Annotated in this window: 58 protein-coding genes (1 of these 58 only partly in view); 23 read left to right on the top strand and 35 right to left on the bottom strand. The window is 61.8% G+C overall.

Annotation, left to right across the window (positions count from 1 at the left end):
* The 3 genes from HX824_RS23200 to HX824_RS23190 all read right to left on the bottom strand — a co-directional run.
* Positions 1 to 934, bottom strand: partial view of a TolC family protein gene (locus HX824_RS23200; protein WP_177055129.1) — the 5' portion only. It extends 305 nt beyond the left edge of the window; only the first 934 of its 1,239 coding nucleotides appear in the window; its start codon is at positions 932 to 934; the stop codon falls past the left edge of the window.
* A gap of 96 nt (positions 935 to 1,030) precedes the next feature.
* Positions 1,031 to 1,375: a hypothetical protein gene (locus HX824_RS23195; protein WP_177009771.1), complete on the bottom strand. Its 345-nt coding sequence runs from the start codon at positions 1,373 to 1,375 to the stop codon at positions 1,031 to 1,033.
* Positions 1,376 to 1,672: 297 nt separating this feature from the next.
* Positions 1,673 to 2,578 carry a hypothetical protein gene (locus tag HX824_RS23190; protein ID WP_003219728.1) on the bottom strand — a complete coding sequence of 302 codons (906 nt, stop codon included), beginning with the start codon at positions 2,576 to 2,578 and terminating at the stop codon, positions 1,673 to 1,675.
* A 369-nt stretch (positions 2,579 to 2,947) separates the two neighbouring features.
* Between HX824_RS23190 and HX824_RS23185 the strand changes: the two genes are divergently transcribed.
* Positions 2,948 to 3,631 carry a response regulator transcription factor gene (locus HX824_RS23185; protein ID WP_003219726.1) on the top strand — a complete coding sequence of 228 codons (684 nt, stop codon included), beginning with the start codon at positions 2,948 to 2,950 and terminating at the stop codon, positions 3,629 to 3,631.
* Positions 3,609 to 5,006, top strand: a complete 1,398-nt coding sequence (locus HX824_RS23180; protein ID WP_008435962.1) for a cell wall metabolism sensor histidine kinase WalK — start codon at positions 3,609 to 3,611, stop codon at positions 5,004 to 5,006. Before HX824_RS23185 ends, HX824_RS23180 begins: the two co-directional genes overlap by 23 nt.
* A 140-nt stretch (positions 5,007 to 5,146) precedes the next feature.
* Here HX824_RS23180 and HX824_RS23175 read toward each other — a convergent pair whose 3' ends face one another.
* From HX824_RS23175 to HX824_RS23165, 3 genes are read right to left on the bottom strand one after another with little or no spacing between them, the layout of a single operon-like run.
* Entirely contained in the window at positions 5,147 to 5,563 is a 417-nt protein-coding gene (locus HX824_RS23175) for an SRPBCC family protein (RefSeq protein ID WP_087694116.1), read from the bottom strand.
* A 29-nt stretch (positions 5,564 to 5,592) separates the two neighbouring features.
* On the bottom strand, positions 5,593 to 6,390 hold the full coding sequence (locus HX824_RS23170; protein WP_003219722.1) for an SDR family NAD(P)-dependent oxidoreductase: 798 nt from the start codon (positions 6,388 to 6,390) through the stop codon (positions 5,593 to 5,595).
* Between the two features lie 16 nt (positions 6,391 to 6,406).
* Positions 6,407 to 7,411, bottom strand: coding sequence for an aldo/keto reductase (locus tag HX824_RS23165; RefSeq protein WP_177055128.1), 1,005 nt, complete (start codon positions 7,409 to 7,411; stop codon positions 6,407 to 6,409).
* 118 nt (positions 7,412 to 7,529) lie between these two features.
* Between HX824_RS23165 and HX824_RS23160 the strand changes: the two genes are divergently transcribed.
* Complete coding sequence (locus tag HX824_RS23160) at positions 7,530 to 8,471, top strand: LysR substrate-binding domain-containing protein (protein WP_008435969.1); 942 nt, start codon at positions 7,530 to 7,532, stop codon at positions 8,469 to 8,471.
* Between the two features lie 72 nt (positions 8,472 to 8,543).
* Here the strand turns inward: HX824_RS23160 and HX824_RS23155 are convergent, their stop codons facing one another.
* The 5 genes from HX824_RS23155 to HX824_RS23135 form a co-directional block, all read right to left on the bottom strand.
* Positions 8,544 to 8,753: a YXWGXW repeat-containing protein gene (locus tag HX824_RS23155; protein WP_080673247.1), complete on the bottom strand. Its 210-nt coding sequence runs from the start codon at positions 8,751 to 8,753 to the stop codon at positions 8,544 to 8,546.
* Between the two features lie 237 nt (positions 8,754 to 8,990).
* A complete protein-coding gene (locus HX824_RS23150) occupies positions 8,991 to 9,467 on the bottom strand; it encodes a periplasmic heavy metal sensor (protein WP_003219717.1) in 477 nt (158 codons plus the stop codon).
* On the bottom strand, positions 9,464 to 9,895 hold the full coding sequence (locus HX824_RS23145; protein ID WP_003219715.1) for a hypothetical protein: 432 nt from the start codon (positions 9,893 to 9,895) through the stop codon (positions 9,464 to 9,466). The genes HX824_RS23150 and HX824_RS23145 overlap by 4 nt, the downstream gene beginning before the upstream one ends.
* A complete protein-coding gene (locus tag HX824_RS23140) occupies positions 9,892 to 10,473 on the bottom strand; it encodes an RNA polymerase sigma factor (protein ID WP_087694119.1) in 582 nt (193 codons plus the stop codon). The genes HX824_RS23145 and HX824_RS23140 overlap by 4 nt, the downstream gene beginning before the upstream one ends.
* Before the next feature lie 47 nt (positions 10,474 to 10,520).
* Positions 10,521 to 10,841 (bottom strand): YXWGXW repeat-containing protein, encoded by a 321-nt coding sequence (locus HX824_RS23135; protein WP_003219711.1) that lies wholly within the window; start codon positions 10,839 to 10,841, stop codon positions 10,521 to 10,523.
* Between the two features lie 270 nt (positions 10,842 to 11,111).
* Here HX824_RS23135 and HX824_RS23130 point away from each other — a divergent pair, with 270 nt between their 5' ends.
* Complete coding sequence (locus HX824_RS23130) at positions 11,112 to 11,255, top strand: hypothetical protein (protein WP_166742173.1); 144 nt, start codon at positions 11,112 to 11,114, stop codon at positions 11,253 to 11,255.
* 4 nt (positions 11,256 to 11,259) lie between these two features.
* Here HX824_RS23130 and HX824_RS23125 read toward each other — a convergent pair whose 3' ends face one another.
* On the bottom strand, positions 11,260 to 11,508 hold the full coding sequence (locus HX824_RS23125) for a DUF1652 domain-containing protein (protein WP_008435982.1): 249 nt from the start codon (positions 11,506 to 11,508) through the stop codon (positions 11,260 to 11,262).
* A 244-nt stretch (positions 11,509 to 11,752) separates the two neighbouring features.
* Here HX824_RS23125 and HX824_RS23120 point away from each other — a divergent pair, with 244 nt between their 5' ends.
* Positions 11,753 to 12,697 (top strand): diguanylate cyclase, encoded by a 945-nt coding sequence (locus tag HX824_RS23120; protein ID WP_177019752.1) that lies wholly within the window; start codon positions 11,753 to 11,755, stop codon positions 12,695 to 12,697.
* A 287-nt stretch (positions 12,698 to 12,984) separates the two neighbouring features.
* Here HX824_RS23120 and HX824_RS23115 read toward each other — a convergent pair whose 3' ends face one another.
* The 4 genes from HX824_RS23115 to HX824_RS23100 all read right to left on the bottom strand — a co-directional run bounded on the left by HX824_RS23115 (position 12,985) and on the right by HX824_RS23100 (position 15,419).
* Positions 12,985 to 13,245: a hypothetical protein gene (locus tag HX824_RS23115; RefSeq protein WP_003219703.1), complete on the bottom strand. Its 261-nt coding sequence runs from the start codon at positions 13,243 to 13,245 to the stop codon at positions 12,985 to 12,987.
* A gap of 4 nt (positions 13,246 to 13,249) precedes the next feature.
* Positions 13,250 to 13,696, bottom strand: a complete 447-nt coding sequence (locus tag HX824_RS23110; RefSeq protein ID WP_003219700.1) for a GNAT family N-acetyltransferase — start codon at positions 13,694 to 13,696, stop codon at positions 13,250 to 13,252.
* A 91-nt stretch (positions 13,697 to 13,787) separates the two neighbouring features.
* Positions 13,788 to 14,687, bottom strand: coding sequence for an AraC family transcriptional regulator (locus HX824_RS23105; protein WP_087693025.1), 900 nt, complete (start codon positions 14,685 to 14,687; stop codon positions 13,788 to 13,790).
* Between the two features lie 36 nt (positions 14,688 to 14,723).
* Positions 14,724 to 15,419, bottom strand: a complete 696-nt coding sequence (locus tag HX824_RS23100) for a fumarylacetoacetate hydrolase family protein (RefSeq protein ID WP_177055127.1) — start codon at positions 15,417 to 15,419, stop codon at positions 14,724 to 14,726.
* A gap of 172 nt (positions 15,420 to 15,591) precedes the next feature.
* On the opposite strand from HX824_RS23100, the gene HX824_RS23095 reads away from it, so the two are divergent.
* On the top strand, positions 15,592 to 16,143 hold the full coding sequence (locus HX824_RS23095) for a DUF4262 domain-containing protein (protein ID WP_003219697.1): 552 nt from the start codon (positions 15,592 to 15,594) through the stop codon (positions 16,141 to 16,143).
* Positions 16,144 to 16,146: 3 nt separating this feature from the next.
* On the opposite strand, the gene HX824_RS23090 is transcribed toward HX824_RS23095, so the two are convergent.
* A complete protein-coding gene (locus HX824_RS23090) occupies positions 16,147 to 16,476 on the bottom strand; it encodes a hypothetical protein (RefSeq protein ID WP_023658946.1) in 330 nt (109 codons plus the stop codon).
* A 213-nt stretch (positions 16,477 to 16,689) separates the two neighbouring features.
* On the opposite strand from HX824_RS23090, the gene HX824_RS23085 reads away from it, so the two are divergent.
* Complete coding sequence (locus HX824_RS23085) at positions 16,690 to 17,235, top strand: hypothetical protein (RefSeq protein WP_003219695.1); 546 nt, start codon at positions 16,690 to 16,692, stop codon at positions 17,233 to 17,235.
* A 62-nt stretch (positions 17,236 to 17,297) separates the two neighbouring features.
* Here HX824_RS23085 and HX824_RS23080 read toward each other — a convergent pair whose 3' ends face one another.
* From HX824_RS23080 to HX824_RS23065, 4 genes are all read right to left on the bottom strand, one after another.
* Positions 17,298 to 17,936: a hypothetical protein gene (locus tag HX824_RS23080; RefSeq protein WP_003219694.1), complete on the bottom strand. Its 639-nt coding sequence runs from the start codon at positions 17,934 to 17,936 to the stop codon at positions 17,298 to 17,300.
* Positions 17,937 to 18,160: 224 nt separating this feature from the next.
* Entirely contained in the window at positions 18,161 to 20,650 is a 2,490-nt protein-coding gene (locus HX824_RS23075; RefSeq protein ID WP_032899465.1) for a TonB-dependent siderophore receptor, read from the bottom strand.
* 89 nt (positions 20,651 to 20,739) lie between these two features.
* Positions 20,740 to 21,684, bottom strand: coding sequence for a FecR family protein (locus tag HX824_RS23070; protein WP_134326913.1), 945 nt, complete (start codon positions 21,682 to 21,684; stop codon positions 20,740 to 20,742).
* Positions 21,681 to 22,226: a sigma-70 family RNA polymerase sigma factor gene (locus tag HX824_RS23065; RefSeq protein ID WP_102605591.1), complete on the bottom strand. Its 546-nt coding sequence runs from the start codon at positions 22,224 to 22,226 to the stop codon at positions 21,681 to 21,683. The genes HX824_RS23070 and HX824_RS23065 overlap by 4 nt, the downstream gene beginning before the upstream one ends.
* 174 nt (positions 22,227 to 22,400) lie before the next feature.
* On the opposite strand from HX824_RS23065, the gene HX824_RS23060 reads away from it, so the two are divergent.
* Complete coding sequence (locus tag HX824_RS23060; protein ID WP_102605590.1) at positions 22,401 to 22,712, top strand: hypothetical protein; 312 nt, start codon at positions 22,401 to 22,403, stop codon at positions 22,710 to 22,712.
* 51 nt (positions 22,713 to 22,763) lie between these two features.
* On the opposite strand, the gene HX824_RS23055 is transcribed toward HX824_RS23060, so the two are convergent.
* Positions 22,764 to 24,911: a TonB-dependent receptor domain-containing protein gene (locus HX824_RS23055; protein WP_177055126.1), complete on the bottom strand. Its 2,148-nt coding sequence runs from the start codon at positions 24,909 to 24,911 to the stop codon at positions 22,764 to 22,766.
* Between the two features lie 216 nt (positions 24,912 to 25,127).
* On the opposite strand from HX824_RS23055, the gene HX824_RS23050 reads away from it, so the two are divergent.
* From HX824_RS23050 to HX824_RS33000, 3 genes are all read left to right on the top strand, one after another.
* On the top strand, positions 25,128 to 25,286 hold the full coding sequence (locus HX824_RS23050) for a hypothetical protein (RefSeq protein ID WP_003219684.1): 159 nt from the start codon (positions 25,128 to 25,130) through the stop codon (positions 25,284 to 25,286).
* 4 nt (positions 25,287 to 25,290) lie between these two features.
* Positions 25,291 to 25,929 carry a helix-turn-helix domain-containing protein gene (locus tag HX824_RS23045; RefSeq protein WP_008436005.1) on the top strand — a complete coding sequence of 213 codons (639 nt, stop codon included), beginning with the start codon at positions 25,291 to 25,293 and terminating at the stop codon, positions 25,927 to 25,929.
* A gap of 61 nt (positions 25,930 to 25,990) precedes the next feature.
* Entirely contained in the window at positions 25,991 to 26,512 is a 522-nt protein-coding gene (locus HX824_RS33000; protein ID WP_177050013.1) for a hypothetical protein, read from the top strand.
* A 262-nt stretch (positions 26,513 to 26,774) separates the two neighbouring features.
* Here the strand turns inward: HX824_RS33000 and HX824_RS23035 are convergent, their stop codons facing one another.
* Positions 26,775 to 28,103: an LLM class flavin-dependent oxidoreductase gene (locus HX824_RS23035; RefSeq protein ID WP_003219678.1), complete on the bottom strand. Its 1,329-nt coding sequence runs from the start codon at positions 28,101 to 28,103 to the stop codon at positions 26,775 to 26,777.
* 74 nt (positions 28,104 to 28,177) lie between these two features.
* Positions 28,178 to 28,702 (bottom strand): MarR family winged helix-turn-helix transcriptional regulator, encoded by a 525-nt coding sequence (locus tag HX824_RS23030; RefSeq protein ID WP_177055125.1) that lies wholly within the window; start codon positions 28,700 to 28,702, stop codon positions 28,178 to 28,180.
* Positions 28,703 to 28,822: 120 nt separating this feature from the next.
* On the opposite strand from HX824_RS23030, the gene HX824_RS23025 reads away from it, so the two are divergent.
* Positions 28,823 to 29,623 carry an SDR family oxidoreductase gene (locus HX824_RS23025; protein WP_177055124.1) on the top strand — a complete coding sequence of 267 codons (801 nt, stop codon included), beginning with the start codon at positions 28,823 to 28,825 and terminating at the stop codon, positions 29,621 to 29,623.
* Between the two features lie 14 nt (positions 29,624 to 29,637).
* On the opposite strand, the gene HX824_RS23020 is transcribed toward HX824_RS23025, so the two are convergent.
* Positions 29,638 to 29,892: a hypothetical protein gene (locus HX824_RS23020; protein ID WP_003219674.1), complete on the bottom strand. Its 255-nt coding sequence runs from the start codon at positions 29,890 to 29,892 to the stop codon at positions 29,638 to 29,640.
* 86 nt (positions 29,893 to 29,978) lie between these two features.
* A complete protein-coding gene (locus HX824_RS23015; RefSeq protein WP_008436012.1) occupies positions 29,979 to 30,284 on the bottom strand; it encodes a putative quinol monooxygenase in 306 nt (101 codons plus the stop codon).
* 152 nt (positions 30,285 to 30,436) lie between these two features.
* Between HX824_RS23015 and HX824_RS23010 the strand changes: the two genes are divergently transcribed.
* Entirely contained in the window at positions 30,437 to 32,152 is a 1,716-nt protein-coding gene (locus tag HX824_RS23010) for an amidase (RefSeq protein WP_008436013.1), read from the top strand.
* On the opposite strand, the gene HX824_RS23005 is transcribed toward HX824_RS23010, so the two are convergent.
* The 3 genes from HX824_RS23005 to HX824_RS22995 all read right to left on the bottom strand — a co-directional run bounded on the left by HX824_RS23005 (position 32,143) and on the right by HX824_RS22995 (position 35,974).
* Complete coding sequence (locus tag HX824_RS23005; protein ID WP_003219667.1) at positions 32,143 to 32,418, bottom strand: hypothetical protein; 276 nt, start codon at positions 32,416 to 32,418, stop codon at positions 32,143 to 32,145. The genes HX824_RS23010 and HX824_RS23005 overlap by 10 nt on opposite strands.
* Positions 32,419 to 32,557: 139 nt before the next feature.
* Positions 32,558 to 34,708 (bottom strand): phosphocholine-specific phospholipase C, encoded by a 2,151-nt coding sequence (locus tag HX824_RS23000; protein WP_177055123.1) that lies wholly within the window; start codon positions 34,706 to 34,708, stop codon positions 32,558 to 32,560.
* A 54-nt stretch (positions 34,709 to 34,762) separates the two neighbouring features.
* Positions 34,763 to 35,974 carry a DNA-binding transcriptional regulator gene (locus tag HX824_RS22995; RefSeq protein ID WP_003219663.1) on the bottom strand — a complete coding sequence of 404 codons (1,212 nt, stop codon included), beginning with the start codon at positions 35,972 to 35,974 and terminating at the stop codon, positions 34,763 to 34,765.
* 153 nt (positions 35,975 to 36,127) lie between these two features.
* On the opposite strand from HX824_RS22995, the gene xylA reads away from it, so the two are divergent.
* The 5 genes from xylA to HX824_RS22970 all read left to right on the top strand — a co-directional run bounded on the left by xylA (position 36,128) and on the right by HX824_RS22970 (position 41,539).
* A complete protein-coding gene (gene xylA / locus HX824_RS22990; RefSeq protein ID WP_003219661.1) occupies positions 36,128 to 37,444 on the top strand; it encodes a xylose isomerase in 1,317 nt (438 codons plus the stop codon).
* Between the two features lie 57 nt (positions 37,445 to 37,501).
* Positions 37,502 to 38,503 (top strand): D-xylose ABC transporter substrate-binding protein, encoded by a 1,002-nt coding sequence (gene xylF, locus HX824_RS22985; RefSeq protein ID WP_003219660.1) that lies wholly within the window; start codon positions 37,502 to 37,504, stop codon positions 38,501 to 38,503.
* 68 nt (positions 38,504 to 38,571) lie between these two features.
* Positions 38,572 to 40,131, top strand: coding sequence for a D-xylose ABC transporter ATP-binding protein (gene xylG, locus HX824_RS22980; RefSeq protein ID WP_087693041.1), 1,560 nt, complete (start codon positions 38,572 to 38,574; stop codon positions 40,129 to 40,131).
* Positions 40,132 to 41,268 carry a sugar ABC transporter permease gene (locus HX824_RS22975; protein ID WP_003219656.1) on the top strand — a complete coding sequence of 379 codons (1,137 nt, stop codon included), beginning with the start codon at positions 40,132 to 40,134 and terminating at the stop codon, positions 41,266 to 41,268.
* Positions 41,269 to 41,359: 91 nt separating this feature from the next.
* Positions 41,360 to 41,539: a hypothetical protein gene (locus tag HX824_RS22970; RefSeq protein ID WP_032899468.1), complete on the top strand. Its 180-nt coding sequence runs from the start codon at positions 41,360 to 41,362 to the stop codon at positions 41,537 to 41,539.
* A 41-nt stretch (positions 41,540 to 41,580) separates the two neighbouring features.
* Here the strand turns inward: HX824_RS22970 and HX824_RS22965 are convergent, their stop codons facing one another.
* The 5 genes from HX824_RS22965 to HX824_RS22945 all read right to left on the bottom strand — a co-directional run bounded on the left by HX824_RS22965 (position 41,581) and on the right by HX824_RS22945 (position 47,371).
* Complete coding sequence (locus HX824_RS22965; RefSeq protein WP_177055122.1) at positions 41,581 to 43,167, bottom strand: GMC family oxidoreductase; 1,587 nt, start codon at positions 43,165 to 43,167, stop codon at positions 41,581 to 41,583.
* A gap of 49 nt (positions 43,168 to 43,216) precedes the next feature.
* Positions 43,217 to 44,098 (bottom strand): sugar phosphate isomerase/epimerase, encoded by an 882-nt coding sequence (locus HX824_RS22960; protein WP_008436029.1) that lies wholly within the window; start codon positions 44,096 to 44,098, stop codon positions 43,217 to 43,219.
* Positions 44,082 to 45,122: a glycoside hydrolase family 3 N-terminal domain-containing protein gene (locus HX824_RS22955; protein WP_008436030.1), complete on the bottom strand. Its 1,041-nt coding sequence runs from the start codon at positions 45,120 to 45,122 to the stop codon at positions 44,082 to 44,084. Before HX824_RS22955 ends, HX824_RS22960 begins: the two co-directional genes overlap by 17 nt.
* Positions 45,109 to 46,140 carry a glycoside hydrolase family 3 N-terminal domain-containing protein gene (locus tag HX824_RS22950; protein WP_008436031.1) on the bottom strand — a complete coding sequence of 344 codons (1,032 nt, stop codon included), beginning with the start codon at positions 46,138 to 46,140 and terminating at the stop codon, positions 45,109 to 45,111. The genes HX824_RS22955 and HX824_RS22950 overlap by 14 nt, the downstream gene beginning before the upstream one ends.
* Before the next feature lie 64 nt (positions 46,141 to 46,204).
* Positions 46,205 to 47,371 (bottom strand): Gfo/Idh/MocA family protein, encoded by a 1,167-nt coding sequence (locus HX824_RS22945; RefSeq protein ID WP_177040046.1) that lies wholly within the window; start codon positions 47,369 to 47,371, stop codon positions 46,205 to 46,207.
* Positions 47,372 to 47,810: 439 nt separating this feature from the next.
* Between HX824_RS22945 and HX824_RS22940 the strand changes: the two genes are divergently transcribed.
* Positions 47,811 to 48,677: a helix-turn-helix transcriptional regulator gene (locus tag HX824_RS22940; protein WP_032899479.1), complete on the top strand. Its 867-nt coding sequence runs from the start codon at positions 47,811 to 47,813 to the stop codon at positions 48,675 to 48,677.
* On the opposite strand, the gene HX824_RS22935 is transcribed toward HX824_RS22940, so the two are convergent.
* The gene (locus HX824_RS22935) at positions 48,668 to 49,759 is read right to left on the bottom strand and encodes a thiamine pyrophosphate-dependent enzyme (protein WP_177055121.1); all 1,092 of its coding nucleotides are present in this window, start codon (positions 49,757 to 49,759) and stop codon (positions 48,668 to 48,670) included. The two genes, HX824_RS22940 and HX824_RS22935, sit on opposite strands and share 10 nt — an antisense overlap.
* 757 nt (positions 49,760 to 50,516) lie before the next feature.
* Here HX824_RS22935 and HX824_RS22930 point away from each other — a divergent pair.
* The 4 genes from HX824_RS22930 to HX824_RS22915 all read left to right on the top strand — a co-directional run bounded on the left by HX824_RS22930 (position 50,517) and on the right by HX824_RS22915 (position 54,615).
* A complete protein-coding gene (locus tag HX824_RS22930; protein ID WP_008430158.1) occupies positions 50,517 to 51,677 on the top strand; it encodes a PotD/PotF family extracellular solute-binding protein in 1,161 nt (386 codons plus the stop codon).
* Positions 51,678 to 51,786: 109 nt separating this feature from the next.
* Positions 51,787 to 52,722: an ABC transporter permease gene (locus HX824_RS22925; RefSeq protein ID WP_008430156.1), complete on the top strand. Its 936-nt coding sequence runs from the start codon at positions 51,787 to 51,789 to the stop codon at positions 52,720 to 52,722.
* Between the two features lie 28 nt (positions 52,723 to 52,750).
* Positions 52,751 to 53,542, top strand: coding sequence for an ABC transporter permease (locus HX824_RS22920; RefSeq protein ID WP_008430153.1), 792 nt, complete (start codon positions 52,751 to 52,753; stop codon positions 53,540 to 53,542).
* Between the two features lie 5 nt (positions 53,543 to 53,547).
* Positions 53,548 to 54,615 (top strand): ABC transporter ATP-binding protein, encoded by a 1,068-nt coding sequence (locus HX824_RS22915; protein WP_008430152.1) that lies wholly within the window; start codon positions 53,548 to 53,550, stop codon positions 54,613 to 54,615.
* The last annotated feature ends 227 nt before the right edge of the window (positions 54,616 to 54,842 follow it).

Genomic DNA, 54,842 nt, shown 5'->3' with positions numbered 1-54,842 from the left:
GGTCGAGTTCGGCCTGCTTGGCGGCGATACCGGGGTTTTGTCGGCGACCGGGGAAGATCGGCAAATCGAAGGTGAATTGCAGGCTGACCATGTCGCCGTACTCACGGCCTCGGTGCTGGTAGTCCACTTCCCAACTCCAGTCCGAGGTCTTTTGCGCCTTGGCCTCGTTCAGCCGGGCTTCGGCCTCGCGGGTGCGCGGTGCAAAGGCTTGCAGAACCGGGTGCTGGTGCAGGTTGTGGGTGAAGCCGGTGGTGTCGATTTTCCAGTTCGGCAATTGCCCGCTGGGGGCTTCGCTGGCGGCCGGGCCGATCCAGCGCTTGAGGGCCGCCCGGGCCTGGGCGCGTTGCTGGATCAGCTCATCCTCGCGCTCGGCCAGGTCAGCCGCTTCCTGCTTCGGGATCACGACGTCGGAAGGCTGCCCGCGACCGCCGGCCAGTTGCGCACGCACGGTGTCTTGCAGCAGGCGATTCTGCTGATAGAAGTCCTTGAACAGTGCCTCTTTGCGCTCCACCGCATAGGCGCGAATCCACGCCTGGGCGGTGGCCTGACGCACATTCAAGCGCTCGATCCGGCCTTCGGCGGCAGCCGTGTCCACGCTGGCCGACGCCAACTCAACCCGTGCCTTGCGCTTGTCGCGGCTGGGCACTTGTTGCTGGATGCCGATCATTTGCTCGGTCATGTCATCGCCATACAACGTGCCGCGATCGGGCCCGCCGACGGGGAAATTTTGCAGGCCTACTACCAGTTTCGGATCCGGCAGTTCGCCGGCCGGAATCGCCGCCTGGGTCGCGGCCTGCAATTTGGAGGATTCAGCCGTCAGCGACGGCGCGTTGTTTTGCGCCAGGCGCAAGGCCTCATCCAGGGTCAGCGCAGACGCCAGCGTCGGCCACGCCAGCACGCCCATCACCAGGGCACGCACGCATAGGAAATTCATCTTGAAGTGTCCTGTTCTGTTGCGCTGTGCACCGCTTTACGCGGCCCACAGCAAGGCCGTCCCGGTTCAGGGACGAGTCTTCAGGTGCAACAGGATTCAGCGACGGGGCGGGCGCCAGACGCCGGACGGCGTGCGGTCGGGAATGAAGTCGGAAGAGACGCTGACGACCAGCGCATTGGAGGCAGTTACCGGGGCCTTGAGCACCGGCATCGACAATTGCAGCATGCCGCCGGTCTTGCACTCCTGGCCGGGCTTGCAGCTTTTGCCGTGGTCAGCGGCTGCGCCGTCCTGGCAACAGTCAGGGGCCATGTCGCTCATCATCTGCATGTCGGACATCTGCATCGGGCACGGCTCGGTGCTCGACGGCACACCCGCCATCCCGGTCAGGGGAAGCGCAAGACTCAACAGCAGGACCAGGAAAAAACGCAGATAGCGGCTCATGGGACGGGAGCTTAGCCAAAAGGCGGTTAAGCAACAATTAACAAAATCCGGAGATTTCGCCTTCGCCCGGAATGCAGCAACGACACAAAACAAAATGTGGGAGCGGGCTTGCTCGCGAAAGCGGTGTATCAGCCAATCCATATGTGACTGATACACCGCTTTCGCGAGCAAGCCCGCTCCCACATGGGGACCGAGCAAGCCTGAGGATCAGTGCATGAAGATCGCGATCAGGATAATGACCGGGATAGGCACACCGAGGAAAAACAGCAGTAATGAGCGCATGACGTTCTCCTTGAATTAACGAACGGAAGTGGTGTGGGGAGTGGTTTCCAGATACACCACGGCATCCCGGCGACGACCACCAAAGGTTGCAGCGAGGCTGGCAAAAAACGCACCGATCAACAGCGCCACGAAGGTCCACAGCGACGTGTAGGCAGCCACTTTTGCAGCCGTGTCGGCAGCCTGCTTGGCTTTCAACTTGGCGTCATCCAGGGCTTTTTGAGCCTGGCCATAGACCTGGTCAACACGCGCCTCGGCATCGGCCTGGCTGAGGTTGGTCCGCTGGCTGATCAACTGTGCAAGGTACGCACGGTCTTCAGGTGCCAGCTGACCATTGTTGCTCACGGTACGAGCGAAGATGCGAGCGACCACACCATGCACCGCGTCATCACTGACGGCGGCCGGGCGATCATCACGGAACAGGCTGTCGACGTAGTAGCCAAAGTCTTCGCCCTTGGAGGCAGCGCCAGCCACCTGGCTCATGCCACTGACGGCACCCGAGGCCACACTGGCACCGGCCTTCACACCACCGCTGACCACACTGCTGACCGAACCGACGATCAGCACCGCCGTCACCAGTGTCGCCACGGCCCAGGCCAGGAAGCCATGGGCGGTGTCGCGAAAGTACACCTCATCGCCGTGCATATTGGCCCATTTCACCCGCAGGCGACCGGCGATGTAACCGCCCATCCCCGACGCGATGATTTGCGTAACCGCCAGCCAGACAATGGTAGAAATGCCAAGCCCTTTGGCGCTGATGCCACTGTCGGCCCACGGCGACACCGCCGAAAAGCCCAGGCCGAAGCCCAGCAGTACCAGAATCAAGGACAGCGCAGCCGCGGCAGCGGCCCCGGCAAAGATCGCGCCCCAGGAAACCCCGGAGAGCGTGCTCGACTCTTGCAGCGTGGATGAGGATGTAATCATTGTTGTTTTGCTCCAGGCATGAAAAATAGTGTTACAAGTCTCAAAAGGGACAGTGCAGGCGACGTGCCAGAAGCTCGAAAATTAAAATTTCATATATTTCAACAACTTAATTAAGTTGAACTAATTTGAACCATGCAACTTGCAAGAAATGGCCCGGAGCGGCGGGCGTATTGCATTCCTCGTAGGAAATAACCCGTACGCCCCCCCATGGCATGCAAAAAATCCTACACACACAGCGTTCGTTCAGATTCAGCGGGTTATGGTGAATTGTGTCGTTTGTGCCTACATAAATTTTTATTTAGGAAGCGGGCTATCATTTCTTGGCAAAATGCCCGCACTTCAGTGTGAATCGCTCACCAGGTAATCCTTATGACCCGCATTTTGACCATCGAGGACGACGCCGTAACGGCCCGCGAGATCGTTGCCGAGCTGAGTAGCCATGGACTGGACGTAGACTGGGTAGACAATGGCCGCGAAGGCCTGGTCCGTGCCGTCAGCGGTGATTACGACCTGATCACCCTCGACCGCATGCTCCCGGAACTGGATGGCCTGGCCATCGTCACCACCCTGCGCACCATCGGCGTATCCACGCCGATCCTGATGATCAGCGCCCTCTCCGATGTGGATGAACGGGTACGCGGCCTGCGGGCCGGTGGTGATGACTACCTGACCAAACCGTTCGCCTCCGACGAAATGGCCGCCCGCGTCGAAGTGCTGCTGCGGCGCAAAAGCACGGTCAAGGAGTTTGAAACTGCCTTGCGCGTAGCGGATCTGGAACTGAACCTGATCAGCCGTGAAGCCAGCCGCGCCGAACAGCCCCTGAGCCTGTTGCCGACCGAATACAAACTGCTGGAATTCCTGATGCGCAACACCGGGCAAATTCTCTCGCGGATGATGATCTTCGAGGAAGTCTGGGGTTATCACTTCGACCCGGGCACCAACCTGATCGACGTGCACATCGGTCGCCTGCGCAAAAAAATCGACCCGCCGGGCCTCACGCCGCTGATCCGCACGGTACGAGGTTCCGGGTATGTCATTGCTGAACCCCTCTAAAGGCTGGCGCTCTTCCAGCAGCCGGCTGCTGGCGCTCTACAGTTCGTTGTTCGTGGCCTGGAGCTGCATCCTCATGGGCGTGTTGTACTACGAGGTGTCCGGTTACCTGGGCGACCTCTCGCGCCACTCCCTGATGCAGCGCCAGCACCTGTTCCAGCGGTTTGACGGCGAAGAGCTGGTGGAAGCCCTGACCACCAGCATGACCTTCGACATGAAGGGCGTTGACGCCTACGGCCTGTTCGACAATCAGTTCAACCCCATCAGCGGCCCGATCCGCGTGATACCGCCCGACCTGCCAATGGACGGGCACATCCACGCCCTGGCCAACTGCATCGACTCCGACGACCCGAAACTGCCGCGCGACAGCTGCGACGCCGTAGCCACCCACACCGAAGACGGCCGCTGGCTGATCCTGGTGCGGGCCAACGGCTCGCTGTTCGGCGTGACGCGGATCATCCTGCACGCCTTGCTGTGGGGGATCACCCTGACGATCATTCCCGGCGCGGCCGGCTGGCACCTGCTCAGGCGGCGCCCGTTGCGGCGGATTCGCGGGATCCAGGCGAGTGCCGAAGCCATCGTGGCCGGCGACCTGACCCACCGTCTGCCATTGTCCGACCGACGCGACGAACTGGACATGCTGGCGGCCATCGTCAACGCGATGCTCGACCGTATCGAGAAGCTGATGAACGAGGTCAAGGGCGTGTGCGACAACATCGCCCACGACTTGCGCACCCCGCTCACACGCCTGCGGGCGCAGCTGTACCGAATCCAGCAACAGGCTGATGAAGACGCGCCCCACGCACTGCAACTGGACGCGGCCATCGCCGAGACCGACACCTTGATGGCGCGTTTTCGCGGCCTGCTGCGGATTTCCGAACTGGAAGACCATCAGCGCCGCTCGGGCTTCCTGGTGCTTGATCCCCTGCCCTTGCTGCAGGAACTCCACGACTTCTACCTGCCCCTGGCAGAAGAAGGCGAGATGGAACTGCTGCTGCAAGTGCCGGACTCATTGCCCTGGATCACCGGTGACCGCGCGCTGCTGTTCGAAGCCCTGGCCAACCTGCTGAGCAACTCGATCAAGTTCACCCCGCCGGGCGGCGAAGTGATTTTGCGCGGCGTGAACGATGCCGGCAGCACCCGCATTGAAGTCCTGGACTCCGGCCCCGGGATTCCCGCAGCTGAACGTGCCGCGGTGTTCCAGCGGTTTTACCGGGTGGACGAAGGCAATCAGCAACAAGGCGGGTTTGGCTTGGGGCTGTCGATTGTGGCCGCGATCATCAACCTGCACGGGTTCAAACTGGAAGTCGGCAGCAGCGAACGAGGCGGTGCGAAGCTGATCCTCGAATGCCGCCAACAACTGATGCCCGAAGCCTGAAGCCTGAAGCCTGAAGCCTGAAGAACACCACAAAACCAATGTGGGAGCGGGCTTGCTCGCGAATGCGGAGTGTCAGTCAACCCATCTGGCACTGATCCACCGCATTCGCGAGCAAGCCCGCTCCCACATTTGATCTTCATTCAGCCCGGAAAATTACCGCGCAACGCATCCAGCCCGCCGCTGTAGACACCGGTAAACAACTCCTCCACCGCCGCATCCGTCACACCGGCCACCGGAGTAAACACGCCCGACCAGGTCACCTTCGCGGAGCTGTCACCCAGCGCCTCAACCTTCAACGTCGCCAGATACTCACTCACCGGAAACGGCGACTCGCTGATCGAATAACTGTAGGTACGCGCTGCATCATCAAAGCGTTGCAACCGTTCCACCACCACCCCGCCATCCGCCGTTTGCAGATGACGCACGCGCCCGCCTTCACTCGGCTCGCTCTTGACGATAAAGGGCAGCCAGTCCGGCAGCGAATTGAAGCCGCCGACCAATTGCCAAACCTGTTCGGCCGAAACCGGGATTTCAATAACAGCAGATGCTTTTGCCACGATTAACACTCCAAACCATTCAAGAAAAATCAGATCGCCATGCTGTCGACAACACCGCCGTCGACCCGCAACGCGGCACCGGTGGTGGCAGAGGACAACGGTGAAGCAATGTACGCCACCAGATTCGCCACTTCATCCACATTCGCTGCGCGCTGGATGATCGACGTCGGCCGCGCATTGCGCACAAACACATCCGCCTCGTCCCGCGCACTGCGCCCGGACTTGGCCACGGCGTCCTTGAGCATGTGCTCCAGGCCGTCGGTAAAGGTCGGCCCCGGCAGGATCGCATTGACCGTCACCCCGGTGCCCGCCAGGCGTTTGGCCAAGCCATGGGACACCGCCAGGTTGGCGCTTTTGGTCACGCCGTAATTGATCATGTCAGCCGGCGTTGCCACACCGGATTCCGACGACACAAAGATCACCCGGCCCCAGCCCTGCTCGACCATGCCCGGCGTGTAATGCCGCGACAAACGCACACCGGAGATCACGTTGACCTCGTAGAAACGCGTCCACTCGCTGTCGGGGGCGTCGAAGAAATCGACGTCGTTGAAGATCCCGAGGTTGTTCACCAGGATGTCGGCGCGCGGCTCGGCGGCGAACAGCTTTTCAGCGCCCTCGGCCGTACCGAGGTCCGCCACCAGCCCACGCAGATCCGCGCCGGGCACGGCCTGGCGAATGGTCGCCAGCGCCTCGTCGACCTTGCCCGATTCACGCCCGATCACCACCACCGTAGCGCCGGATTGCGCCAGCGCCTGGCTGATGCCCAGGCCTATGCCGGCGGTGCTGCCACTGACGATTGCGACTTTGCCACTGATATCAATTTTCATGTTCGCGTTCCTGTGGTTAGAGCGGCAACGGTGCACGGGCCGAAATCAATCGGGCCTCGCGCAGGGCCTGCCAAAAGGCTGCGGGAATTTTCTCTGACAACGCCGCGACGTCTTCAGCAATGCGCCCCGGACGACTGGCACCCGGAATCACTGCCGCCACTGCCGGGTGAGCCAGGGAGAATTGCAGTGCAGCGGCTTTCACACTCACGCCATGGGCCGCGGCAATCGCCTTGATCTGCTCGACCTTGCTGATGATCGCCGGGCTGGCTTTCTGGTACTCAAAATGTGCGCCGCCCGCCAGGATCCCGGAGCTGTAAGGGCCACCGACCACGATCTCGACGTTCTGCGCCTGGGCTGCATCCATCAAGCGCTGCAAGGCGCGTTCATGGTCGAGCAAGGTGTAGCGTCCGGCAAGCAGGAAACCGTCGGGCTGGGCTTCGGCCAGGTCCAGGGTCAACTCGCAAGGCTCGACCCGATTGACGCCCAGGCCCCAGGCCTTGATCACGCCTTCTTCACGCAGGCGGGTCAGTACTTTGAAAGCACCGGTGCGCGCCTGATTGAAGTAGTCCAGCCATTGATCGCCGTAGAAATCCTGGGCGATGTCGTGAATCCACACGATATCCAGGCGGTCGGTTTGCAGGCGGTTGAGGCTGTCTTCGATGGAGCGCAGGGTGGCATCGGCGCTGTAGTCGTTGACCATCTTGTTCGGCCGGCCATGTTCAAACACGCCGCTTTTCTCGCCGAGGTCGCGGGCGCTTTCTTCCACTTCATCCAGGATCACCCGGCCGACCTTGGTGCTGAGCACATAGTCGTCACGGTTGTACTTGGACAGGGCCTGGCCCAGGCGGATTTCCGAGAGGCCCGAGCCGTAGAACGGTGCGGTGTCGAAGTAACGCACGCCCTGGTTCCAGGCTGCTTCAACGGTGGCTTGCGCCTCCTCTTCAGGAATCGCACGGAACATGTTGCCCAAGGGGGCGGTGCCAAAACCCAGCACGCCGGGCAGTTTGTCATTCAAGCTCATGGGGTAAATCCTCAAGATTGTTCAAGGTCGCTGTGTTGACCGTTGAGCAGATCGTAGATTGCAGAGATCGGACCGTCCAAGACATACTGCGACCAACTTGAGTCCCTTAAGGTCTGACATGATCGACTTCCGCCAATTGCGCTACTTCGTTGTAGTCGCTGAAGAAGAACACGTGGGGCGTGCTGCCGAACGGTTGCACATCTCCCAATCGCCCCTGAGCCGGCAGATTGCCCAATTGGAAGAGCGCCTGGGCCTGACCCTGTTCGAGCGCAGCCAACAGCGCATCCGCCTGACCCGCGACGGCCAGACGTTCCTCGCCGAAACCAAGGCGCTGCTGACCCACGCCAACCGCCTGGAGTCATTGGGCCGGCGATTGGGTAAAGGCGAAGAAGGCGGACTGTGCATCGGCTACATCGAAAACGCCATGCACGCGGGGGTGCTGCCCAACGCCCTGAAGGTACTGCGTGACGCGCGGCCCAACGTGCATATCGCCCTGTACAACCTGCCCTCCGCCGAACAGCTGGAAGGCCTGCGCCAACGCAGCCTGGATATCGCTCTGGTGGGTGAACCACCGGCGGCGGATGACCCGGACCTGATGGCATTGCAAGTGCTGGACGATCCGATGCTGCTGGCGCTGCCCGAGCAGCATCCGCTGGCCAGCGTCAGCGAGTTGCTGCCTGAGCATCTGGCCGAGCAGCAATGGATTGGCGTGCAGCGCAAAGCGGGTGCAAACCCGGCGGATGACTTTGTTGCGGCGTGCATTCGGGCAGGGTTTACCCCGCAGATTCCGATGGAAGCCAGCGAGCCGTTTACCGCGTTGGGATTGGTGGCGTCGGGGTTGGGTGTGGCGATGGTGCAGAAGGGTCTGAGCCGCAATGCACCGCCGGGCGTTGTGCTGCGAGAACTGCCGTGGCTGACCTACACCACGCCGCTGTGGGCGGCGTGGCATCGGATCAACTTGCGGCCGCTGGTGGAGACATTCAGGAAAGTCCTGACAGAGCCCCTGTCACCTGTGGGAGCCGGGCTTGCCCGCGATGCAGGCACCTCGGTCTGTCAGTAAGACCGCGGTGATGCCATCGCAGGCAAGCCAGCTCCCACAGGGTTTCGGTGTCGCAGTTGAACGTGTGGTGGATCAGTACCGCCAATGCCCCGGCACCCATAACCACTGCCCGTTCCCCCAGCGATAGTGCCCCCGCACCCACTGATACCCTGGCGCCGGCGCCACCGGCACCACCTCGACCAAAGGCGGCGGACGCCGCGGATGAACAGGCTCGACAATACAACCGGACAACGCAGCCGCCATCAACGTGGCGGCCAGCGTAGCTTTGAATAGGCGGGACATGGCACGGTTCCCCAATGAGATTGGCCTTCGCCTGAGTGGCGGGCCTACCCGGGTTAAACGCCGCCAACCGGGAAAATCCGTCGCCCGTCTCGGTTATTAATGCTCGTTCCCACGCTCTGCGTGGGAACGCATCCCGTGACGCTCCGCGTCACCACTGCGCAAGACTTGAACCTTGCATCGCCAACTGGACGCAGAGCGTCCGGGGCGGCATTCCCATGCAGAGCGTGGGAACGATCTTCAGTGGCTCTTGGCGACCTTGCCCTTCGCCTGCCCCTTCATATACAACGCCTCCACCAACCGCTGGCGCTCATCCCGGGGCAAGGTGCTGGCGAACTGCGCCAGGGTGTTGTCCACCAGCGCCCTGAGCGCCATGTCCGCCTCCCGGGCCTTGCCCAAATCCGTCACCAACGCCTCACGGTCGAGAGTCGGCGCCTCCAGTTGCTTGATCACGTCCAGCCGCGCCTCGCGCCCGGCAAGTACCAGCGGCTGGCTGTCGGCGCGGTTCTGGCGCAACAACTGGCGCAGTTCCTTGCGCCGTTCCGGCGGCAGCTTGACCATCGCCTGGCGCAGGCCATGCTGGTTAACCACCGCCTCGGCGGGCTTGGTGTTCGCCAACCAATGGTACAAGCCACCGCCGACACCGCCGATCAAAAACACGTTGAACAACACCGACACAACCAGCAGCGGCTTCAGGTACTTGGGTGACGGGGTCATTGCTCGCTTTCCTCGGCGTTGACGGTGAAGACGACTTCGGCGTCGCCCTGGTCGAAGACACTCGGCAGTACTTCAGGGCCAAGCATGGGCAACGGCACGCTCAACGACGCCACCAGGATTCCGGCGGCGACCCCGGCGATGCCCACGCCAACAAAACCGGCCGGCGACAGCCAGCCGGCGTAGCGCGCCCAGAAGGACTGGCGCTGGGGAAACGATTGGCGAATCTGCCGCGCCAGCGCCGGGTCGACGGGTGCCAGTTGATAGCCGTCCAGCTGGCCGTCGAGCCATCGCGCCTGATGCAGCACCTCAAGGAGGCTGGCATCGCCTGCATCCAGCAGGGCCTGGGCCTCGGCCTGTTCGGCGCGCGGCCAACGGTGCAAGTGGCCGCCGTAAGCCTCGGCCAATTGGGCAAATCGTTCAGGCGTCATGGTTTTCCCCTTCCTGGGCGGGCGGGCCCGGGTGTGTCGTCAAGGTAACTGCGCAGGTTGCGCCGGGCCCGTGACAGCAAGCTCTCCAGTGCCTCGACGCTGATGTTCATCAGCGCCGCGGCGTCGATATTCGACAGCTCTTGGTAATACTGCAACACAATCGCCTCACGCTGGCGATCAGGCAGCGACGCTAACGCCGCCGCCATGTGCTCACTGCGGGCGGCCGCTTCCAGCTGTTCATCGGGCGCAGGCGCTGTGTCGACCACCTCGCTCATCGCCTCCTCATCGTGCAGCGGGCGCTCCTTGCGCCGACGCAAATGGTCGTGGCACAGGTTGAGTGCCACGCGGTGCAGCCAGGTGTCGAAACGCGCTTCGCCACTGCGCCAGCTTGCAGCCTGGCGCCAGATACGCAGGAAGCTTTCCTGGGCCACGTCCCTGGCCTCGTCGGCATCCCCGAGGATCCGACTGGCGAGCGCGAGCAAACGCGGCAGTTTGCGCGTCACCATTTCGTTGATGGCCGCCGGTTCGTTGTTACCGATGCGGGCCAACAGCTCAACGTCCGGATCAGTGTCTTTCAATAGGGCAAGTCTCGGTCCGGTGGCTAAGGGTCAGGTTGACGGAATGCTCAGCGGATCCAGTGCCCTTCTCTCCAGTACCAGTTGGGGCCGCGCGATTCCCAGTGGCCAGGTTCCCAACGGGCGTTGCGCATCACCGGCTGCCAGTGGCCCGGTACCCAGGCATAACCGCGCCCTTCGTAGCGCCAGTGCCCGCGATCCCACACATAGCCAGGGCGTTCGACGGGAACGGCCTCGACGCGCATCGGCGGTGGCGCTTCGCGGATGATCACTTCGGTCTGGGCAAAGGTCGGCGTGCTGACCAGGGCGGCCAGTGCCAGCGGGATCAACAGGGCATAACGTAATTTGGCCAGCGGTCGTGCAAGTCTCATGACAACTCCTTCATCGGCGATCGCCAGTGATCGCAGTTGTAGGGTTGAACGGCAGGTGTCCGAAAATCCGTCGCAACAAAAAGAACTTTTTATCGCGACCGCTCAGGACGGCAGGCAGGGCCAGTATTGCCCAGGGTTTGCGGGGAGTTGATGAAATTGTTGAAAGGCCGCGACGGATTTATCCATATGGCCGCGTTCAAGGGTTAACCGTTGGTAATCGACAGGCGCGTTCTGTTGGTTGGCGACGCCCATCACCTTGAGGAAATCACCATGTCTCGTCGAATTTCACTGCTGGTTGCCGCCGTCCTGCTCATGAACCTTGGCGGCTGCGTGTTCCTGCCGGGGCACCGCGAGCATTGCTGCTGGCGCGGTTACGGGGTAGTGACTACCCCGACGGCACAAGCGATCTCCTGATCCGCTAACTGACCGCTGCAAAACCCCTGCGCCCGGCCTTGATCTCGGTGCGCAGTTCGCCAATCAGGTTTGAGATGGAACGGATGCTGTCCAGACCCTGGGGCGACACACGGGGCAGCAGCAGGTCGACGCGCCCGGAGGCCGGGTCGAAGATGTTGATGCGCAGCGAACCGTCGCTGTTCAATGAGCAGTCACAGGCGAGGGGCAGGAAGCCCGACTCCATGATGTGGCGAAACTCGGCGATCGAAATCATGCGGGCACCCTTCCCTGTACGGGGCTCGGAGGACGTGATCCGTCTAGGGTAGATGAGCTTTTTCAAACTGCCCGGGAATTAATGCAAAAGTGATACTTGGTGCGCATTTCGGCTAAAACCGCTGGCCGGCTGACGCCAAAAAAACCACACCGACACCCTCTTATCCGATGCCGCGCGAAGGGCTTGCTTCCTGGCGATGATGGCCAGATGCTCTGGTTTTTTTCCGACACCGAGAGCACTCCGCATGAGCATCGAACCTTTGATCGAACCCGACAGTGCTGTGTACAAGACGTTGCTGGAATCGACCAAGGCCATTCCCTGGCGTATCGACTGGGCAACCATGACTTTCAGCTACATCGGCCCGCAGATCGAGGCGCTGCTGGGCTGGACGCCGCAGAGCTGGGCCACCGTGGACGACTGGGTGGAACGCATGCACCCGGATGACCGCGAATACGTAGTCAACTTCTGCGTCTCGCAGTCCCGGGCCGGGGTCGATCATGAAGCCGATTACCGGGCGCTGACCGCCAGCGGCGAGTACGTGTGGATTCGCGACGTGGTGCACGTGGAGCGCAAGGACGGCGAGGTGCAGGCGCTGATCGGCTTCATGTTCGACATCAGCGAGCGCAAGAAGACCGAAGAACACCTGATTCGCCTGCAGAAGCAGCTGGAGGAGTATTCGTTCCAGGACGGCCTCACCGGCATCGCCAACCGGCGCATGTTCGACACCGTGCTGGCGCGGGAATGGACCAGCGCCCAGCGCAGCCAATTGCCGCTGTCGTTGATCCTGTTGGATATCGACTATTTCAAGCAGTACAACGACCTCTACGGGCATATCAAGGGCGACGAATGCCTGCGCCAGGTGGCACGCACGCTGTCGCAGGCGGCCAACCGGCCACGGGACTTCATTGCGCGCATCGGCGGCGAGGAATTTGTGTGGTTGTTGCCGGAAACCGATGCCGAGTCGGCACGGCGCGTGGCCGAACGCTGCCTGCACTTGATCCGCCAGCAGCAGATCGCGCATGAGCACTCGGCGGTGTCGGACCTGCTGACACTGAGCCTGGGCGTAGGCACTTGCACGGTAACGCCGGGCGGCGCGGCGCTGGCCTTTGTCGAAGCCGTCGACAAATTGCTGTACCAGGCCAAGCGCAATGGGCGGATGCGCGCAGAGTTTGCCGACGTAGAGGATTGATACAACGCTCAAATCGCGGGCAAAAAAAATCCCAAGTAGCTGATGGAAACTTGGGATTTAAAAATGCATAAACCGTGGGAGGTAAACGCCCGGCTATATTACCCAGCGGGAAAACTTGTAACAAGATAATTTTCAACCTTTCGTCGGATTAAAACAGCGCTAAGTCATTCAATAACCACACTTTTTTAATGGATCCGATTATTGGAAATGCCACTTTTTGGTGCAATAACAGCGCATCGTTAAACAAACTTCGCTATTTAATTCCGCGATAAAAATAAGGTTATTGATTAAAAGTGCGTGGGCTTCTTCAAATAGTGCTGATACAGGTGTTTGCACGGATCCACCAACACAAGTTCGTCCTGGGGCGTGGCGCGCGAAACACTGGCTGCCTGACGGCATAACGCCAGGCGCTCCGCCGCCTCTTCCCGCTGCCGGTCGACCTGGGCATTGAGCCGAACGAAATAAGTCCCCAACAACACCGCGACACATAGAACGCCGACGCCAAAATAGCGCAAGGCGTTGGATTGAGGGGGTTCCAGCTCACTCATACACTCATTGCACCTTGTGTTTCTGATAGCGAACATCGTCGCCCTCGGCCGTGTCGACCACTGCCCAGCCAAGCCGCTGGTAAAAACCGTTGGCACGGATCTGATCCCGCCCATCCGTGATCAGGAAGAGCGTGTCGTGGTGCTCGAACAGCGCGGCCTCGGCCACTGCCATCAATTGGCGGCCCAACCCAAGGTTCTCGTGAGACGGCAATACAAACAGGGCGAACACCTCGCCTTCGGCAAGATCAACCATTGCAAACGCGACAGGCCTGCCGTCCAGTTCGGCAAGCCATACGCAAGGCGCCTCGCGCATGCTGTCGGCGACGACTTGCGGGGTAATGCCCAGCTCAGCCATCTGCTCGCGGCTTAAGTGGTTCTGCACCACGGCGGTGCGAATGTCGAAAATGGCATTGATATCGCCCGGAGTTGCCAACCGTATAACCGAACCCATGTGCACCGCCTCCCGATGAGACGCTCAATTGTATGTAAATTGAAACACATCGGTTGTGGTGGATTTGTAAAACAGTCAGCCGGATTGCGCGTTAATCCTGCTCACGCCGCCTGAACTGCCCCGGCGCCAGCCCGTGGGCCTTGCGGAAACACCGGGAAAAATACGCCTCGTCGGTAAACCCGCAACGGTGCGCAATCGCGCCGATCATCTGCGGGCTGTTGAGCAGCAGCGTGCGCGCCAGTTGCATGCGCCGGTCGAGCACCAACTGGGAGAAGGGTTTGCCGGTTTCCTTGCGCAACAGGTGGGTCAGGTAGTTGGGCGACAGGAACGCCGCCGCCGCGGCATCCGTCAGGTTCAGCGACGGCTCGTGCAAATGCTCGCGGATGTAGCCTTGCACCCGGGCCAGGGCATCCTTGCGCCCACGCCGGGTGGCGTTGTTGGCGGCGAACGCCTGGAGCGGTTCGGCGTACTGTTGGCACACCAGCCCGATCAACTGGAACAGGTAACCCTTGAGCCGCTCCCGGGCGCCGAAGCTGCGGTGGGCGTCCAGGCTGCGCATGTGTTCCAGCCAGGTTTTGACTTCTTCGAAGGCCGCGTCGTCGAGGATGAAGTCCAACTGCTCCTGGAAGCGGAACGGCGACAGCTCCGGCGCCTGGCCGATGGGGATGTCTTCCAGGTCCAGCGGATCGCAGGTCAGTTGCGGCAGGAAAAAACCCTGGCTGAAATTGATCAGCATGAAGTCGCCGTCGTCGGGATGGGGAATCACGTGCAGGCGATGGGGCAGGATAAAGGCCAGGGCCTTTTTCGGGAACGGGCGCACCGCACCGCCGATGTGCTGCACAGTGTCGCCGCCCAGGTTGATCTGAATCTGGAAGTATTCGTGGCGATGGGGACTGGTCAGCGCCGCCCTGCCCCGCTTGTCGCGGATGTAGAAGTCGGAGCGGTCGCTGCGTTGTTCCATGCCATAGGTGGTGATGCGGGTGCCGGGCATACGCGTTTCTCGGGGGGCCTGGGCACCACTGTAGCGTCAACCCTGGCCGAGGGTGAAGCTCAGTTCGGCCAGGCCGTCGATCCCGGCGGTCACCACATCGCCCGGTTGCAAGGCGCCGACGCCCGCCGGGGTGCCGGTGAAGATCAGGTCGCCGGCCTTCAATGCCACCGATTTGGACGCGTGGCTGATCACCTCGCTGACCGACCAGATCTGGTCTGCCAGATCGCCCACTTGGCGTTGCTCGCCATTGACCTTGAGCCAGATACGCCCGCTGACCGGATGGCCGACGGCACTCACCGGCTGCAACGGGGTGCAGGGTGCCGATTCATCGAAGGCCTTGGCCCATTCCCACGGCCGCGACAGCTTTTTCGCCTGGGCCTGGAGGTCGCGGCGGGTCAGGTCGATGCCCAAACCGTAACCCCAGATATGCGCAAACGCATCTTCCGGGGCGATGTCCACGCCGCCCTTGCCGATGGCCACCACCAACTCGACTTCATGGTGCAGGTCGGCGGTCAATGGCGGATAGGCGATCACGCCCTCGGCAGGCACCACGGCATCCGCCGGCTTCATGAAAAAGAACGGCGGCTCGCGGTCGGGGTCGTGGCCCATTTCGCGGGCATGTTCGCTGTAGTTGCGCCCGACACAGAACACCCGGCGCAGCGGGAAGCGGGCGTCGTCGCCGTGGATGGCAAGGGACGGGGTTTCGTTGGGGGTGATGACGTAGCGGGTCATGGCATGTGCCTCTTCGATTACCTGGGGCCAGTATGCGGACGGGCTCCGGGGCGAAGTTGGACAGGCTTACGCAGATTTTGTACTGGGCGGTGCATCGGTCACTTTGCCGAGCGAACCCAACACTGCTAGCCTCATCGCGCTTTCAACCCCTGATCCCGCAGAAAGGACTCTGATGAACATCATTCGCGCCGTCGCCCTCTTCGCCGCCTCATTGTTCTCGATGAACACTTCAGCCAAGGCCCCGCTTCCGGGATTCCAGTTGCCCAAGGCAGATTCGGAATATGACGAGAAGGTGTTGGCGGATATCAAGAAGATCGGCTGGCACCATGTGCATGTGCGGGCTGAAGACGGTGAGCCTTCGTTCGCCTACTCCCTGGGGTTCTACGCCAACTTCGGCCAACCGGAAATCATCGTATTCGGGCTGCCCCCGCAGATTGCCCAGCAGTTGCTGAACATCGCCGCGATCCGCTTTGCCGGTGCAAAAGCCGCCTATGAAACCTACAAGCCCTATGACGATATTGCCGAAGGCATGCGCATCGCCTTCATTCCTGTAGACCGCAGGCACTACCGCGAGTACCTCGGTTATGCCGGCTGGTTCTACGCCTCGATCAAAGCTGATTTCCCTGCGTTGCAAATGGTCTGGCCGGACAAACAAGGGCGCTTTCCGTGGGAGCCCAACTACGACCAGTCGTTCTCAAGGCTCCAATTGCTGCTGGATAAATAAGGGTTATTTACGCGCCAGCTTGTAGCGCAAACAGTCCTGATAAAAACTCTGGCGAATCACCTCGGGCTTGACCCGCGAACGGCTGTCGTAGGTCTGTTCGGTGATGCCCATGGCCATCATGTGCATCCAGGGTTTCTTGAACTGGTAGGTCTTCAGCTTCTGCCGCGCGGCGTACAGCGAGACGCCCGACAGCTTCAATTCCTGGGCCCGGGCGGCGGTGCCAGCCCCCCAACTGCACATGTACTTGTCGTTGTCCCGCAGCTCCCGTGCCTCAACCGAAACCGCCCCACCCGCCAGGGAACAGGCGATCAGCATGATTCCAACATTGCGCATTTGCATCCCGCCTAACCACCTGAAAATAAAAGTGATTTTGGCGAGGATTTTGTTACAAAGGGGCCAGCAAATTGCCTTATCGGTGAATTTTCCGACCTGAAACCGAACCGAGTAACAGCGTTGCCATTCAGGCATTTTGCCACTATTGGTTGCCGATGGCCCATTGCCTGACGATAATCGCGGCGCTCTCCCACACTCACGCAAGGAAACGCCGTGAAAAAGCTTCTACTGTTGACCCCATTGCTCGCGCTGCTGTTGCAAGGCTGCGGCGTCACCATGACGCAATACGAGCCGAACTTCGATAACGTCCAGGTCCTCAAGCAGGCAGCGCCGCTGCAACCCGTCAGCAATGCCCAGGTGACGGCCGCGTCGGGCGAAGGCTCGTTGTCTGTACGTGCCAACCCGATCCGCTCGCCCAGTGGCAGCATCCCGGCGCATATCCAGGCTGCAATCACCCAGGAACTGCAACTGGCAGGCCTGCTGAACCCGCAAGCAGAACGTCATCTGCAAGTGCTGGTGGTGAAGAATTCGCTGTCGGCAGGCATGGGCTCCGGCAACGGCACCCTGGCCGCGCGGTTTACCCTGCTCAAGGGCAATGACGTGGTGTACGACGCGACCAAGGAAGTGAATCACACCTGGCCCAGTTCGTTCTTCGGGTTCATTGCGATCCCGAATGCCGCCAACGCCTACAACCCGATGGTGCGGGATTTGCTCAAGTCGCTGTACAGCGACCCGTTGTTCATCAAGGCGCTTAAGTAAGGCCTGGGCTGCGAGGATCGGCCACCCTGCCCTCGCAGCTGTTTCAAACGTTCAGTTACGTGTCACGCCCGTGGCACGCCGGCATCCAGCGCCGAATACTTCAGGTTATTACCGTCGACCATTTGCTTGAGCAGGGCATTGACCTGGCGGGTGAAGGTATCGGTCACCGCGTCTTTCGGCGTATTGGCCATCAACGGGATGAACCAGATGCCCATCCAGGTATTGATCGAGTCGTGGTTGGAGCCGGTGCTCAGTGCCTGGCCTTGTGCGTCCACCGATTCCAGCTTCATGGTGTACTGATCAGTCCCCAGCGCCGGAATGATGGTGAAGGTAAAGCCGCTGATAAAGGCCAGTACCAGTTGGCCGCCACCCGGTGGATGGTTGTAGACCTTCAGGCGCAGGCTGTAATCGCCTGGCTGCTTCTGGAATTCATCCAGGGTCACGCGACCAAACAGGCCGGAGTCAGTCAGGACTTTCTGCAGCTGTGGCTTGAGCATCTCACGCGCTTGTGGGACTTCGGCCGCGGCGGCATTTGTCGGCTCGCCCTGGTAGAACTTGAAGTCTACGTAGACGTTCGGTTTGTTGGCGTAGCTGGCCTTCGATGGCAGCGTGACGGGTGCCACTTCGTCTTTCGTGAAGCTGGCGCAGCCGCCCATCGACAACGTGATCAGGGCCAACCCCAGCATTTTTCCAATGTGCATTACGACTTCCTTAGTGAATGGAGCGTCTCCATGGCCGGAGTTGCTGGGGGCGGATGATAAAGAGTGGGCGGCGATGTTAAAAGGCCACCTCCCATAAAATACTGACGATCACTGTAGGAGCGAGCTTGCTCGCGAAAATCGTTAACGATAACGCAGCGTGTCTGGCTTAGCGCGCTGCTCTCAGGTTCTTCGCGAGCAAGCTCGCTCCTACAGTAAATGGGTGTTTACCACTGATAGGTCGCACTGGCCTGCACGGTACGCTGCGAGCCATACCAGCACCACGAGTAGGAATAGCAGGACGCGACGTACTCTTTATTCGCCAGGTTGGTGGCGTTCACTGCCAGGCGCAGGTTGTCACCCTGACGATTGATGTGCGGGATGTCGTAGTGCACCGCTGCATCGAACAAGGTGTAGCCCGGCACCTTCAGGGTGTTGGCGGTATCGCCCCAGGAAGAACCGACATAGCGCGTACCGGCGCCTACGCCGAAGCCCTTCAGCGTGCCGTCGTGCAGGGTGTAATCCGCCCAGGCCGACGCGGTATGACGCGGCACCGCGTAGGTGGTGGTGCCTTCGGCCGCAATGGCCGGGCCGACACCGATGTCGCTGATGGGCGCATAACGCACGGTGTTGTTGGATTTGCTGATGCGGTTATCCAGGTAGGCATAGGCCGCAGTGATATCCAGGTTGTCGTTCAGGCTGGCCTTGCCTTCCAGTTCAAACCCGCGGGATTGCACTTCACCGTCCTGAATCTGGCAACGCGAGCCGTTGCACAGGTGGGAAGCGTCCGGGTCCAGCGTCGGTACGTTGGTCTGGCGGAGGTCGAAAATGGCAGCCGTGATGAAGCTGTTGCTGCCCGGCGGCTGGTACTTGATGCCGATTTCCGTCTGCTTGCCCTCGGTCGGCTGGAACGTCGAACCGCCGTAGCCCGTGCCGGATTGCGGCTGGAAGGATTCCGAGTAGCTGACATACGGCGCCAGGCCGTTATCGAACAGGTAGACCAGGCCCAGGCGGCCGGTGAAGGCCTTGCTGTCCTGGGACGACTTGGTCTTTTTCTGGGTGGTCATCGCCAGGGTACTGTTGTCGGTGCTGGCCCAGTCATAACGCCCGCCCATCAACAGCACCCATTTGTCCCACTTCATCTGCTCTTGCAGGTACACCCCCGTTTGCTCGCTGCGCGAGGTGGCGTCGCTGGTGTAGGCCGGCACCGGCACGGCCGCGCCGTAGACCGGGTCGAAAATATCCAGCGTAGGCCCTGCCGTGTACACGCCGCTGCCCGACTTGGTGTCGGTGCTGGTGTTCTGGTAGTCGGCGCCCATCAGCACGGTGTGCTGCAACGGCCCGGTGTCGAATTTGGCCTGCAACTGGTTGTCGAGGGCATAGGCGTCGATGTTCACGTCGCTGGCGATGGTCGAGCGGCGGATGGTGCGGTAATCGCTCTCCAGGTAGTTGCTGTAGAGGCTGCGGTATTGCCCTTCGCTGCGCAGGTAGCGCGCATTCTGGCGCACGGTCCAGACATCGTTGAAGTGATGTTCGAAGGCGTAGCCGATGGAGTAATACTCGCGGTCGCTCTTCTCGAAGTTTTTCTCGCCGTCGTAGAAATCCACGTCGATCTTGCGCCCCGTCGGGCTGTGCAGCACCGAGCCCCAGGCTGGCATCGAGCCGTAGGACGCGCCCTTGGGGTCCTTCTGGAAGTGCCCGAGCAAGGTCAGCGAGGTATTCTCGTCCGGGCGCCAGGTGAAGGCGCTGGACAGGGACTGGCGACGGGTTTCGGTGTGCTCGATCTGCCCGTCGGCATCGTCGAACAGGCCGGCAACGCGGTAGGAATACACGCCTTGGTCGTCCAGCGGGCCACTCAAGTCAAAGGTCGTGCGCTTCTTGTTGAAGGTCCCGTACTCGACGCCGACTTCATGGAACGGCGTGTCGAGCGGGCGTTTGCTGACCATGTTGATCACGCCGCTGGGGGTGCCCTGCCCGTACAGCACCGACGCGGGCCCGCGCAGCACTTCGACGCGCTCCAGGTCGAAGGCGTCTTTTTGCGGCAAGGCATCCCGGCTCGACGGCATGCGCAGGCCGTCGAGGTAGGTCGCCGGGGTGAAGCCACGGATGGTCAACTGGTCGAGACGCGAGGCGGTGGAGCCACGGGTTTCCGGGATCACGGCAGCGCTGTAGCGCAGGATCTGGTTGAGGCTCTCGGCGTTCTGCGCGCGCATCTGGTCTTTGGTGACCACGGAGATCGACTGCGGGGTTTCGATCAGTGCGGTGTCGGTCTTGGTGCCCGACAGGCTGCGGGTGGCCACGTAGCCAGACACCGGGCCGGTGGGGCTTTCCGACTGGTATGCGCCGCTGATGGTGGTGGCCTGCAACTCCATGGCGCCATCGGTGTGCGGGATGGCTTCGAGACGGTAGCGGTCGTCGGCGATCTTCAGGGCTTGCAGGCCGCTGCCGGCCAACACTTGGGCCAGGGCGGCGTCGGTATTGTATTGCCCGTTCAGGCCATTGCTGCGTTTGCCGCGGGTCAGGCTCGAATCAAAGGCCAATACCAGGCCCGCCTGTTCGGCGAGGCTGTTGAGGGCCTGGCTCAGGTCACCGGCGGGAATGGAGAACGCAGCGCTTTCAGCCGCGTAGGACGCTTGAACGGTCAGCAGGGGTACGGCGGCAAACGCCATCGCCACTGAAAGGGTCAATGGCTGTAAAGGACGAGCAAGGCGCGACATGAGAAGTCCTGGGAAATGGGGGTTCTATTAGTCATGACGGCCATGTCGGAAAATCGGGTATGAATGAGAGCAGTTTTTATTCAGACTTTTTACCGAGGCTTGATCACCACCACCAAATCGGTGAAGTACTCGACCTTGATCGGCAGGTTATCCGCCAGCGACGCCAGGGCCGCGCCGGTGTCGTCGAGCTTGAATACCCCGGACACGCGCATCCCTTGCAGCGCCTGCGGATCAAAGCGCACCAGCCCATGGCGGTAACCGGCGAGGGTTTGCAGGACCTCGCTCAGGGGTTGGTCGTCGACCTTGAGCAAACCACGGGTCCAGGCGTCCGGGTCGGCGTTGCCGATGGGTTGTGGGGTGCCGGCACGGCCGTCCTGGAGCGTGGACTTCTGCCCCGCCGGCACTTTCACGTCGCCCGCAACGGTGCCTTTGACGGCCACGGTGGACTCGATCACGGTGACCACGGTCGCGCCATCCTCGGCCTTGCGCACCAGGAACCGCGTGCCCAACGCCGTGGCCGTGCCCTGGTCGGTGTGCACCACGAACGGCCGTTGCGCGTCCTTGGCCACCTCGACCCACATCTCGCCCTGCAACAGTTCGATCACCCGTTGGTGGCCGTCAAACTTCACGTCCAGTGCCGAGTTGCTGTTGAGCTGTACCTGGCTGCCATCGGTCAGTGCCACCTGGCGCCGTTCGCCCACGCTGGTGCGTTGGTCGGCCATCCACACCGGCAGGCGCTCAATCCCGGCCCAGCCGCACAGCAACACACCCAACAGCGCGACGGCCTGGGTGCTACGGGCGGCAAACCTTGTTTTCTGTGGGGCAAATGCACGGTTCAGGGCCATGCGCGCCGGGGCGGCGGGCAACTCGTCGAGGCTGCCCCACAGGCTGCGCATGCGCTCGATGGCGACGGCATGCCGTGGATCGGCCTGGCACCATTTCTCGAAGGCCGCGCGGTCGGCCTCGGTCACGTGGTCGTCGTGCAACAACGTCAGCCAGCGGGCGGCTTCACTGATGATCTGCTCGGAACTCACGACAGCGGGTCCGCCCCGTGCAGGGTGTGATAGCAATGCACCAACGCACTGGAGATGTAGTTCTTCACGGTGCTGGAAGACACCTGCAGTTGTTCGGCGATTTCGCTGTAGGTCAGCCCGTCGAGGCGACTGAGCAGGAATGCCTCGCGGGCCTTGGCGGGCAGGCCGATGAGCATTTCGGCAATGCGTTCCAGGGCCTGCAGTGCCACATGAATCGCCGCCGGGTCCGGCATCCCGGCATCTTCGCTCTGGATCGCCAGGGCTTCCATGTAGGCCTTTTCGATGCGCCGCCGACGCGCACCATCGATCATCAAGCGCCCCGCCGTGGTGGCCAGGAAGGCGCGGGGTTCCTTGATGGTATGGGGGTCGGCCAGCAGCAGGATGCGGATAAACGCGTCGTGGGCCAGGTCGGCGGCATGTTGCGAGCAGCCGAGTTTCTTGCGCAGCCAACCGTGCAACCAGGAATGATGGTCGCTGTAGAGGGTGGTGATGGTCTGCTGGCGACGGGTTGTATCACCATCAGCTACAGGAAAGTCATGCATGCGCAAAAATTTCTCAAACAAGAAAGATTACCAATTGCGCGAACGATGACAGTAAAACGAAGGGGGAGCAAGGATGGAGTGATGGCTTGCAACGAATCTGCGACTTGCTGTGCCCACCTTGAAAGCGACCAGTGCGCACGCGACACTTCTGCGACTCATACAAGGACATCACGCATGACAACCTTCGCCAACACGGTCTCTACCCGCGAGGCCTATCAACTGCTCAAGGACGTGGCATTAGAGGTTCGAACGCTGAAACCCGTCAGCTCCAGCGACGAGCAAATGGTTGTCGACATCGACGGCTGGCAGGTCACGCTGTCAACCTGCGGGACGGCTCTGGAGTGCTGCCTGCGCTGTATTGCACCGGATAACAGGCAAGGTTCACTGGACACCTGGCAACGTTACGGCACCAATCCGCTCGATCTGATGAGCCTGTGGGAGCGAACGCAGCTGCAGCGCCTGGTGCATGCAGCCTTCGTTCGCTGAACGTGCCCTTTGCCAGCAATCACCCACTGCCAGCATCAAACACTTTATGGATTAACGCCAGCTCCAGGAAACCCCGGTGTAAACCCCCATGCCATCCCCCGGCGTCGACCGCGCCACATCCAGCCCCTTGTCGTCATAACCCGGCGTGACTGTGTTCGCGTAACGCCGGTTAGTCAGGTTGCGCAGGTCGACCCAGGCTTGCCAGTCGTGCTTCGGCGCGTCGTACCCGAGCGTCGCGCCGAGCAGTGTGTAGGCCGCCGCGTAGTAGGAGTTGGCGTAGTCCACCGCGACCCGCGATGAATGTTCGCCATTGAGGCTGGTGTAGAAACCGCTAGGGTGGCTGTAGCGCAATTGCGCCTGGTAGTAGTGCCTGGGGATGCCGGGCAAGGTGTTGTCGCCGAAGCGGTCGTCGTTGCGGTAGTGGAAGTCGCTGTAGGTGTAGGCCTGGCGCAGGGCGAGCTGGCCCGTGCGGCCACCGTCCCACAGCGGGCTGATCAGGCTCAGCTCCAGGCCTTGGTGCACGGTTGGGCTGGCGTTGGATTCGGCGATTATTGCGGATGTGGTGGACGTCGCGGCCTGGGTTTCGACGCTGAGCAGTTCGTGGCGCACCTCGGAGCGGTACAACGCCAGGTCCCACTGACCGAACCACGCTTCACCGCGACCGCCGACTTCCAGGGTGGTGGCGGTCTGGTTTTTCAGCTTCACCCCTTCACGTTGCAAACCGCTGGCCGGGCCGCTGCCCACGGGGAAGTACTTGTTGGAACCCCAGATCATCGACCACGCATGGGGCGGTTCCACCGAGCGACTCAGGTTGCCGTACACCTGCAATTGGGGGCTGAAGTCGTAGCGCAGGCCAACCCTTGGCGCGTAATCCCAATCTTGCTGGCTGACGGGTGTGTGGGTCTGCGGGTAGCTGACTTCGGTTTCACGACGGGTGTAGATCGCCGCCAGCCCGGTGGTCAGCCACAGGTCCGGCAGCAGTTCCAGGTCATTGCCGATATGCAGCACGGTGTCCGAACCCAGGTAGCTGTAGTCGCGGGTCCTGGTGCCGGGTGTGTAGCCCGCCGTATTGCCGGTGGGGATCCGCACGAATTCCGAGCCGCCGTTGTTCGGCATCGCCTGGGTGGTGCGCAGGCCGAGGGTGGTCTTGCTGTCACGCCCGAACAATGTGTCCTGGCGGATGTAATTCAGGGTGCCGCTGACGTCGGTGTAGGCAACCTTGAGACGGTTGGTGCCCTCGCGCAGGTCCATCGGATAATCGTGATACGCCAGCCCGACCTCGACCCGGGCGTTGTCGTCCAGGTGCAGGGTGGTTTTGTTGGCGATCCAGGTCGAGCCCGGTTGCGTGCGTTTCGAGTCTCGCGCCACGTTGAGGCTGGCGGCGGCGCGCGGGTCGTGGCTGATCTGGTCGCGGGTCAGTTTGCCGGGGGAATCGTTGTCGGTTTCGCGGTAGCGAAAGTAGAAGCGGGTTTCCAGGTCGGGGTTGAAGCGGTAGCCGAAGTTGGCCGCGATGCCCTTGCCGCTGCCGGCGCTGTGGTCCTGGAAACCGTCGTATTGCGAGTCGGTGAGGCTGATGTAGTAGTCGGCATCCCCCAGCACCTGGCCCGAGCTGATCTCTCGCTGGCCGTAGCCATGGCTGCCGGCTTCGTAGCGTACTTGCAGCCTGGGCGCGTCGTAGCCGGTGTGGGTCACGTAATTGACTGCCCCACCCAGGGCCAATGCGCCCTGGTCAAAACCGTTGGCGCCACGCAGCACTTCAACGCGGCTGAGCCACAACGGGTCCTTGAGTTCGTAGGGCGTGCCACCCGGGCCGGTCAGTGGCAGGCCGTCGAAGGTTTCATACAGGCCAGAAGCGTGGGCGCCCGGGCCCCGGTTGATACCCGAGCCACGGATCGAAAGCTTCACCCCTTCGTTGTTTGCCGCCTTGGCATAAACACCGGCCTGGTACTTGAATACGTCCTCGTTGGTGCTCACCCGCCCCTGATCGACGCTGCCCATGTCGATGTAGTTGGTAGCGCCGGGAACGCTCTTGAGCTGGGTCTGGGCCAGTTCGTCGGCGCTGAGTTCGGCGCTGCTGACTTCGACGGGTGCCAGTTGCAATGTGTCGTCGGCCTGGGAAACCGGGCTGAAGCTCAGGGCGGCGCCAAAGCCCAGCAAGGGCCAGGCTTTTCGGGAGGTGAACGGAAACGCGGGGGGCATGGGGGTAAATCCTTGGAATTCGTTTTTGCGACGGGCTCGGTCCGGCACAAGGTCTGTGGTGGGAAGCCCGTGAAGCGCGGCGGGTCACCGTTGATGAACGCACAGGCCCCCATCGGCGTTAAGTCCAAAATAGAATTACCAAATGCAAACTCAGTATTTATGGAAATAAGCGGCACCGATTACTGTAGAGCCATTGAGTCCCCAGAGATTTACGTCATGCAAACATCCGCCACCGTCATCGATTTCACCCTCCACCGCAAACGCCGCCAGGCTCGCGCAGCGGCTGAACTGATGTGGGCGATGTATGCGGCACGGGCCGGGGTCGCGCTGTTTACCGCACACGTCACCACGTCCAGCGATACCCGCCGGGCGTGAGGCCATGAATTTCTTGCACGCGATACCCGAAGTGCCCGACCTCCCCACCAAACCCAAGGACTGCAACAGCGGCGACGATGACGCCATCGGCCAGTGCGTCGCGCAGAACCTGCAGCGCCTGCGCAGTAAACGCTACCTGTCGCTGGATGCCCTGGCGCGCAACTGCGGCGTAAGCCGGGCGATGCTCGCGCAGATCGAGTCCGGGCGCAGCGTGCCGTCGATCAAGGTGCTGTGCAAGATCGCCAAAGGCTTGAAAGTGTCGGTGGCGGCGTTCCTGGAAAATCGAGCGTTCGAAGGGGTTGAGCTGCTGCCGGCGCAACAGAGCAAACGCCTGGTGAGCGCCGATGGCAGCTTCATCAGCCGGGCGCTGTTTCCCTACGATATGGCGCGCCAGTCGGAGTTCTACGAGATACGCCTGAAGGCCCTCGGCGAGGAGATTTCAGAAGGTCACGGGCCCGGGATCCAGGAAAACCTGGTGGTGGCCCAGGGCGTGCTGGAAGTCAGCGTCAACGAGGAACGCTACCTGCTGTCCACCGGTGATTCGATCCTGTTCTACGCCGACCAGCCCCACCGCTATCGCAACCCCGCAGACAGTGAGGCGGTGGCGTTCCTGGTGATCACCTACCCGGAACGCCTGGACTGAAACGCAAAAAGCCCCGGCACTCGCCGGGGCTTTTTAGATTTCACGCCAAACCAATCAGCAGGTGCAGCACATCATCGGCATGCCGTTGCAGCTCATCATCATCGGCATGGCGCAGTCGTTCATCATCTTCATCATCAGCATGCAGCAGTTGTTCATCATGTCCATGCTCATGCCAGGCATCGGCATCATCTTGCAGGTCATGCAGTCGGCTTCCATCTTGCATTCCATGACGCACTTCATCATCGGCATAGGCATGCCCATCGGCATCATCATCGGCATGTTCATGGTCGACATGCTGTTCATCATCGCCATGCCGTCTTCAGACATGCACATCATCGACATGTTGGCGCACTGCATCATCATCGGCATGCCGCAGTTCATCATCATCGCCATCATTTCGGCGTTATTCTTGAACATCGCCATGTCCATGCCAGCGGCCGGCATCATGGTGCACATCATGGCCTCGTCGGTCATCTTGCAGGTCATGGTTGCCATCATCATCGGCATGCCCATCATCGGCATCATCGGCATCGCGTTGTTCATTGGCATCTGCATGGCGTTCATCATCTTCGAAACTCCGTAATCGACAGGAAATGAGTAAGTTCTGGGGCCGATTCTAGAGAGGCCGCACAACGGCGCAAGACGCTGGCCCAGCAGCAGGAATAGACGCTGCATGGGGATTTCCCGGGGCGCGGCAGCGGATAATTCCGCGATGACAGATGCTTTGACGTGATCACGCCGGCCGGCTCCGCTATCAGGGCCAAACCGGCGCGATGGATATGCGATTGGGGAATAGCCCCCAATCAGAAGGAAATAAACGATCTAACCACGGTAGAAATACCCGCTCATTCGGCGAAGAAGCGGTTCGCCGGACGCGGCAGTCCGAGGTTTTCCCGCAGGGTAGAGCCTTCGTACTCGCGCCGGAAGATCCCGCGCCCCTGCAACTCGGGCACCACCCTGGCCACAAAGTCATCGAGCCCGCCCGGCAGCCACGGGAACATGATGTTGAAGCCATCGCTGCCCTCTTCTTCCAGCCACTGCTGCATCTCATCGGCAATACTGTGGGCGGTGCCGACAAACGAGAGACCTGCATAACCGCCAAGACGCTGGGCCAATTGGCGCACCGTCAACTGTTCGCGATCAGCCAGCGCCAGTACCCGTTCGCGGGAGCTCTGGCTGGCGTTGGTTTGGGGAATCGCCGGGAGGTATTGGTCGGGATCAAACTTCGTCGCGTCGGTACCCAGCGCGATCGACAGCGAGGCAATCGCACTTTCGTAATGCACCAGGCTGTCGAGATGCGCACGAATCCGCCGCGCATCTTCCAGCGTATCGCCGACCACCACAAACGCCCCGGGCAAGATCTTCAGATGGTCGGGATGCCGCCCCACCGCCAGCATCCGGCGCTTGATATCGGCATAGAATTTACGCCCTTCCTCGAGCGTGCCGGGCGCCACGAAAATCACCTCGGCGGTTTCTGCCGCCAATTGCCGGCCCGGCTCCGAGGCGCCGGCCTGCACGATCACCGGCCAGCCCTGCACCGGGCGGGCAATGTGCAGCGGGCCGCGCACATTGAGGTAGCGGCCCTGGTGATTGAGGGTGTGCAGCTTGTCGGGGTCGAAGTACACACCGCTGTCGGCATCGCGGATGAAGGCATCATCGGCCCAACTGTCCCAGAGCCCGGTGACCACATCGTAGAACTCCCGCGCACGGGCGTAGCGCTCGTCGTGGGCATAGGCCTGCTCCAGACCGAAATTCTGCGCCGCATCCGGGTTGGCAGTGGTGACGATATTCCAGCCGGCGCGGCCGTTGCTCAAATGATCCAGGGACGCAAAGCGCCGGGCAATGTGGAACGGTTCGTCGTAGGTGGTCGAGGCCGTGGCTACCAGGCCGATGTGCTCGGTGGCCTGGCTCAGGGCCGACAATAAGGTGAACGGTTCGAAGGAGGTGGCGGTGTGGCTGCGCTTCAACGCGTCGATGGGCATGTTGAGCAGGGCCAGGTGGTCGGCCATGAAGAACGCATCGAAACGCGCTTTCTCCAGGGTCTGGGCAAACTGCTTGAGGTGCGTGAAGTTGAAGTTGGCGTCACGGTAAGCGCCGGGATAGCGCCAGGCGCCGGTGTGGATGCTGACCGGACGCATGAACGCGCCCAGCTTCAGTTGGCGTTGAGTGGTCATGGAAAGCCCCTGATCGAGAGGGGCCCAGCATCGGATGGGCGAACGGCGTCTGTCTAATAACCAAAGGATCTGGCTTATGCCTGCGCGGATCGGCTGTTGTAGTCCGCCAGAAATTCTTCGGAGGCGACATGGTCTGCCATGCCCCGTAGCTGCGCGGCCGACTCATGCCCCAGCACCTCCTCTACCCGGTTATTGGCCGCCGCCCAATACACCAGCGCCTCACTGAACAGGGCTTCGCCCTTGGGCGTGAGCACGCAGCGTTTGGTGCGCTTGTCCAGGGCATCCGGGCGCAGCTCGACAATCCCGTCGCGCACCAGCGGCTTCATCGCATGGGTCAGCGCCGACATCAGGATCGCCAGGCGTCCGGCCAGCTCCTGCAACGTCGGCCCTGCCTGCTCATCCACCGCCGCCCACCGGGCGATTTCACCCAGCAAGCCGACCTGCGTAGCCTTCAGGCCAATCGGCGCCAGCGCTTCGTCATACAGTTGGCCCAGCCGCCGGGCGGCACGGCGCAGTGCGTTGTTGGTGCATGCCACGTCACCCAGCAGGCTCAAAAGGTCGGCACGGGCATCAGGCTTGTCAGTCTTGTGTGTTGGCATTTTCAGATCCTCCATGCCGGTAGAATGATTGAGTACTAAACCATTGACAAGGACAAACGCCAAGCCTATAACTTGAGCCCTCAACAATATTGGTTGAGTACTCATCTATTGGAGCCGTTCATGTCGATCCCTACTTCCACAAAAATTGCCCTGATCACGGGTGCTTCTTCAGGTATTGGCGCCGTGTATGCCGACCGATTGGCAGCCCGCGGCTACGACTTGATCCTGGTCGCCCGTCGTGAAGACCGCCTCGAAGCCCTGGCGGCGAAGATCACTCAAGCCTACGGGCGCCAGGTCCAGACCATCGGCGCCGACCTGGTAAACCCCGCGGACCTGGCCCGTGTTGAAAGCCTGCTCGCCGGCAACCCGGCGATCCAGGTGCTGGTGAATAACGCCGGCCTGGCCCGCCTGCATCCGCTGGCTCAATCCTCGGTCGAGGATTCCACGACCCAGATCGCCCTGAACATCACCGCCCTCACCCGCCTGACCCACGCGGCGCTGCCGGGCATGCTGGTGCGCAATGAAGGCTTGATCATCAACGTGGCATCGGTGTTGGGCGTGCACTCGCTGCCGGTCAGCTCGGTGTACAGCGGCACCAAGAGCTATGTCCTGGCATTCAGCCGTGGCTTGCAATCGGAACTGGCGGAAACCGGGGTGAAGGTGCAGATCGTGTTGCCGGCAGCCACCGCTACCGAGATCTGGGACGCGTCGGGCATTCCGCTTTCCGCCCTGCAACAGGAGTCGGTCATGACCACCGAAAACCTGGTGGACGCGGCACTGGCCGGGCTGGATCAGGGTGAGACGATCACCTGGCCGTCGGTGGCCGATGGTTCGTTGTGGGAGACCTATGATGCGGCGCGTGGTGCGTTGTTTGCGGCCACGCAAACAGGCAAGCCGGCGCCCCGGTATGGGATTGTCTGAGGCGCCAGCCGGCTTTATTGAATACCGATGGAAATGCGCCGCACAGTCTGCTCCTCACGGGGCAGGCTGATGTCGCCTTCGTAGGTGCACTCGCGGCCGGTGCAGCTGTTTTCCACGGTCACCGGCGCAAGGCTTTTGACCGGAAAGCGCGGTTTGGGCTCAGCCTGCGGCGTGAGCGGTACAGCGCTGAGGACAGGTGCCTCGTAGGTCAGGTCCAGGCTGGACGCGTGGGCCTGGGTGGCCAGAACGGCGAGCAGTGCGCTCGCCATGACAGTCCTTGTAAACAACATCGAAATCTTTCCGGGCAGCAAAAAATGAAGGGGCAATGATAAACCCTTGAGCTGCCGGGTTGAAGTCAACGTGCCTGGACGGCAGGTTCCAGCACCAATACGTTGGAGGGGCCCGCACGGAATGTCGGGTTGTGCTTCGCGGCTTCCAGCATGTGCGGCGCTGCGTGGTGATCCTTGAGCGCCGCCTTTGAAGCCCACGTCTCGATCAACACAAAACTGTCGCTGTTGCCCTCGACCGGATGCAGGTCGTACTGGATACAACCGGCTTCGGCCCGGACCAGCGGAGCGAGCCCGGCAAAGGACGCCAACTGGTCCGCACCCCGGCCAGGCTGGGTATTGATGATGACGACAAGCCGCACTTCATCGGACATAAACAGCACCGTTATCGATAAGGAAATTGAGGCGCCACAGTAAGGGATGCCATTCTCTGGCGCTATGAAAAATCTATCAGTAAGCTACTTTCACTGATTGGATTGAGTCAGCACTCAAGCCCTCCCCCTTTTCTGCACCCGGCGATAACCACGTGATCGAAGTAACCGAAGTTTCCATTGCCCAGCTGCGCACTGCGCTCGAATCCGGCCAGACCACGGCGGTTGAACTGGTCGAGGCTTACCTCGCCAGGATCGACGCCTACGACGCCCCCACGACTGCCACCGCGCTCAACGCGGTGGTGGTGCGCAACCCGCAAGCGCTGGAGGAAGCCCGGGCATCCGACGCACGCCGGGCCAGCGGCACAACCCTGGGCCCGCTCGACGGCATTCCCTACACAGCCAAGGACAGCTACCTGGTCAAGGGCCTCACCGCCGCTTCCGGCAGCCCGGCTTTCGCGAACCTGGTTGCCTACCGCGATGCGTTCACCATCGAGCGACTGCGGGCAACAGGCGCCATTTGCCTGGGCAAGACCAACATGCCGCCGATGGCCAACGGCGGCATGCAGCGCGGCGTATATGGCCGGGCCGAGAGCCCGTACAACGCCGACTACCTCACCGCACCGTTCGCCTCGGGCTCCTCCAACGGCGCCGGCACGGCCACTGCGGCGAGCTTCGCGGCGTTTGGCCTGGCGGAAGAAACCTGGTCCAGCGGGCGCGGCCCGGCGTCCAACAATGGCCTGTGTGCCTACACCCCGTCCCGTGGCGTGATCTCGGTGCGCGGCAACTGGCCGCTGACCCCGACCATGGACGTGGTCGTGCCTTACGCCCGGACCATGGCCGACCTGCTTGAAGTGCTCGACGTCGTGGTCGCAGAAGACCCCGACACACGCGGCGACCTGTGGCGGATGCAACCCTGGGTGCCAATCCCCGGCGTCGCCTCGGTACGCCCGCAGTCCTACGCAGACCTGGCCGCGACCGGCGATGCACTCGCTGGCAAACGCTTCGGCGTGCCGCGCATGTACATCAATGCCGACCCCGAGGCAGGCACCAGCGACGCCCCGGGAATCGGCGGCCCTACTGGCCAGCCAATCAAAACCCGGGCCTCGGTGATCGAGCTCTGGGAAGCTGCGCGCAAGGCACTTGAAGCCGCCGGCGCAGAAGTGGTCGAGGTGGATTTCCCGCTGGTCTCCAATTGCGAAGGCGATCGCCCGGGCGCACCGAAAGTGTTTACCCGAGGCCTGGTCTCCAAGGAATTCCTCCACGATGAATTGTGGGAACTGTCGGCCTGGGCGTTCGATGATTTCCTGCGGGCCAACGGCGACCCTGCGCTGAACCGCCTGGCGGATGTCGACGGCCCGAAGATCTTCCCCCACGACCCCGGCACCCTGCCCAACCGCGAAGACGACCTGGCCGCCGGCATGGACGAATACGTGCGCATGGCCGAGCGCGGCATCACGCCGTGGGACAGGATCAGCACCGTGCCCGACGGCCTGCGCGGCCTGGAACAGACACGACGCATCGACCTTGAAGACTGGATGGATAACCTGGGGCTGGATGCGGTGATTTTTCCGACAGTCGCCGACGTAGGTCCGGCGGATGCGGATGTGAATCCCGCGTCGGCGGATATCGCCTGGAGCAACGGAGTGTGGGTCGCCAACGGCAACCTCGCCATCCGCCATTTGGGCGTGCCGACAGTGACGGTGCCCATGGGCGTCATGGCCGACATCGGCATGCCGGTGGGGCTGACATTTGCCGGCCGGGCGTATGACGATTCGGCGCTGCTGCGATTGGCATCGGCCTATGAGTCGACGGGCAGCAAGCGCCTGGTGCCGCCGCGCACGCCGGCGCTGGTGGCTCGTCAGGACTGATTGATTTCGCTGCTGATCTTGCGCATCAACCGATCGGCTTCCGACCCGGGTTCAAATCGAAAGCCACGCATCTCATCGAGGAGCAGGCAATCGCTGATGGCCTCCCAAAGTTGCTCCTGGGTCGGCTTGTTGCGCAACAGTATGTATGAAAGCAGCAGGCGTTCGAGGGGAACGCCCCGAATACAGGCCGTTTCAATGATTGCCAGCAGGATAAAGCGCAGTCGAACTTCCCGCTCCGTGGGCCAAACCGTTTTTCGCTTACCCAATGCCGGGCCTCAGTGTCAGGAAAAGCGTGAGGCTATGGCCCAGAGGGGTGGCGTTTCAAGCGCTGCATGGGGAGAAAGCCCTGCTCCTACACAAAACAGGGAAAAAGCCCACGAAATCACCCCGCAGATCAACAGCCTTTCACACACGCTTGCCCATCAACGGATCACTGATGCTATGCGCCCCCGTCTCGATCCGCCCCGCCACCCGCCGCCCCCAACCATGCTCGTCACGTAGCTTGAAGTCATACCAGCCTCCATTGGGCTGGCAGGAGAATGTGCGCTGCACACGACCGCCGCCCGCAATCTCGAGCAGCCACGGCCCCTGCCTGGTGTAAGGGCAACGCTCGATGGTGATTGAGGCCGCACGCTTGCCGGGGTTGACCAGGGTCAGCAGCAAGGTGTCACCGTGATACGCCAGGGATAACTCCGGCTCGCGACGCTGCAGGTGCCCCTTGAACGAACGGTGGAACCCATTCGGCCCCAACAGCCAGAGCTTGTAGGCGCCCGCGACTTGCCAGGTGTCACTGAGGTGCTTGCCGGCTTCCACCGTGTACCGGCGCGGTACCTCGTCCAGATGCAGGCGGTCGTAGACGTGGAAGACCACGCCCTGTTCGCCATTGTTGAAGAAGTCCAGGCTCACCGAACTGGCGCGACGGTCAACCGAGCCTTCAACGTTCAACTGGTACGGCAGCGCCCGGGATGGCCGCGCCATTCGCGCCTGGAACGGCGCCTGTTGCTGGCCCACCGTCGGCAGGGCGACCTGGGGCAGTTGCTCCTGGCGTTGACGCAGGGAGTCGGCGGCCTGGCGGCTGATAGTGTGCAGCGGCGGCAGGGTCTCGGTGTTGGGGTTGACGAAGTTGAAGGCCGAGGTGAGGTCGCCGCACACCGCCCGGCGCCAGGCGCTGATATTGGGTTCGCGCACGTGGAAACGCTTCTCCAGAAATTGCAGCACGGAGGTGTGATCAAACGCCTGGGAATTGACCCAGCCACCACGGCTCCACGGCGACAGCACCAGCATCGGCACTCGCGGCCCGGGGCCGTACACCCCGCCGTCCGGCGCGGGTTGCTGGCTAGAGCCGGGCGGTGCCGGGTGGGTGAAGATCTCGCTGTCGAACTTCACCGTGGACTTGCCGGCAAAGCTGCCATCCAGGCGCTTGGACGGGGCTGACGGCGACGGCACGTGGTCGAAGAAACCGTCGTTTTCATCGTAGTTGACCAGCAGCACGGTCTTGCTCCACACGTCCGGGTTGGCGGTCAGTGCCTTGAGGATTTCCTGGGTGAACCAGCCGCCTTGCACCGGGCTGGAAGGCCCGGGGTGTTCGGAGTAATCGGCCGGCGCCACCAGCCAACTCACCTGTGGCAGGCGCCCGTCGTTCACGTCCTTGCGAAAGCCCTGGATGATCGATTCCAGGTCGCTGCCGCTGACCGCCGGCAGGGTGTTGCCATTGCCTTTGTACAACGGCACGCGGGCGTTCAGTTGATCGCTGTAGGGCACAAAATCCTTGAAGTCTTTCGGTGGCACGGCGGGGTTGCCGGCCGCGACGCTGGCCGCACGAAACTGGCGAAACCCGGCCAAGGGGTTGTCGCCAAAGTTATCCGGCAGGTACTGGTAAACCTTCCAGCTCACACCCGCTTCTTCCAGGCGCTCGGGATAGGTTTTCCAGGTGTAGCCCACGCCCACCGCGCCGGGGCCGTCCCATTCGTTGACCACCGCCGCCACATTCGCACCGGTCGGGCCGTTGGTGCCGGTCCAGTGGAACAGCCGATTGGGATTGGTACCTGCGTGTACCGAACAGTGGTAGGCGTCGCACAGGGTAAAGGTGTTGGCCAGGGCGAACTGGAACGGCACTTCCTGCTCACGGTAGTAACCCATTGAGGTGGGTGTCTTGAACGTTGGCCAGGCGTTCATCCGGCCGCTGCTCCAGGCGGCGTGCTCGTCGACCCAGGAATGCGGCGTGCCGCTGACCCGCTGCGCGTTGCCACGGGAGCTGTCCAGGTGATAGGGCAGGATCCGCCGCCCAACGCCCTGCTGCTCCCACACCCGGTGCCCGCCCGGCAGTGGAATGGTGAAGCGGTCACTGAACCCGCGCACACCCGGCAAGGTGCCGAAGTAGTGATCGAAGGAGCGGTTTTCCTGCATCAGGATCACCACATGTTCGACGTCCATCAGGGTGCCGGTGCGGTTGTTGGCGGGGATCGCCAGGGCCTGGCGAATGGAGTCGGGCAACAGGGTGTAGGCGGATCCGATGGCAGCTGCTTGCAACAACGTTCTGCGTGTAAGAGTCGGCATAAGACGATTCAATCCCTTGAAGTTCTGGAGCGAAGCTCAGGACAAAATAGGGACTCAAGGCGACAAAGAAATGACATCGCTCGAATCGCGCTCGACCTGCCCCACCTGATACTCCCTCGGCGTACACCCGAACTCGCGCTTGAACACCGTGTGCAGGTACTGGGCGGATTTGAACCCGCAGTCATAGGCAATATCCGCAATCGCGGCCCTGGTATTTTCCAGGCTGGAAACCGCAGCCGCGAGTTTGAAGCGCAGGATTTCATCGTGGACGCTGCGGTTCAGTTCGCTGCGAAAATGCGCTTCCAGGGACGACCGCGACACGCCGACGTAGTTGGCGACCTGGGCGGTCTTGATGCCCTGGCAGGCGTACTGGCGAATGAAATGCAGCGCTTGCATCACGTAGGGATGGCCGAGGGGTTGGTGCAGGCTTGAGGTCTGCACGTTGACCGCTTCCGGCGGCACCAGGATCTGGCTGCCTGCCGAAGGCATGCCGTGCAGCATCTGGTGCAGCAGGCGCGCGGCGGTGCGGCCCATTTTTTCAGTGCCCTGGATCACCGAGCTCAGCGGCACGCGGGTCAGGGTGCGGGTCAAGGGGTCGTTGTCGATGCCGATCAGTGCCACCTGCTCCGGTACCGGGATGCCGGCGGTGAGGCAGGCCTGCAGCAACTGGCGGGCACGGGCGTCGCTGACCGCGATGATGCCGATGGGTTTGGGCAGGCTGTGCAACCAGGCAATTTGTTGCTCCACCGCCGAGTCCCACAGCGGCGCGCTGGTGCCGAGCCCGCGATACACCTCCACCGGCAAGCCATCGCGCTCCAGCAGGCGGCGGAAGGCTTTTTCGCGCTCCTGGGCCCAACGGTTGATATCGGCTTCAGGCAGGCTGAAACAGGCAAAGCGCGTCAGCCCGGCTTCGATCAGGTGTTCATAGGCCAGCTTGATCAAAGCAAAATTGTCAGTGGCCACGTACGGAGTATGCCGTGGGTAAGCCCGCTCATCCTCATAAGACCCGCCCACCGCCACCACCGGCACATGCACACCCGCCAACGCGGGGCCCATCGCCGGGTCGTCGAAGTCGGCAATGATCCCGTCGCCATGCCAGCGCTCGATACCCTTGAGCCGGCAGACGAAGTCCTCTTCCAGGAACAGATCCCACGACACCCGCGTACTGCTCAGGTAGTTGCCGATCCCGGTGATGATGCCGCGATCGTAGATCTTGTTGCCATTGAACAGCAGGGCAATCCGGTGCACAGGCGGGACAGTTTTCACAGGGGCGGCTCCATGCGATATGTCGAGCCACTATGCGCGTAAAACCACTCAAAATCGAACCCCGCTCTGGTGATTTTCATAATCGGTTGGCCGGGGGCCGTTGCTAGTATCGAGGCAAGGTTAACGTGCACTCATAACAACAAGGATCTGGCGATGCCCTACTTTCCTGCGGTCGAAAAAATCCTCTATGAAGGCCCCGATAGCGACTCTCCCCTGGCCTTCCGGCACTACGATGCAAACAAGCTGATCCTCGGCAAACCGATGCGCGAGCACCTGCGGATGGCCGCGTGTTACTGGCACAACTTCGTCTGGCCCGGCAGTGACATGTTCGGCTCCGGCACCTTCCAGCGGCCCTGGCAGCAACCGGGGGAAGCCCTGCAAGTGGCACGCGGCAAGGCCGAAGCGGCGTTCGAGTTTTTCTCCAAGCTGGGCATCGACTACTACAGCTTCCACGACACCGACGTGGCTCCCGAAGGCGCAAGCCTGGCGGAGTACCGCGACAACTTTGCGCGAATGGTCGACCAGCTCGAAGGCCATCAGGAACAGACCGGTATCCGGCTGCTGTGGGGCACTGCCAACTGCTTCAGCAACCCGCGCTTTGCCGCCGGCGCCGCCAGTAACCCGAACCCGGAAGTGTTTGCCTATGCGGCGGCCCAGGTGTTCAGCGCGATGAATGCCACCCACCGTCTCAAGGGCTCCAGCTATGTGTTGTGGGGCGGCCGCGAAGGCTACGAGACCCTGCTCAATACCGACCTCAAGCGCGAGCGCGAGCAACTCGGGCGGTTCATGCGCATGGTGGTCGAGCACAAATACAAGATCGGCTTCACCGGCGAGCTGTTTATCGAGCCCAAGCCACAGGAGCCCACCAAGCACCAATACGACTACGACAGCGCCACCGTGTTTGGCTTCCTGCATCAGTTCGGCCTGGAGAAAGAGATCAAGGTCAACATCGAGGCCAACCACGCCACCCTCGCCGGCCACAGTTTTCACCATGAGATCGCCACCGCCGCGTCCCTGGGGATTTTCGGCAGCATCGACGCCAACCGTGGCGACCCGCAGAACGGCTGGGACACCGACCAGTTCCCCAACAGCGTCGAGGAGCTGACCCTGGTCACCTACGAGGTACTCAAGGCCGGTGGCTTCAAGGGAGGTGGCTACAACTTCGACTCCAAGGTACGCCGCCAAAGCCTCGACGAAGTGGACCTGTTCCATGGCCACGTGGCCGCAATGGACGTGCTGGCGCTGTCCCTGGAACGTGCCGCCGCCATGGTGCAGAACGACGCCCTCGAACAGTTCAAGGCCCAGCGTTATGCCGGCTGGGACCAATCCTTCGGGCGTGCCGTGCTTGGCGGCGACTTCAGCCTGGCGTCGCTGGCCGAGCATGCCTTCAGCCACCAACTGAACCCACAAGCTGTGAGTGGCCGCCAGGAGATGCTCGAAGGCGTAGTGAATCGCTTTATCTACCCATGACCGCTACGCTCCAGGTCCAGCAGTGCGTCTAAACAACAATAAAAGGGACTCACCATCATGAAACACCTGAAAACTGTCTTGCTCACCAGCGTTCTGGCACTGCTTTCCAATTCGGTCATGGCCGACGCGGCCCATCCGAAAATCGGCTTTTCCATCGACGACCTGCGCCTTGAACGCTGGGCCCGCGACCGCGATTATTTCACCGCCGCCGCCGAACAACTGGGGGCCAAGGTCTATGTGCAGTCGGCGGACGCCAACGAACAGCGGCAGATCTCGCAGATTGAAAACCTGATCTCCCGGGGCGTCGACGTGATTGTGATCGTGCCGTTCAATGCCACGGTGCTGAACAACGTGGTGGCCGAGGCCAAGAAAGCCGGGGTGAAAGTACTGTCCTACGACCGGCTGATTTTGAATGCCGATATCGACGCCTACATCTCCTTCGATAACGAAAAGGTCGGCGAGATGCAGGCCCAGGGCGTGTTGAACGCGCAGCCTAAAGGCAATTACTTCCTGCTGGGCGGCGCACCTACCGACAACAACGCGAAGATCCTGCGCCAGGGCCAGATGAAGGTGCTGCAGCCTTCGATCGACAAGGGCGACATCAAGATTGTCGGCCAGCAATGGGTCAAGGAATGGAACCCCACCGAAGCCCTGAGCATTGTCGAAAACGCCCTGACCGCCAACAGCAACAAGATCGACGGCATCGTCGCCTCCAACGACGCCACCGCCGGCGGCGCGATCCAGGCCCTGGCAGCACAAAAACTCGCGGGCAAGGTGCCGGTCTCGGGCCAGGATGCCGACCTGGCCGCGATCAAGCGCGTGATCGCCGGCACCCAGACCATGACCGTCTACAAGCCCCTGAAGCTGCTGGCGTCCGAGGCGGCCAAGCTCTCGGTGCAACTGGTGCGTGACGAGAAACCGGCCTACAACTCGCAGTACGACAACGGCAGCAAACAGGTGTCGAGCATCCTGCTCAAGCCGACCGCGTTGACCAAGGACAACGTCAACGTGCTGGAAGAAGACGGGTTCTACACCAAAGCGCAAATCGCCGGGCAGTAAGCGTACGGCTCACTGCAGGGGCGGTTTGAGGCCGCTCCTGCCTTTTCGCTGTGGAATGAGTGCCCGCCATGTCCGACTACCTGCTGGAAATGAACAACATCGTCAAGACCTTCGGTGGCGTCAAAGCCCTGAATGGCATCGACATCAAGGTAAAACCCGGGGAATGCGTAGGGTTGTGCGGCGAGAACGGCGCCGGCAAATCGACCCTGATGAAAGTGCTGTCGGCGGTGTATCCCCATGGCACCTGGGACGGCGAAATCCTTTGGGACGGCCAGCCGTTGCGCGCCCACTCCATCGCCGAAACCGAAGCCTGCGGCATCGTGATCATCCATCAGGAACTGACCCTGGTACCCGACCTCTCGGTGGCCGAAAACATCTTCATGGGCCACGAGCTGACACTGCCCGGCGGGCGCATGAACTACCCCGCCATGATGCACCGTGCCGAAGCCCTGATGCGCGAGCTGAAAGTGCCGGACATGAACGTCGCCCTGCCCGTTTCGCAATACGGCGGCGGCTACCAGCAACTGGTGGAAATCGCCAAGGCCCTGAACAAGCAGGCGCGCCTGCTGATCCTCGACGAACCCTCCTCGGCGCTGACCCGCTCGGAAATCGAGGTGCTGCTGGACATCATCCGTGGGCTCAAGGCCAAGGGCGTCGCCTGCGTGTACATCTCCCACAAGCTCGATGAGGTCTCGGCCATCTGCGACACCATCGCGGTGATCCGCGACGGTAAACACATCGCGACCACGGCCATGGCCGAGATGGACGTATCGCGCATCATCACGCAGATGGTCGGCCGTGAGATGAGCAACCTCTACCCCACCGAACCCCATGCGGTCGGCGAGGTGCTGTTCGAGGCGCGCAACATCACCTGCTACGACGTCGATAACCCGAGCCGCAAGCGGGTGGACAATGTTTCGTTCAGCCTGCGCCGTGGCGAAATCCTCGGCATCGCCGGGCTGGTGGGCGCCGGCCGCACGGAACTGGTGTCGGCGCTGTTCGGCAGCTACCCCGGGCGCTACCAAGGCGAGGTGTGGCTGGATGGCAAGCCCATTGATACACGCACGCCGCTGAAGTCGATTCGCGCCGGGCTGTGCATGGTCCCGGAAGACCGCAAGCGCCAGGGCATCGTCCCGGACCTGGGCGTTGGGCAAAACATCACCCTGGCGGTGCTGGACCGTTTCTCGCACCTGACGCGCATCGATGCCGAGGCGGAACTGGGCAGCGTCGAGCAGGAAATCAAGCGCATGCACCTGAAGACGGCGAACCCGTTCCTGCCGATCACCAGCCTGTCCGGCGGCAACCAGCAGAAGGCCGTATTGGCCAAGATGCTCCTGACCAAACCTCGGGTGCTGATCCTCGACGAACCGACCCGTGGCGTGGACGTGGGCGCCAAATATGAGATCTACAAATTGATGGGCGCGCTGGCGGCCGAAGGCGTGTCGATCATCATGGTGTCTTCGGAGCTGGCCGAGGTGCTGGGGGTCTCCGACCGGGTGCTGGTGATCGGCGAGGGCCAGTTGCGCGGCGACTTCATCAACCAGGGCCTGACCCAGGAACAGGTGCTCGCCGCCGCCCTCAGCCAACCGAACGGGCATGACAATAATAATGATCGGAAGTCCGCGTAAATGAACCAGGTCAAACAGCTCTTCACCCGCTACAAAATGCTCGCCCTGTTGATCGCCGTGGTGCTGATCTGGGTGTTTTTCAGCTGGCAGACCGAAGGCGGTTTCCTGACCCCGCGCAACCTGTCGAACCTGCTGCGGCAGATGTCCATTACCGGCATCCTGGCCTGCGGCATGGTGCTGGTGATCATCAGCGGCGAGATCGACCTGTCGGTGGGCTCGATGCTCGGTTTGCTTGGCGGCGTCGCGGCGATCCTGGATGTGGTTTATCACATTCCCCTGCCGCTGAACCTGGCCATCGTCGCCCTCTGTGGCTTGCTGATTGGCCTGGGCAACGGCTACATGACCGCGTACCTGCGCATCCCCTCCTTCATCGTCGGCCTGGGCGGCATGCTCGCGTTTCGCGGGGTGCTGCTGGGCATTACCGGCGGCACCACGATTGCACCGGTTTCGCCACAACTGGTGTACATCGGCCAGGGTTACCTGCCGACGGTGGTCGGGGTGATTCTCGGCGTGTTGCTGTTCGGGCTGGCGATATTCCTGACCTGGCGCCAACGCCACAACCGCGCCCTTCACGGCTTGGCGCTGCCGTCGATGCTGCGCGACAGCGTGCGCGTGGTGTTGATCGGTTTCGTGCTGGCCGGCTTCGTCTACACCCTCAACAGCTACGACGGTATTCCCGTGCCGGTGCTGCTTCTGCTGGTGCTGCTGGGGGTGTTCAGTTACGTCACCAGCCAGACCGTCTTTGGCCGGCGCATCTACTCGGTGGGCAGCAACATGGAAGCCACGCGCCTGTCGGGGATCAACGTGCAGGCGGTCAAGCTGTGGATCTTCGGGATCATGGGCGTGATGTGCGCCCTCGCCGGGCTGGTCAACACCGCGCGCCTGGCGGCGGGTTCACCTTCGGCGGGCAACATGGGCGAATTGGATGCTATCGCGGCGTGCTTTATCGGCGGTACTTCAATGCGCGGCGGTTCGGGCACGGTGTACGGCGCCCTGCTCGGCGCACTGGTGATCAGCAGCCTGGACAACGGCATGTCGATGCTCGACGTGGACAGCTACTGGCAGATGATCGTCAAGGGCAGCATCCTGGTGCTGGCGGTGTGGGTGGATGTGAGTACGCGGACGGGGCGTCGCTGAGGTTGGGGCAATGGCATGGAGCTTGCTCTTGACCAGCAGGCGGCCGATATCGGCCTCGACTTGAGCAGAAACGACCCACGAGGCACATGCCATGCACAGTTTGTTCTTTGCAACCGCTCAGATGATCAACGGCCGCGTACAGTCCGTTGATTCCATGGACAAACATCCGGACCCTAGGGCAATGCCCCTTGAACTGCAGGCAAAGCTTGGCATCGCCCTTGGGCTGCTGGCCCTCGGCAGCTGTTTCGCGCTGTGGTTGATCGGCGCCTGAGCCTGCCCCAAAAAGAGGCTGGTGTTACCGCCCGGGCAACTCTATCGGGCGGTCCGGATCATGTCGGCAGCTTTTTCGCCGATCATGATGCACACCGAGTTGGGATTGCCTGAAATCAGGGTCGGCATGATCGACGCATCGGCCACCCGCAACCCTTCGATGCCATGCACCTTGAGGTCCGGCCCCACCACCGCCCGCTCATCCACACCCATGCGACAGGTGCCGGATGGATGCAGTGCGGCGTGGGCTTCCTGATGGCAAAACCGCTTCATCGCTTCGCGCGAGCGCACGGTGGGTTCCGGTACATGCCGACGAGCCACGTAGGGTTTGAAGGCCGCCTGGGCCATGATCTGTTCGCCCACCAGGCAACCGTCCACCAGGCTTTCAATGTCGTACGGATCGGAAAAGTAGTTGGGCACGATGCGCGGCGGGGACATCGGGTCGGCGGAGTAAAGCTCCACATAGCCCCTGGACCTTGGCCGTATCTGCCCCAGGTTCAACGTGCAGCCATTGCCGCCGGGCACCGAATCCACGCCCTCCTCGATGCCCGCGCCCACCACCATGAAATACTGGATATCCGGGTGCACCGCCGTCTTGTCGCCCCACCAGAACGCCCCGCCTTCAATCAGGTTGGACGCCGCCGGGCCTTGCCGGAACAACGCGTACTGCAACCCCGCCATAAGCTTCCACCAGGGTTTTTTGTACTTGTCATAGCTGTGGGGGCCGGTCAGCTCATACACCAGTGAAATTTCGATATGGTCCTGCAGGTTCTGCCCCACACCGGGCAAATCCTGAACCACTTTGATCCCGTGTTTTTCCAGCTGCTCAGCGGGCCCGATCCCCGACAACATCAGCAACCGGGGTGAGTTGATGGCGCCGCAGGACAGGATGATTTCCTTGTCGGCGTGCATCACCTGGCGCACGCCCTTATCCAGGTATTCGATGCCGACGGCCTTGTTGCCCTGCATCAGGATACGCAGCACCCGGCAGCCGGTCTTCACCGTCAGGTTCTTGCGCGACTTGGCCGGCGCCAGGTAGGCCACGGCGGCACTGCTGCGAAAGCCGTTTTTGGCGGTGATCTGGTACAGCCCGCAGCCCTCGGGCTGGCCTGAGTTGAAGTCTTCGTTATAGGGCAATCCAAACTGCTGGCAGGCCCGCAGCCAGACTTTGGTCAAGGGGTGGATATTGATCGGGTCCGACACCCCCAGCGGCCCGCCGACACCGTGCACCTCATTGCAGAACCGCTCGTTGTCCTCGGCCTTTTTGAAGTACGGCAACACGTCTTTATACGACCACCCGGCGGCGCCCTGTTCGGCCCAACCGTCGTAGTCGGCAGGCACGCCACGGATATAAATCATCGCATTCACCGAGCTGCCGCCCCCGAGCACGCTGGCCTGGACCATGGTCGGCGTTTCGCTGCGGTGCTGGTCCTCGGTCGGCTCCCACGCATAACGCTTGAGCAGCGGGCCCTGGGCGGTCTTGTAGTAGGCGCCGGGAATATGGATGTAAGGGCTGCGATCCCGCGGGCCTTCCTCGAACAGCACCACCGACGCTCCCGCATCCTCACTCAGGCGCGATGCGACTGTGCAGCCCGTGGAGCCGCCCCCGATTACGATGAAATCCACCATGACAACCTCAGATCTTTTTAGTATTCAGCCAGTGTCGAAACGCGCGTTATCAACCGACCAGGCCGGTTAACAGCGTCTTCAATTGTTGGGCGACGGCGTAGCTGTTTTGCTGCTGCTGTTTTTTGCAGAACAACTCACAACTCCACCACCCGGCGTAACCGGTGGCCTTTACCGCGGCGGTCCACTCGACCAGGTCGAGCACGCCGCTGCCGGTGGGCACATCGCGCAGCACTTCCTCATTCGGGATACCGCCTTCGAAGGCCAGTGAGTCGCAGACATGCACGCCGTAGATCACGTCCTTGTCGAGCCGGGCGACGTCCGCAGGGGTCACGCCGCTGGTAAAGCAATGCCAATAGTCGATCACCATCTTCACGTTGCTGCGCCCGGTGCGTTCAATCAGCTGCAGTTGGTGATCCAGGGTGTTGAGTGGCGTCCAGGACAAGGCTTCGAGGTAGAGCAGCAGACCGTATTGCCTGGCCACATCGGCCAAATCCGCCAGGTTGCTTGCCGTGCGGGCGTATTGTTCGGCCTGATCCATGCCCAGCAAGCCTGAGTAATGCAGGCTCTTGCCGATCGCCTGAAAATCAATCACCGCCTGTACATTGATCGGACCGGTGAGGACTTGCACGCCTTTGGCGCCCACCAGATTGGCCAGCTCAAATAGCCGCCGGGCTTCTTTGAACAGGTCGTCACGCTCGTCACCCTGGCGTTCGATATCCCGCAGGTAGCCGATGCCGGTGACAGGCACGTCGTTGAGCAGTGCTTGAAGCTCTGACTCGGTATAGCCGGCCTGCAGATACGCCTCCAGCTTGCCGCTGTTGATCTCCAGCGCGTCAAAACCCAGCGTCCGGGCGATGTCGATATCCATCGCCAGGGTCGAGTGTTTCGCAACGGTGGAATGCAGGGCGAGGACGTTATTTTGGGTTGCCATATGGCGCTCCTACGGTTGAGTAGCGATCAGCCAAGGCACCAACGGCCAACGCCGCGGCGTCCAGCCGTGCTTGGGGCAAGAGGCCCTCGGCGACGGCGGCGACAATCGCCCGAACGATCTGCGGCACGTGGGGCATAGCCTTTGCGGAAATCAGTAATAAGTCGGCCCCGGCATTCAGCGCGGCCACTGCGACCTCGCCGAGGGACATCTGGCCGATGGTTGAGCGGTGATCGAGGTCGATGGTCATGACCAGCCCCTTGAAGCCCAACTCCTGGCGCAACACGCCGATCAATTCAGGCGACACCGAGGCTGCGGTGGGCGGTGTGCATGCGGCGAATATCGCCGGGCCCATCATCACCGCATCGGCGCCAGCGTCGATCCCGGCCTGAAACCCGGGCCAGAAGGCTCGCAGTTGCTGCATGGACTCGCTGACCACCGCCGTTTCAGTCGACGGCTGCTGAAAAAGCACCGGGTGCCCGGGGAAGTGCTTCAGGGTGCTGGCCATCCCGGCCCGCCGCACGCCGCGCACATACGCACCGACCATCGCCGCCGTCTGGTGGACATCGCCCGACAGCGTGCGCCCCGCCAGCCACACATTACGGCCGCCGACCACATCCGCCGTCGGCGACAGCAGCAGGTTGACCCCGGTCGCCCGCGCGGCGGTGGCGACCTTGAAGCACGCCTGCTCCAGCGCCGCACAATCCATCGCCCGGGCCACATCGGGCTCCGGCAGCGCCGGGGTCACCCCTTGCAAGCGGTGCACGGCGGAGATGTCGGCATCGGCTGCCAGCAGCAGCGGCCCACCCAGTTCGGTGGCCGTGCCGGTAAAACGCTGCCAGATGTCCAGGGTTTCGGTTTGCAGGCGGCTGGCGCTCATTTTTCCGCTGACGTATTCCTCTCCCGTCTCGCCAAACAACAGGCTGCGCCCGCCATTGCCGAGGAACCGACGCACGTCATCCGTCATCTGCACGTCCAGCAATACCGGGAACAGTACGCCGTAGGCCTTGCGGTCATTCGCGCTCATGGCTGGTTTCCTGGGTGGCGATTGCCAGTTGACGAACCTTGGCAGCGGCGTCCAACAGAACCTGGCGGTCCAGGGTGCCTTCGTGGACGGCGGCGACAATCGCCTCGGCGATGCTGTCCAGGCCTGACTCGCTGGACACCAGCAACAGGTGCGCACCGGCCACCAGGGAGGCTACGGCGGTGTCGGGGATGGTGTTGCCGCGCAGTATCGACACCGCGTCCAGGTCATCGGAAATGATCAGGCCTTCGAAGCCCAGGGTGTCACGCAGTACGCCGATGACCTTCGACGAGGTGGACGCCGACTGCTGCGCATCAATCGCAGGAAACACCGCCGGGCCAGGCATGACGGCTTTTACGCCGGTGGCGATGACCTGCTTGAACACTTCAAGATTGTCATGCAGCAATTCCAGCGGCCCCGGCACGGTGGCTTCGGCAATGGCCGGATCGTGCTCGGTGATGTAGTGCCCGGGGAAGTGCTTGGCAGTGGCGATCACACCCGCGCGCTGCACCCCGCGGATAAACGCGCAGGACACTCGGCTGACTTCCACTGGATCCGCGCCCAGGTGCCGGTTGTGCAGCCATGGATTGACGCCGGTGACCACGTCCACGATGGGCGCCAGGAACAGATTCACGCCCAGCCCGCGGGCCGCGGCGGCCATCTCGAAGCAACGTTGCTCGAGGTCCTCGGCGCCGAGGTCCTGGAGCTGCGCCCGGGTGGCGACCGCCGGGACCAGTTGGTGCAGGCGTTCGATTCCGCCGAGTTCCTGGTCTACCGCGATCAGCACCGCAGAGCCCGCCAGCGCCGTGGCTTCCTTGACGATACTGATGAAATCGGCTTTGGACTCGCCCGCCTTGCGCGCCGGGCTCATGCCTCGGCCCACGTATTCATCCCGGGTTTCCCCAAGCAACAGGGACACACCACCACGGCTCAGGTAACGGCGCACATTGTCGTCCAGGTGCAAATCCCCGAATGCGGGAAGCAGTACCGAATACGCGGCGCGATGCAGTTCGCTTGACATTGTTTTTCCTCAACAGCGTTTGGGTGAGTCGTTGGATGCGCAGCGGTGCCACGCATGAAATCAATTACCGCGGGAAAGGCACCCAGGCCCGCTGCTGGTGGGATTCGAGGCTGGCCTGGGACAACAACACCCCGCGCACGCCTTCGTGAATATCCGGCAACGGGACGCTGGTCGCTGTGCGCCATTGCGCCCCGGCGTCCAGGGCCTCGGCGAAGTCGGCGTACAGCACGGCCAGCGCTTCCAGATAACCTTCGGTATTGCCCGCCGGCAAGCTGGTGAACGTCAGCGTCTGCGGCCTGTTGTCGGACTGGCCTCGCCGATAGATGCGGTCTGCACCGTCAGTGGGCGTGAACAACAGGGTTTCCGGTGACTCCTGGCACCATTCGAGCGAAGCCAGGCTGCCGACGACCTTGAAGCGCAAGCCGTTGCGATGCCCGGGCGCGGCGAAACTGGCCCACAACAATCCATCCACGCCGCCGTCGAATTCCAGTTGCACCACGCAGGTATCGTCCAGGCCCCAACCCGGCACCACGCTGGTCAACTTGGCGTTGAGCTGGGTGCAGCGCTGCCCGGACAGAAACTCCAACAGGTTGAAGGCGTGGGTGCCGACGTCTCCCAGCGCGCCGGTGGGGCCGGCCTTTTGCGGGTCACCGCGCCACGCCAGGCTATTGCTCAAGCCGGACACGCCGGGGGCCAGCCACTCCAGCAGGTATTCGACGTACAGGAAGCGCAGCTCACCCAGCTCGCCGGCCTGGATTCGACTGCGGGCGTCCCTGACCATCGGGTAGCCCTGGTAGGTGTAGGTCAGCGCAAAAAATGTCCCATGGCGCTCGGCAAGGCTCGCCAACTCACGGGCTTCGTCAGGGTGGTTGACCAGGGGCTTGTCGCAGATCACCGGGATGCCCGCCTCCAGGAACAACCGGCACGGTTCGAAGTGCAAGTGGTTGGGCGTCACGATAACCACCGCCTCGATCGGGTCGGGGCGGCGAGACTCGGCGGCCGCCATGTCCTCGAACGACAAGTAGATACGTTCGGGTTCAATAGTGAGCGCTGCGCCCGCCTCGCGGCATTTATCCGCGTCGGCAGAGAATGCGCCGGCGACGATATCGAAGCGATTACACAGGCGCATCGCGGCGCGGTGGTAACTGGCGAAGTAAGCGCCCTGCCCGCCGCCGACCATGCCGACCTTGAGTCGCCTCTTTCCGGGAATGTCGCCGGTCAACCTTGCCATCGCCCAATCCTCCGCAAAAAGCATTGGCCCGAGTATCAGGGGTGACCGGTGTTTCCACCATTTCGCACCCTTGGCGATACCTGACGCGGACTGAAGCACTCCTGCGCAGCACGGGGTGTTACCCGTCGCTATCGAATGTGTTACTGGGCGGACCGCCACCGTCACGATTGACCCGTGAAAACCACAACGCACTGGCGCCGAACCTTCAGCAAAAGCGCTTACAATCTGACGCATTCAGTTATGCTCAAACTTCATGTTTGAACTTAAATAAACGGCATGAAAGATGCTTTGGTAATGATCGGAAGTTTCAAACGCTTAAACGGTTATTACGGTTATGCCCAAGGTTATTCGATCACCGCGCTATAACTTTAATAACTGGCGCCTTAACCCAGCCAAGTACATCGAGATAATAATGCCCAGCCGCCCGGACTCATCGCCCCTGTCATTAGCCGCCGCCACCTCCCACCCCGAGCGACAGCAGGCGCGCAGCGACTTGCAGGCCAATGTGCAAAAGAACCTGAGCACGCTGGTGGAGTCCTGCCGGTCGGTGGCCGACATGTGCCGCAAAGTTGATGTGAACCGCCAGCAGTTCAACAAGTACCTGGTGGGCCAGCACGTGCCGTCGCAGAAGATTCTGCAAAAGATCGGCCGCTATTTCATGATGGAAGCCGAAGACCTCTTCCGCCCGCCCGCCGAGTTCAAGAAGTTCTATGAAGGCTATGAAAACGAACTGCCGACCGGCTTGCGGGCTTCGGAGCAGTTCAATCATTTCCTGCCGCTGGCCAAGCAGTCGGCTGACGTGCTCGAAGACTATCTGGGGGTGTATTACCGCTACCACAATTCATCGATCTACAAGGGCCGGATCCTGCGTTCGGTCACCTGCCTGTACCGCGCCGACTCGATGGTGCAGTACGTCACCGTCGAGCGCTTTCCGCTGCGCGATGGCAGCGGCAAGATCGGGTATTCATTCACCTACCACGGGTTCTGCCTGCTGCTGGGCGATCGCCTGTTCATGGTGGATTTCGAAGGCAAGCAACGTAACGAAATGACGTTCTCGATCCTGACGCCGCAGCATCGTCGGCCGATCCGTTTTCTCTACGGGTTGGTGACGGGTGTGGCGTCGTCCTCGTTCCGCCAGCCCTTCTCCACGCGCATGGCGCTGGGACTGGTGGACAAGGGCAAGATCCGCAAGCATCACTTGCGCAATGCAACGGTGCTGTTGCCCAGCGACCAGTCGATCCCGCTAGACGTACGTGAATACATGACCGGCGACAACGCCACCATTGTCTGGGGCGGTCAGGACTGAGGGACCTGCAGGGGCTGGCGTGCCGTCATCATTTCAACCAGCGACGGGCCCTTGCTGTTGAGGGCTTTGACGAGGGTCGCGCTGAGTTGTGACGCGTGTTCGACGCGCCAGGCTTCAAGGCCGAAGTTTCGGGCGATGCCGGCGAAGTCCGGGGCATAGGGTTTGCCATCCGGCAGGTTGAATTCACCGGCCCGGTGCTGCTCGATGGGCGACGTCTGTACGTCGCCCAGGGCTTCGTCACCGTTGCTGTTGAAGACCAGGAATACCACCGGAATGCTGTGCATCACGCACACGGCCATCTCTTGCATCGACTGCAGGAAATCCCGGCTGCCCACGGCACAGACCACCTGGCGGGCGGGCATGGCGAGCTTGGCGCCGATAGCCGCCGGGACGGCCCAGCCGAGGGTGGCGGGGTTGCCGGCGCACAAGTGCCTGCCGGGGTAATGCACCGGGAACATCTTGCGGGCCATGGGCTGGGTGGGGCCGCTACCGAAGACGAGGATGGCGTCGTTTTCCAGCACGGAGGATGAGGCGCGGCCTTCGCGCAGTACGCTGATTTTACGCGGGGTGGGTTGGGGTTCTGCACGCAGGGTGGCGGGTGGCAGGCTGGCGTTGGTGGAGGCGCCTTGGAGGGCGTCGTCAATGGACAGGCTGACAGGGCCGGGATGGGCGCTCAGCATGGTGTCGAAGGCTTGGCGCAGGGCTTGGGGTAGCTGTTGTAGTGTCGAAACCGTCGCGTGATCTTTCATGACGTTGGCGGCTATCGTTTCGGGCTGGGCGTTACTGATAACCAGCAGCGCGCAGGCGTCCTGGTGCGCGGTGGCGAGGGCTCCCAGGGCTGAGGGGATGCCCAGGGGGCCCGTGAGTACGACGGCCATGGGGCGACCGCACGCACGGTAGTAGCCGTCGGCGAGGTGCACGGCGCTGTGGGCCTGGATGACGTGGATAAAGGGGATGTCGGTGCCTGGGGTCAGCAGCGCTTCCACCAGCGCCCGGGCGCCGTCGCCCGGGGGCCCGGCTACGTAGTCGACACTGTTGGCCTTGAGTGCCTTGGCGATGATTTGGCCACCTGTGAATTTCACTCGATACTCCAGCGAATGCGCGGCGTCTGGGCCGGGATCAGGCTTGGAGTATTCGCCTGGTGCGGGGTGGGCTCAATTTCGCACCTTGGGTAAAAGAGACGCAGATTGACGCAGATATTGGGGCTCACTACAGCACAGGCCTGCAGGCCGGCTTGAGTGTTAGAAGCCAAATCAAAAGCTAAAGCGGGCACGGTCAAATGTGGGAGCTGACTTGCCAGCGATGGCATCGCCCAGGTGTGTCTGATGTACCGAGTTGTCTGCATCGCAGGCAAGCCAGCGCCTACAGAAAAGCCGCTCTGCTTCTGCTCTGGTTTCTAACCTGCAGGTCGGCTTTCAGGCCGCCGTGCTCTTGCTACGGATCCCCCCAGAAACCCCTGGCCCCCCACGTGCGCCGCTTAGGTCACTCCAATGCGTCAGAGTGCGTCGCTTTTAACCCCCCTGCGAAATTGAGCCCCCCGCCTCCCCGCTCAATACTCAACCCATGAAAACAACAAGCCGAGCCTATCAAGCGCTGGGCGCACCGCTTCAGGCCCGCAACACCCTGCAGCCCGGAATAAGCGTGCGTCGCCCCGCCAAGGAAGAGTCAATCGGAACAGTGGAGGCCTTACCACCCTCCCCAGCAGCATGGAATCAATGCTGGCCATAACACTGCCGATCCAACTGACTGCATACAAAAGGACGCACCTGGCATCGACACCAGGCCCATGCCTTGCAAGTCGCTCAACATTTGCACCCACCACCCAGGCAGGAACTCGAAATGAAAAAAGAAATAGAGACGGGTTATGGTTTGACCGGCATTGACTTCAATTCCCTCAGCTTGAAACGACGCTCGTTCCTGCTGGGCGCTGCCGCCTCTGCCGCAGGCTTGTACCTCGGCTCGTTCGTGCCCAGCGCATTTGCCGCCACCACCGGGCACCTGGAAATCCTCGGCTGGGAAGGCGAAACCGGCGACGCCGAACTCGCCGACTGGCGCAAGCAACGCAACGTTACCGTGCGCTCCAGTTATGCCAGCAACCAGGACGACATCACCGCCCGGCTGGCAGGCTCCGATCCGGTGCAGCTCGACCTGACCATGTACGCCTTGGGCTACGAAAAGATCTATCAGGAAATGGGCCTGCTCAAGGCCATCGACACCACGAAGATCCCCAACTATTCCGCCGACAATACCCTCGCGCTGTTCTACAAGGGCAGCCGTTGGTACTGGGACGGCAAGCAATGGGGCATCCCGTTGCTGTGGGGGATGAACACCATCATCTACAACCCCAAGAACGTCAAAAAGCCCACCCAATACACCGACCTGCTGGACCCCAAGCTCAAGGGCAAGTTGACCTTTGTCGATGACGGCACCTCGAACTGGTCGCTGATCGCGACCATCGCCGGCTACGGCGACAAGTACCCCAACCTGACCCGCGCCGAATTCAACGACGCCTTTGAAAAACTCAAGCCGTACCGTGATCAATGCCGCGTGTTCGCGGCTTCGTCGGGTGACGCGGTATCGCTGCTGGTATCGGGTGAAGTGGACGCGGTGTTCTCGGCCTCCGCCAACACCCCGAGCGAAACCATCAAGCGTGGCGTGACCACTGCCCTGTCGGTGCCCAGCGAAGGCGCAGCGCTGTGGTGCGATGCGTTGTTCATCCCGAAAACCGCCAAGGATATTCCCCTGGCCCTGGAGTTCATCAACAAGACCCTGGAGCCCGATACCCAGGCCAAGATGGCAACCACGATGTTCTCCGGCGTGGTCAACCCCAAGGCCGTGCCGCTGCTGCCCGAGGACCTGAGAAACACCTTTGACTACGCGAACCTCGACAGCTTCTTCGAGAAATCCAAACTCTATGGCCAACCGCCCCTGAGCTCCGAAAAGTATGTGACCTATGCGGAATGGATCGATCAGTGGGCGAACTTCAAAGGCTCGTTCTAGAGCGCTTGGCACGCCGGCGCTGGCAACCGTGGGGTGGGTGTTCATCAACACGCGCCCCACGGGTCAACGCGCCCTGACTCTCGAATAAAAACGCAAAGGCAACCTCATCATGACCGTAGTCAACAACACCGAGTCCATGCCCCTGGACGACGGCGATTCAAGGGTCGGTAAACACGTGAAGATGGATAAGAGAACCCTCAGCGGGTATTGGCTGGCGTCGCCGCCGTTGCTGTTTCTGGTGGTGTTCTTTCTGGTTCCGTCGGCACTGTTGCTGATTGCCAGTTTCTGGACCGCCAAGACCTTCAGCATGGAGCCCGCCGCCACCCTGGCCAACTATGCCAAGGCCCTGAGCGCCAGCGGGTTTTATGACTCGCTGTGGATCGCCCTGCAAAACGGCTTCTGGACCGCCCTGCTCTCCACCGTGATCAGTGCGCCGGTGGCCTATTACATCGTGTACCGCACACGCTCCAACGCCGTGTTGTACCTGGCGTTGGTGTCGTGGTTTTCCAGTTACCTGGTACGGGTCTACGCATGGCGCTCGATCCTGGGCACCAACGGCGTGATCAACTCCACCCTGCTGCACTTCGGCCTGATCGACCAGCCGCTGGAGTGGCTGGTGTTCAGCAAGTTCGCCGTGGTGCTGACCCTGGTGCACATCATGCTGCCCTTCACCCTGTTGCTGCTGGTGTCGGGCCTGCGGGACATCAAGAAGGACTACCTGGAGGCCGCTGCCGACCTGGGCGCCGGCGGTGTCACCATTCTGTGGCGGGTGATCATGCCGATGGCCCACAAGAGCATCGTCAGCTCGTTCATGTTCACCTTCGTGCTGGCCGCCAGCGACTACGTCACCCCGCAACTGCTGGGCGGCCGGGATGCGATGACCACCGGGCTGGTGATCGCCAACCAGTTCCGCTCGGTAGGTAACTGGCCACTCGGTGCGGCGATGGCTTATCTGCTGTTGATCGTGTTCATGCTGGTGTACGCGTTGCTGCTGGGGGTGTTGCGCGCAGCCAACCTGGCACCCGGCAAGCGTTACCACGACTGACTGCCGCTCATAAAAAAGGTAACTCCCCATGATCCGGTTATTCACTTACGTCTACATGTTGTTCCTCTACGCGCCCATCGCGATTATCGCGCTGTTCAGCTTTCACTCGTCCGCCTCGCTGTCGTTCCCGTTCGAGGGTTTTTCCACGCGCTGGTACGAGGCGCTGTTCAGCAGTTCGGACTTCATGACAGCCCTGACCAACAGTGCGATCGTCGCCGCCGGTTCGGCGATTCTCACCACGCTGCTGGGCACGTTCTCGGCCCTGGCGCTGATGCGCATGAAAGGCCGGGTAAAAGCAGTGTTCGCGTTCATGAACTTCGCCCCCATCGCCTTGCCCGGTTTGTTTTTGGGGATTGCACTGGTGATTTTCTTCTCACTGGTCGGCCTGCCCCGCTCGCTGCTGACGGTGATCATCGGCCACACCCTGTTCACCTTTCCGTTCTTCGTGGAGTCGGTGCGCTCACGGCTGGAGTATTTCGACCTGTCGTTCGAGGAGGCCGCGCGTGACCTCGGCGCCTCGCCCCTCAAAGCGTTCTGGCTGGTGACGCTGCCGATCATCGGGCCAACCATTGCCGGCGCCGCGATCCTCGCGGTGGCGCTGTCGATGGATGAATTCCTGATCACCGTGTTCGTCACCGGCAGCGACACCACGCTGCCCCTCATGATTCTTTCGATGATGCGCCGCGCCGTCAGCCCCACCATCAATGCCGCCTCGGTATTCATGCTGGTGGTGACCATAGCCATCATCGCCATTGCCGGCCTGGTCATGACCTTGCGTCGTCGCCGCCTCGAACTTGAACGTGCTGAAACTGCAGAGTAATCACCATGACCAACAGTATTGAACTGACCGGGATTTCCAAGAGCTACGGCAACCTCACTGCCCTGGGCAAAGTCGACCTCACGGTAAAACGCAACGAGATCCTGACACTGCTCGGCCCCAGTGGCTGCGGCAAGACCACCCTGATGCGGATCATTGCCGGCTTCGAAGAGCCCACCACCGGCAAAGTGGTGATCGACGGCAAGGACTCCACCGCCCTGGCGCCTGAACACCGCCCGGTGAATATGGTGTTCCAGAAGTACGCGCTGTTCCCGCACCTGGACGTGTTCGACAACGTGGCCTTCGGGTTGCGTTTGAAGAAGAAGCCCAAGGATGAGATCAAGCGTGAAGTGAACAAGGCGCTGGAACTGGTGCAACTGGAAAGCTTCAAGAGCCGCTGGATCTCCGAGCTCAGTGGCGGGCAGGCGCAACGTGTGGCCCTGGCCCGCGCACTGGTGAATCGCCCGGCGGTGTTGCTGCTGGACGAGCCGCTGGCGGCCCTGGACCTGAAGATTCGCCATCACATGCTTAACGAGATCAAGCGCATCCACGAAGAGACTTCCACCACGTTTGTGTATGTGACTCACGACCAGGACGAAGCGATGATCTTGTCGGACCGTGTGGTACTGCTGAACAAGGGTGGCATCGAGCAGATCGGCGGGCCGCAGGAGATGTATTGGTCGCCGCGCACGTTGTTTGCCGCCAGGTTTTTCGGCGATACCAATATCGTCAACGGCACGTATGGGCTCGGTGGCGTGGTCGAATTGCCGTTTGGGCGTTATGCCCATACGGCTAAAAGCGGCGTGGGTGCAGGGCCGGTGAATGTGTCGATCCGGCCTGAAACCATCGGCCTTGAGCCGGCTCTGGGCGCCGCACTGGCCGACGGTGCGTTCGCCGGGAAGGTCAAGGACACTTCGTTTATCGGTAATCGGGTGATCTACCGCGTGGAGGTGGCCGGTGGCACGCTTGATCTCAAATGCCAGCAACTACCGACTCCCGGCAGCCACGCACTGCCGCCGGGTACGAACGTGGCGTTGACCTGCAAACCGGAAAGCTTTGTGGTGATTCCGGTCTGAAGGGGTTGAACATGGGGCCTGGCTGAAGCAGCCGAGGTTCATTTTTACGCTAGATCATGCGCTCTTTCACGGGAGGCTGGTCTGGCGTTTTTTTTGCCCGGGGGGAAGAGAGTAATGGTCGGTTTTATTGAGCGGGAAGTGGGCCCTCCGGTAAGTCTAGATTTACCGGGGGCCCGTGCCGGGCTGACCATCTCATTAGGGCTCTGCCTCGCCTAGGCTCGGCGTTC

Source organism: Pseudomonas sp. D4002, assembly GCF_013385665.1.
Lineage (GTDB): Bacteria > Pseudomonadota > Gammaproteobacteria > Pseudomonadales > Pseudomonadaceae > Aquipseudomonas.
Note: the sequence above shows the minus strand (reverse complement) of the source record. Positions and strands in the feature narration are given on the sequence as shown.

Excerpts from the sequence above, each read along its gene's own strand:
- HX824_RS23195 (WP_177009771.1), bottom strand. The coding sequence starts at position 1,375 with ATGAGCCGCTATCTGCGTTTTTTCCTGGTCCTGCTGTTGAGTCTTGCG.
- HX824_RS23190 (WP_003219728.1), bottom strand. The coding sequence starts at position 2,578 with ATGATTACATCCTCATCCACGCTGCAAGAGTCGAGCACGCTCTCCGGG.
- HX824_RS23185 (WP_003219726.1), top strand. The coding sequence starts at position 2,948 with ATGACCCGCATTTTGACCATCGAGGACGACGCCGTAACGGCCCGCGAG.
- HX824_RS23180 (WP_008435962.1), top strand. The coding sequence starts at position 3,609 with ATGTCATTGCTGAACCCCTCTAAAGGCTGGCGCTCTTCCAGCAGCCGG.
- HX824_RS23170 (WP_003219722.1), bottom strand. The coding sequence starts at position 6,390 with ATGAAAATTGATATCAGTGGCAAAGTCGCAATCGTCAGTGGCAGCACC.
- HX824_RS23165 (WP_177055128.1), bottom strand. The coding sequence starts at position 7,411 with ATGAGCTTGAATGACAAACTGCCCGGCGTGCTGGGTTTTGGCACCGCC.
- HX824_RS23160 (WP_008435969.1), top strand. The coding sequence starts at position 7,530 with ATGATCGACTTCCGCCAATTGCGCTACTTCGTTGTAGTCGCTGAAGAA.
- HX824_RS23155 (WP_080673247.1), bottom strand. The coding sequence starts at position 8,753 with ATGTCCCGCCTATTCAAAGCTACGCTGGCCGCCACGTTGATGGCGGCT.
- HX824_RS23150 (WP_003219717.1), bottom strand. The coding sequence starts at position 9,467 with ATGACCCCGTCACCCAAGTACCTGAAGCCGCTGCTGGTTGTGTCGGTG.
- HX824_RS23145 (WP_003219715.1), bottom strand. The coding sequence starts at position 9,895 with ATGACGCCTGAACGATTTGCCCAATTGGCCGAGGCTTACGGCGGCCAC.
- HX824_RS23135 (WP_003219711.1), bottom strand. The coding sequence starts at position 10,841 with ATGAGACTTGCACGACCGCTGGCCAAATTACGTTATGCCCTGTTGATC.
- HX824_RS23130 (WP_166742173.1), top strand. The coding sequence starts at position 11,112 with ATGTCTCGTCGAATTTCACTGCTGGTTGCCGCCGTCCTGCTCATGAAC.
- HX824_RS23125 (WP_008435982.1), bottom strand. The coding sequence starts at position 11,508 with ATGATTTCGATCGCCGAGTTTCGCCACATCATGGAGTCGGGCTTCCTG.
- HX824_RS23120 (WP_177019752.1), top strand. The coding sequence starts at position 11,753 with ATGAGCATCGAACCTTTGATCGAACCCGACAGTGCTGTGTACAAGACG.
- HX824_RS23115 (WP_003219703.1), bottom strand. The coding sequence starts at position 13,245 with ATGAGTGAGCTGGAACCCCCTCAATCCAACGCCTTGCGCTATTTTGGC.
- HX824_RS23110 (WP_003219700.1), bottom strand. The coding sequence starts at position 13,696 with ATGGGTTCGGTTATACGGTTGGCAACTCCGGGCGATATCAATGCCATT.
- HX824_RS23105 (WP_087693025.1), bottom strand. The coding sequence starts at position 14,687 with ATGCCCGGCACCCGCATCACCACCTATGGCATGGAACAACGCAGCGAC.
- HX824_RS23100 (WP_177055127.1), bottom strand. The coding sequence starts at position 15,419 with ATGACCCGCTACGTCATCACCCCCAACGAAACCCCGTCCCTTGCCATC.
- HX824_RS23095 (WP_003219697.1), top strand. The coding sequence starts at position 15,592 with ATGAACATCATTCGCGCCGTCGCCCTCTTCGCCGCCTCATTGTTCTCG.
- HX824_RS23090 (WP_023658946.1), bottom strand. The coding sequence starts at position 16,476 with ATGCGCAATGTTGGAATCATGCTGATCGCCTGTTCCCTGGCGGGTGGG.
- HX824_RS23080 (WP_003219694.1), bottom strand. The coding sequence starts at position 17,936 with ATGCACATTGGAAAAATGCTGGGGTTGGCCCTGATCACGTTGTCGATG.
- HX824_RS23075 (WP_032899465.1), bottom strand. The coding sequence starts at position 20,650 with ATGTCGCGCCTTGCTCGTCCTTTACAGCCATTGACCCTTTCAGTGGCG.
- HX824_RS23065 (WP_102605591.1), bottom strand. The coding sequence starts at position 22,226 with ATGCATGACTTTCCTGTAGCTGATGGTGATACAACCCGTCGCCAGCAG.
- HX824_RS23060 (WP_102605590.1), top strand. The coding sequence starts at position 22,401 with ATGACAACCTTCGCCAACACGGTCTCTACCCGCGAGGCCTATCAACTG.
- HX824_RS23055 (WP_177055126.1), bottom strand. The coding sequence starts at position 24,911 with ATGCCCCCCGCGTTTCCGTTCACCTCCCGAAAAGCCTGGCCCTTGCTG.
- HX824_RS23050 (WP_003219684.1), top strand. The coding sequence starts at position 25,128 with ATGCAAACATCCGCCACCGTCATCGATTTCACCCTCCACCGCAAACGC.
- HX824_RS23045 (WP_008436005.1), top strand. The coding sequence starts at position 25,291 with ATGAATTTCTTGCACGCGATACCCGAAGTGCCCGACCTCCCCACCAAA.
- HX824_RS23035 (WP_003219678.1), bottom strand. The coding sequence starts at position 28,103 with ATGACCACTCAACGCCAACTGAAGCTGGGCGCGTTCATGCGTCCGGTC.
- HX824_RS23030 (WP_177055125.1), bottom strand. The coding sequence starts at position 28,702 with ATGCCAACACACAAGACTGACAAGCCTGATGCCCGTGCCGACCTTTTG.
- HX824_RS23025 (WP_177055124.1), top strand. The coding sequence starts at position 28,823 with ATGTCGATCCCTACTTCCACAAAAATTGCCCTGATCACGGGTGCTTCT.
- HX824_RS23020 (WP_003219674.1), bottom strand. The coding sequence starts at position 29,892 with ATGGCGAGCGCACTGCTCGCCGTTCTGGCCACCCAGGCCCACGCGTCC.
- HX824_RS23015 (WP_008436012.1), bottom strand. The coding sequence starts at position 30,284 with ATGTCCGATGAAGTGCGGCTTGTCGTCATCATCAATACCCAGCCTGGC.
- HX824_RS23000 (WP_177055123.1), bottom strand. The coding sequence starts at position 34,708 with ATGCCGACTCTTACACGCAGAACGTTGTTGCAAGCAGCTGCCATCGGA.
- xylA (WP_003219661.1), top strand. The coding sequence starts at position 36,128 with ATGCCCTACTTTCCTGCGGTCGAAAAAATCCTCTATGAAGGCCCCGAT.
- xylF (WP_003219660.1), top strand. The coding sequence starts at position 37,502 with ATGAAACACCTGAAAACTGTCTTGCTCACCAGCGTTCTGGCACTGCTT.
- xylG (WP_087693041.1), top strand. The coding sequence starts at position 38,572 with ATGTCCGACTACCTGCTGGAAATGAACAACATCGTCAAGACCTTCGGT.
- HX824_RS22975 (WP_003219656.1), top strand. The coding sequence starts at position 40,132 with ATGAACCAGGTCAAACAGCTCTTCACCCGCTACAAAATGCTCGCCCTG.
- HX824_RS22970 (WP_032899468.1), top strand. The coding sequence starts at position 41,360 with ATGCACAGTTTGTTCTTTGCAACCGCTCAGATGATCAACGGCCGCGTA.
- HX824_RS22965 (WP_177055122.1), bottom strand. The coding sequence starts at position 43,167 with ATGGTGGATTTCATCGTAATCGGGGGCGGCTCCACGGGCTGCACAGTC.
- HX824_RS22960 (WP_008436029.1), bottom strand. The coding sequence starts at position 44,098 with ATGGCAACCCAAAATAACGTCCTCGCCCTGCATTCCACCGTTGCGAAA.
- HX824_RS22955 (WP_008436030.1), bottom strand. The coding sequence starts at position 45,122 with ATGAGCGCGAATGACCGCAAGGCCTACGGCGTACTGTTCCCGGTATTG.
- HX824_RS22950 (WP_008436031.1), bottom strand. The coding sequence starts at position 46,140 with ATGTCAAGCGAACTGCATCGCGCCGCGTATTCGGTACTGCTTCCCGCA.
- HX824_RS22945 (WP_177040046.1), bottom strand. The coding sequence starts at position 47,371 with ATGGCAAGGTTGACCGGCGACATTCCCGGAAAGAGGCGACTCAAGGTC.
- HX824_RS22930 (WP_008430158.1), top strand. The coding sequence starts at position 50,517 with ATGAAAAAAGAAATAGAGACGGGTTATGGTTTGACCGGCATTGACTTC.
- HX824_RS22925 (WP_008430156.1), top strand. The coding sequence starts at position 51,787 with ATGACCGTAGTCAACAACACCGAGTCCATGCCCCTGGACGACGGCGAT.
- HX824_RS22920 (WP_008430153.1), top strand. The coding sequence starts at position 52,751 with ATGATCCGGTTATTCACTTACGTCTACATGTTGTTCCTCTACGCGCCC.
- HX824_RS22915 (WP_008430152.1), top strand. The coding sequence starts at position 53,548 with ATGACCAACAGTATTGAACTGACCGGGATTTCCAAGAGCTACGGCAAC.